The organism is Acinetobacter sp. UBA6720 (assembly GCF_002454215.1).
Classification (GTDB): Bacteria; Pseudomonadota; Gammaproteobacteria; order Pseudomonadales; family Moraxellaceae; genus Acinetobacter.
Map to the genome: position 1 here is coordinate 59661 of NZ_DKIK01000140.1, position 43672 is coordinate 103332.

Sequence of the window (43672 nt, forward strand, 5' to 3'; positions counted from 1 at the left end):
TCGTGCAACTTCACCTGAAGTTGGGGTTTTTAAATCTAATACTTTTGAAACACGTGGGTCAACCTTAGACACATCTAAAGCACCACTGGTCTCTAAAGAAACTTCACAGCCAAGATCTGCAAGACGTTGCATTAAAGGCAAGGCATTGGGCTGTGCAAGGGGTTCACCACCTGTCACGCAGACATAAGGGGTTTTAAAACCAAGCGTGGTTTTAATAATCTGATCTAAAGATTGGCGCTCACCACCTTCAAATGAATAAGTGGTATCACAATAGGTACAACGAAGCGGGCAACCTGTTAAACGAATAAAAACTGTTGGAAGTCCAGAGGTATTGGCTTCGCCTTGCAAAGAATAAAAGATCTCCGTGATACGTAGACCCGCAGAAGGGTCAGAAACAGGGATAGCAGAAGATCGAAGCGTATTCATAGCAAAATTAAACCACAGGTTAGAAAAACAAAAATCTCTACGGCTAGTCTTAACCGTAGAGATGAGGAACTTTAGCTCCGCAACAAGATGAATAAAAGTTTATTCGTCGCGTAATAAATCGTTCAAGCTCGTTTTAGAACGCGTTTGCGCATCTACTTTTTTCACGATGATTGCAGCATATAGACTGTAAGTACCGCATTTAGAAGGTAAGCTACCTGCAACGACAACAGAACCTGCTGGCACACGGCCGTAGTGAATTTCGCCAGTTGCACGGTCATAAATCTTAGTCGATTGACCAATGAATACGCCCATAGAAATCACAGAACCTTCTTCTACAATCACGCCTTCTACAATTTCAGAACGTGCACCGATGAAGCAGTTGTCTTCAATAATTGTTGGGTTCGCTTGAAGTGGCTCAAGAACACCACCAATACCTACACCACCAGATAAGTGAACGTTTTTACCAATTTGAGCACATGAACCAACAGTTGCCCACGTGTCAACCATTGTACCTTCATCTACATAAGCGCCAATGTTCACATAAGAAGGCATTAACACTACGTTTTTCGCTTGGAAAGAACCTTTACGCGCAACTGCTGGCGGAACAACACGAACGCCTGCTGCTTTAAATTGTTCTTCAGTCCAACCTGTAAATTTAGTATCTACTTTGTCGTAGAATTGAAGGTCACATGACTCAATTGGTTTGTTGTCATTTAGTTTGAATGATAAAAGCACGGCTTTTTTCACCCATTGATGAACAACCCACTCGCCATCAATTTTTTCAGCAACACGTAATGTCCCATTATCTAAACCAGCAATGACTTCTTCAACTGCTGCACGTACTTCAGCAGAACAGTCCGCTGCTGTAAAATTCGCACGGTCTTCAAACGCTTGTTCAATAATTGTTGAAAGCTGAGACATGATCTTCCTTCCAGAAAAAAAATTTTCCTGATTTTACACTAAATTGTGCGGAGAATAGATGAAAAAACAGCATAGGATCGGAAATAATAATGAATGATTGGAAATAAGGCACTTAAGCTAGTTGGGTTTGAAAAATTAAGTAAATAAATGTTATTTACAACAACAATAAAGCTTAAAATGTATCAAAAAATAACAAAAACTGAGCAAATCTCGAATAAAAAACAGTCTGGGGCTGTTTTAAGATGGGCTCATCAAAAAATGGTAAATGATGTAAAAAATCTTTATTTTTTAGAGGAGAAAAACATGAAATCATTACGTTTAATTGCAATCGTAACTGCAATGTCAGCGGTTGCAGGTACAGCTTTTGCTGATGATGCTGTCGTAAAAGATGGCTATGCTTTTGACCAAAATAAACTCATTCCTACAGGCGTCCGTGCTGAAGTGGGTACAACAGGCTACGGCGGTGCTTTATTGTGGACAGCAAACCCATACGTGGGTTTAGCTTTAGGTTATAACGGTGGTGATATTTCATGGTCTGATGACGTGGAAGTTAATGATGTGAACTATGATGTCGACATGGATAATAATCTGACTTATCTTAACGCAGAAATTCGTCCATGGGGTACTAGCACGAATAAATGGGCGCAGGCTGCATATATTGCCGCTGGGGTTGGTTATGTTGATCAACAATATGGTCTGCAAGCACGTAATGATGGTGGAACGATTAAAGTGGATGGAAAAGATACAGGCTTAAGCCAATTAAGCTATGATCTTGACTATAGCAATAATATTTCACCATATTTAGGTTTGGGTTATTCGCCAAGAATTAATCAAAACTGGGGGGTGTTTGGTGAAGTTGGTGCTTACTATACAGGTAACCCAACTGTTTCTAACGTAAACTATCATGGTGGTTCTGCAACGGATGCTGCTTTAGTTGAAAAGCATATCAATGAAGTGCGTAATGATGATAAATACGAATGGATGCCAGTTGCAAAATTGGGTGTCAGTTACCACTGGTAATCCAAGACATAAAAAAACGAGCCAAGGCTCGTTTTTTTATGTCTAGTTATTTTGTCTCATTTTAAAAATGATGGGCAAAACGAATACCAAAGGCCCATGCATCATTATCATTGAGTGCTGAAAGCCCTGTTATACTTTCAAATGGATTTGAATCATTGGGCGCTTTTGGGGTATCGAAATGAAAATAATAAAGACCCATTGCAATATTCAATTCAGGTCGCAATTTGTACATGCCGGCAAGCCCAATTCCTTTATAGCCATCACTTGGATTAAGCGTAGATGCAGGGTTATTGGTACCAGAGTCCCACAGTAACTCTAATGCACTGATCCACTTCTCATTCCATAAATGTGCAAGCCCGAGTTTTGTAGACCATTGATCTTCTTTATAGCTAATCAGTTTGATATCTTTCACTTCAGGGTAGAATATTGCAGCATAATCAATGACAGCTTCAAATTTGGGGGGATGAATGACGAATTCTTCCCAATTGACCCATCTCACACTCCCGTACAAAAGATTCTGATAGGGTAGCCCTGTCATAAAATCAAAATTGACTGATTGGGGCGTTTTTATATGTGTTGTATCGGGTGTGCTAACACCAATTTTGATAGACTCGGTTGTGCTGAGTTGATGTTTGATGGGGGAGCGATAAGTCAAAGATGTTCTAAAATGATACTCTGGCATCTGATAACTTATACCTGCTAACCAGCCCAGACCCTCATCTTTTTTAAAATCGGCATCATAACCATCAAACACAGAATATGTTTTGCCTTTCATGTTTAAAGAACCTTCAAGACTTTGATAGCTTAGTCCTCCATAAACATCCCAATTCGGCGTGATTTGATAGCCTAAAAGTGTAGTTAGGTTATGGCTCTTAAAATTTATACTGGCTGCTTCGATTTCATGTTTTTCTCCATAGATGATTGGACGGTAACGATAGTCGATATCTACAGCAAAAGGTTGGTCATAAATGATTGCAAATTTGACTTGAGGGTTGAGTTCTAATTTTAATGCAGCCCCCATCATTACTTGTTTATTACTAAAATTTCCTGTTGAAAAGTCAGTTACACCAAATTGTTGTAATGCCTCACTATGCTGAACTTGGCCAGAAACTTGTGGCTGGATGTAGGCAAGAGAAAACTCAGCATAATTTTTAGGTTCAAAAAAAGGTTGTATGGTTTGACCTGACAGTTCAAAAGCAGCAGCAAAGCATAATTTTGAGGAATATAAACAGAGTAAAGGGAAGCTCAATAGTTTCTTTTTCATTGTTTGAGCTCATTAGTTTTTTTATCAAGCGATTAAATCATATACTATATTTACTTGAAATGTACGCGTTTAGCGGAAAAAAAAGAGGCTCGTTAGCCTCTTTTTGAAAGTATTAATAAATTAGTCTTCTGGATAAGCGACTCTTTTCAGTGCTTTAATATCCGCATCTGGTGAGCAGAGTGAAATAAATTCATAGCCATAACCACGTAGTAAGTGACCTTTACGTACGGCAATCCATGTCGTGTTGAGACCAAAAATATCGGTTGGGATTTGTTTTAAACGATAGTCGCGTTCAACATCATAGGCTACATTATTGACAATACCAACGCCCATGTTGAGTTCGACATAGGTTTTAATGACATCGGCATCTAAAGCAGACATGACGATGTCAACATCTACACCAGCATCTTCAAAAGCTTTGTCAATTTTTGAACGGCCTGTAAAACCACCATGATAAGTAATCAGTGGATATTCCGCCAAGTCTACAATACTAATATTTTGTTTGCTTGCCAGTGGATGGTTTTGTGGGGTAATAATACTGTGCTGCCAATTATAGAATGGTACGCTGGCCAGATTATCTTCTGCGGTGAGTGATTCAGTCGCAATACCAATGTCGGCTTCGCCTTGAAGAAGCATCTCAGTAATTTCTACAGGGCTCGCTTGTTGCAAAATGAGATGAACTTTTGGAAACTCTTTTTTAAATTGATTAACAATAGGCGGCAATACATAACGTGCTTGTGTATGCGTTGTTGCAATTGTTAATGTTCCTTCATCGACACGATTAAAATCATCTGCAAGACGTTTAATATTATCGGCATCGACCAACATACGTTCAACAATACCCAGTAGGGCTTGACCAGGTTCGGTTAAACCGAGTAAGCGTTTTCCTTTACGAATAAACAGTTGAACACCTAATTCATCTTCTAGGTCTTTAATATGCTTACTGACGCCTGACTGAGAGGTGTACAGTGCGGCAGAGGCTTCGGTAAGGTTGAAATTTTGTCTCACCGTTTCCCGAATAATTCTAAGTTGTTGAAAGTTCATATTTTGGATCTCTTTTATCATGAAGCAGGCATTCAACATGCCCCTTCATCTTGGTTTTAAGCCGCAGGTTTTGCAAATAAATGTAAGTTAGAAGGGCTTAACCATACCGTTTGGTTCGGTCTAAATTGGTGTAATCTTGCTTCTTCTGCCGTGAGTGATATTTCAATCAGTTTACCTTGACGATCATGTAATTCAGCAACTACTTTTCCTGCAATCCATAATTCACGAACAAAGGTTGCTTGAATGGAATTGTCTTGAGGCTGCGCATGGATACGTAATTCATCTGGACGGGCAAAGGCGATGACTTCACCAGATGGTGCATTGCGTAAACTGTCTAATTGAATACGGTCTTCACCAATCTGGATTGTACCTGCATTATTTTGTCCTTCGAAACGGTTTGCTTGACCAAGGAAATCGAATACAAACGGCGTTGCAGGCTTTTCATACACTTCACGTGGTGATCCAATTTGTTCGACATTACCTTTGTTCATTACGATGATTTGGTCTGCAACCTCAAGTGCTTCTTCTTGGTCATGGGTGACAAAGATGGAAGTAATATGTAATTCATCATGCAGTGTACGTAGCCAACGACGGAGCTCTTTACGTACTTTGGCATCTAGTGCTCCAAAAGGTTCATCTAGTAATAGTACACGTGGTTCAACGGCCAAAGCACGTGCCAACGCAATACGTTGACGTTGACCGCCTGAGAGTTGCGCAGGGTAGCGATCTGCCAAAAAGCCCAATTGGACTAGATCCAGCAAACGTGTGACACGTTTTTTAATTTCAGCTTCAGAAGGACGTGTTGAACGTGGTCGTACACGAAGGCCAAAAGCAATATTTTCAAACACAGTCATATGGCGGAACAATGCGTAGTGCTGAAATACAAAACCGACTTCACGTTCACGTACGTGGACATTGGTCGCATCTTCACCTTCTAAGATGACTTGACCGCCATCTGCAGACTCAAGCCCCGCAATGATGCGGAGTAGAGTGGTTTTACCACAGCCTGATGGGCCAAGTAACGCAACCAATTGACCATCAGGAAAATCGAGGGAAATGTTATTCAGCGCATGGAATGCACCAAAGTGTTTTTCAATATTTTTAACTTGAATACTCATGAGGTCATTCCTTTAAACGGTTGAATCATTTTGTTTGTTTTGCTTTTCTTGGCGTAGCTCAACCCATGTTTTTAAAACAAGCGTTACAATTGCTAATAGCGCCAACAGTGAAGACACAGCAAAAGCAGCACTGAAAGTATATTCGTTATAGAGAATCTCAACGTGCAATGGCAAAGTGTTGGTTTCACCACGAATGTGTCCAGAAACAACAGATACAGCACCAAACTCACCCATTGCACGGGCGTTACATAGAATGACGCCGTAGATCAGGCCCCATTTGATGTTCGGTAAAGTGACTTTCCAGAATGTTTGCCAGCCTGATGCACCAAGGACAATCGCCGCTTCTTCTTCTTCAGTTCCCTGAGCTTCCATTAGAGGAATCAGCTCACGTGCTACAAAAGGAACAGTAATAAAGATCGTTGCCAATACGATGGCAGGAACAGCATAGAGAATCTTGATGTCATGATCCATGAGCCAACCGCCAAACCAACCTTGTGTACCGAAAATCAACACCAGCATTAAACCTGCGATAACAGGTGACACAGAAAAAGGCATATCAATAATCGTGGTTAGGATTGATTTACCACGGAAGTTGAATTTGGCAACACACCATGCTGCTGCAACACCAAATACCACATTTAGTGGAACTGCTATCACCGCAGTTAATAAAGTGAGTTTGACTGCAGATAATGTATCAGGATGAACCAAGGCTTGGGTATAGACGCCAACTCCTTGTTTAAAGGCTTCAACAAACACCAAAATCAGCGGTAAGATCAAACAGCTCAGAAAGAACAGCAGAGCAATAGTAATCAGGGTGTAGCGAACCCAAGTGGGTTCACGTGTCGCATCACGCGATTGGAGTTTCTCAGCCAGTGCATTACTGTTGATATTCATCGTGCAGTTCTCCCTGTGCGGCGGCTGGCCCATGCCTGTAACAAGTTAATCAGGAATAAAATAGCGAATGACAGCACTAACATGACGACAGCAATCGTGGTTGCACCTGCATAGTCATATTCTTCTAGACGCGAAATAATCATGAGTGGCGCAATTTCAGTTTTGAACGGCTGATTGCCTGCAATAAAGATCACCGAGCCGTATTCACCGACCCCACGTGCAAATGCCAAAGCAAAACCCGTGATAAGTGCTGGAAATAAAATCGGAAAAATGACTTTCGTGACAATTTGCAGACGGTTTGCACCCAATGCCGATGCTGCTTCTTCTAACTCAGTTTCCAAGTCGCTCAGTACAGGTTGGACGGTACGAACTACGAAAGGAATACCAATAAAAATAAGGGCTAGAGTAATCCCAATTGGAGTGTATGCCACTTGAATCCCTAAAGGCTCAAGATACTGACCAATCCAGCCTGTAGGCGCATAAAGAGAAGTCAGTGCAATACCTGCAACCGCAGTGGGTAAAGCAAAAGGCAAATCGACCAAAGCATCGACAATACGTTTGCCCGGGAAGCTATAACGAACCAAGCACCATGCTAGTAATAAACCAAAGACCACATTAATAAACGCAGCAATTAATGCAGCACTAAAACTGAGCTGTAGAGATTTTAAGATGCGTTCTGAGCTTAAAATTTCCCATAAACCATCCCAACCGATGCCTAAGGATTTAATAAAAACGGCAGACAACGGAATCAAAACAATTAATGACAGATATGCTAGGGTAAAGCCTAGAGAAAGACCAAATCCTGGCAGCACTCGGGATCGCTGCGACATGATTACTCCTCAAAGAGAGAAGACTGACTCAAAAGTGGTCAGCCCAAATAAAACTAAATTTCGGCACAAACATTATTTGCAGTGTTTAAATAGCAAATTTAAATAAATAATTGCTTTCATTGCGGAAATCGACATTTTTTAGTACATTTTCTGAAATCAAAAAATCATAAATTTCAGGAAATGGACCAAAACCTGATGCAACATTGATATGCCCAACTTGACCTAAATTTTTAGGTTTAATTTTCCAAGCTTTAGAAAGTTGCATTGCATCTTCAAAACCTAACCAAGGATCATTTTCACTAATGATCATTTGTGTCGGAACTTGAATTTTAAGGTGGTGAAAGTATTGCTGATAGTCATTTTGACTATCACGTGCAAAACCTAAATCCCCAAAGCGTGCAGGATTAGCTGGCGCAACCAAAACAAGATTTTTAACTATCTGATTCAGTTCTGGATGCTGAGCTAATGCTGCAACTGTGGTTAAGCATCCAAAGCTATGCGCCACAATTTGGATGGGTTCTGAAACGGACTGCACTGTTTTGACAAATTGTTCAATCCATTCATGGAGTACAGGTTTATTCCAATCCTGCTGCTGTACACGAGAGCACGACTTGAGCTGACGTTGTAACCATGATTGCCAGTGGTCATGTTCACTCCCACCCACGCCCGGTACAATTACAGTATGAATCATGTCGATGCTCCCTTACAGATGTTTACTTGATTCGTTGCTTATTTTGCAGTATTCGCTTTCACGATTTGGTCGTACACACCACCATTTTCAAAGTGTTGTTTTTGTACTTTGGTCCAACCACCAAATTCTTTATCAATAGTCACCAACTTTAACGGTTTGAATGTGGTTGCATATTTTTTCAAGACGCTTGCATTACGTGGGCGATAGAAGTTTTTTGCTGCAATTTCTTGACCCGCTGGCGAATATAAATAGTTCAAATATGCTTTGGCTAAGTTCAGATTGCCGTCTTTTTCTGCATTCTTTTCAACAATAGCAACAGGTGGTTCAGCCAAGATAGACAGTGATGGAGTCACAATTTCAAACTTACCCGGTTGTTCACGAAGTGCTAAATGCGCTTCGTTTTCCCATGCGAGTAAGACGTCTCCAATGCCACGTTCAGCAAAAGTTGTGGTTGCACCACGTGCACCTGAGTCAAGTACTTTGGTATTTTTATAAATTTTACGCACGAATTCTTGTGCCTTGGCATCATTGCCCGCAGGTTGATGCTTTGCCCAAGCCCAAGCGGCCAAATAGTTCCAACGTGCGCCACCAGAAGTTTTTGGGTTTGGTGTGATAATCGCAACATCAGGTTTAACCAAATCACCCCAGTCCTTAATACCTTTAGGGTTACCCTTACGTACGAGGAATACAATTGTTGATGTATACGGGGTCGAGTTATTTGGAAGCTTCTTTTGCCAGTTGGTTGGTAAGAGTTTTGCTTTTTCAGCAATCACGTCAATGTCCGCTGCAAGTGCAAGTGTTACGACATCTGCACCTAAACCATCAATGACTGAACGTGCTTGTTTACCTGAACCACCGTGGGATTGTTTAAAGTTGATGTCTTGTCCAGTACGCTGCTTCCAATATGCCCCAAACTGTTTATTGACATTTTCATACAACTCACGTGTTGGATCATACGAGACATTTAGAAAATCTTTTGCGACTGCGCCAAAAGATGTAACTGAAACTAGCGTTGCTAGTACCCCGATTTTTAACTTCGATAAGCTCATGTGAGACCTCAAATTTTAAGCGTTTTTAAATATGAGCCAAGAATACTGCGAGTCTTATTGCTAAAAAAATAATAAAAAACGAATTTTATATGAATAAAAAAGAAAAAGAGTTCAGCTTAGAATTCATTAAAATAAAGCAGAAGATTGTTTTAGGGTAGATTGGCATGCATTGCTATAAAAATGCAGAAAAAGTCAAACAAATAGAATTATTAGACCGTGCATTTCATTATGGTGATGGATGTTTTACTACGGCAAGAGTTTGTAATGGTGTGATTGAATTAGAGTCATTGCATATAGCTCGTTTGCATTTGGGCTGTGAGCGTTTGCTGTTGTCAGCAGACTTATCTTATATTCAACAAACCATCGAACTTTTCAAACAAGACCATGTAAATTTAAATGGCACTATGAAAATTGTGGTCAGTCGGGGTGAAGGGCAGCGCGGTTATAGTTTGCCAACACATCCTGCTGACGTTTGGGTCTTTTTCTATCCGCAAGCATTAGAAGCGTTGACGTACAGTGAAATTGATTCAGGAGTGCTGCAACTTGCGATGGGCTTGAATATGCCACAAATGGTGGGTGTGAAAAGCCTCAACCGTTTAGAACAAGTTTTACTTAAACATGAGGCAGAGCAGCAAGGCTGGTTGGAAGCATTAGTGACTGATGTACAGGGTTCTGTTGTTGAAGGTGTGAGCAGTAATTGTTTCATTCTGATAAATGATCGGTGGATTAGTCCTGAACTTCGTTATAATGGCGTGCATGGCGTTATGCGCGCAGAAATATTGGCGCGTATGCAACAGCAAGGTATTGCCTGTGAGCTGAGAATGGTGGATATGGAAGAAATTCCACGCTTTCAAAGTGTATTTTTTTGCAATGCCTTGAGCCCTATGAAAATAGCCAAAAGTTTGAACCATCAGCATTTAGATGTTCAACCATGTATAGATTTGTTTTATCGTCTTCAACTTAATCAGATGCACTAGTATGTCCGCAGCCAAAACCAAATCGAAAAAGAAAATACAACCGCCCAAACGTAAAATCAAAGCTTTGTTATTGATTGCTGTAAGCATCCTTGTGTTAGTGATGGTTGTACTGTGGTCAAGTTTATTTAAGTCCTATCCGATTGAAGGCAAAAAGCAATTACTGGCCATTAATTCTGGCGATACCTATTCTGGTTTTATTGACCGTTTAGCTAAAGAAGACATAGCTAGTTTCCCCATTATTTTAAAGCTCTATCAAAAGATTTTTATTCATGACACGCTGAAAGCGGGCGTTTATGAAGTACATGAAGGTATGAGTATTCGCCAAGTTTTGGATATGATTTCTAATGTCGATAATGCGCAAATGAACCGTATATTGGTAATAGAAGGCACGACTTTTAAACAACTGGTTGAAGCGTTAAAAAAAGATGTTCTCGTCAAAAAAGAAGTGTCTAATTTGCCCATGGATCAGCTTTTAAAAGCTTTAGAGATTCCTTATGACCATGCAGAAGGACTGTTTGCGCCAGATACTTACTTTTTTGCTAAAGGTGAGTCGGACAAAAAAATCTTAACGGATTTATACAAACGCCAAATGAAAGCTTTAGATGAAGCGTGGGCAAACCGTGCGGCAAATTTGCCGTATAAAGACAAATACGAAGCCTTGATCATGGCCTCTATCATTGAAAAAGAAACCAATGTTGATCGTGAACTGGAGCAAGTGTCAGGTGTGTTTGCGCGTCGCCTTCAACTCGGTATGCGTTTGCAAACGGACCCAACCGTGATTTATGGTATGGGGGATAAATATACAGGCAATATTAGCCGCCAAGACTTACGTACGCCAACCGCTTATAATACTTATACCATCAATGGCTTACCGCCAACGCCAATTGCTTTACCAAGTAAGAAAGCCATTGAAGCCACCATGCATCCAGACAACAGCAAAAACATCTACTTTGTTGCAACGGGCAATGGTGGTCACACATTTAGTGAGACTTTGGAGCAGCATAATCAAGCTGTACAAGAATATCTCAGCGTTTTAAAAACCAAGAAGGGTGAATAGATGTTTATTAGTTTTGAGGGCACAGAAGGTGTCGGTAAAACCACACTGATTCGCAAAATTTATGAGCATCTAGAGCAACAAGGCCAACAGGTTGTTTTAACCCGTGAACCAGGCGGTACACCGATGGCTGAGCAAATCCGTGCCTTGTTACTCTCTGTTAATCATGAAGAGTCGATGTCAAATGACACGGAACTATTGTTAATGTATGCAGCACGTGCACAGCATTTACAGCAAGTGATTGTTCCTGCATTGACTGAACAAAAAACAGTACTATGCGACCGCTTTACCGATGCGAGCTTTGCTTACCAATGTGCAGGACGCGGTTTAAGCCAGTCGAAGTTGCAACTCTTGAATGATCACTTTGTGAGTCATATGCCAAATATTACATTTTGGCTCGATGCACCGATTGAAACAGGTATGTCGCGCGCACGTGAACGTGGGGCTTTAGACCGCTTTGAACAAGAAAAAGTTACTTTTTTTGAAAAAGTACGGGCAGGTTATCAGCAGCTCTGGGAGCAGTATCCTGAGCGGGTCAAACGCTTGGATGCGACCCAGTCACCAGAGCAGGTTTTTGCACAAGCGTTGCAATATTTAAACTAAAAACTATCCTGAAATTTCCATTTCGGGATTGTAGTGAAATGAATTTTTCTTTTATAGTCAGTCACAAAGGATTGTAAATAGCAGGGAAAATGAAAAGTAACTTAACCGAAATTGTGGCTTTTTTAGAAAAGGAATTTCCACAAAGTTTAGAAAAATGTTGTATTGAGTCAGTCACTGAGCGTGCTGCAACGGTGCTCTATCAAGTTGATGACCGCGACTTGCGACCAGGCGGTACGGTTTCAGGCCCAACTATGATGACCCTTGCTGACTATGCGCTGTATATTGCTATTTTAGGAGAGATTGGGATAGTCGGTTTAGCTGTGACCACTAATTTGTCGATTAATTTTCTCAGTAAACCTGTTGCGTCAGCAAATATACGTGGTGAGTGTAAACTGATGAAAGTAGGCAAAGCGCTGGTGGTTGGTGATGTGTGGTTATATTCTGTCGGGAAGGATGAGCCGATTGCACATGTGGTGGGCACATATTCTATTCCGCCAAAATCCTAAGATGATAATTTTAAAATAAAAGCCTGATAGTCAGGCTTTTATTAGGGGTTAAATTTAGCTGTTCACTAAAGGTGTTTCAACTTCGAAGTTGGGCGGAGTAAGTACCGTTTTACGCAGTTCATTTGATAGCTCAGGGTAATCTAAAGTGTAGTGTAAACCACGAGATTCTTTGCGTTCCATAGCACAGCGCACAATCATTTCAGAGACTAAAACCAAATTACGTAGCTCAATTAAGTTCTTACTAACTTGATAATCTTGGTAATACTCGGTAATTTCCCGCTTCAACATTTCAATACGGTGGAGTGCGCGTTCAAGACGTTTTGTGGTGCGGACAATGCCGACATAGTTCCACATGGTCTGACGCAGTTCATCCCAGTTTTGCAAAATCACCACATCTTCATCAGGATTTGTCACTTGGGAATCGTCCCAAGCTGGAGCCGTTGGAGATTGGTAATTTGAATTAAAACTTTTCTCAATGTGTTCCGCAGCACTCATACCATACACAAAACATTCTAAGAGTGAGTTGCTCGCCATACGGTTAGCACCATGCAAACCTGTATATGATGTTTCACCAATCGCATATAAACCTTGAATGTCAGTTTGACTATGTTCATTAACCACGACACCGCCGCAGGTATAGTGCGCAGCAGGAACTACAGGAATCATTTCCTTGGTAATGTCGATGCCAAGTTCGAGCAAACGTGCATACAAGGTCGGAAAGTGTTCTTTAATGAAACTTTCGGGTTTATGACTAATGTCGAGCCAGACATGACGAATACCTAAGCGTTTGATTTCATAGTCAATGGCACGTGCCACAATGTCGCGGGGTGCAAGTTCAGCGCGCTCATCAAAGCGCAACATAAAGCGTTCACCATCGGGTAGACGCAGATAAGCACCTTCACCGCGCATCGCTTCAGTAATCAGAAAAGAGCGTGCTTGTGGATGATAGAGGCAGGTTGGGTGGAATTGGTTAAATTCCATATTGGCCACGCGGCAGCCTGCTCGAAAAGCCATGGCAATACCGTCACCCGTTGCAATGTCAGGGTTTGAAGTATACAAGTAAGCTTTCATTGCCCCCCCACAGGCTAAAGCAGTGAAAGGTGCTAAAAATGTATGGACTTTTTCAGTCTTTTCATCCAGTACATAAAGACCGAGAGCACGATTATTCTGTTCTTCTAAGCTTAATTTTTGAGAGGTGATTAAATCAATCGCAATATAATTTTCAAAAATAGTGATGTTGTCTTTTTCAATTGCACGTTCAACTAAGGTTGTTGAAATGGCACGGCCTGTAGCATCGGCAGCATGAATAATACGGCGCTGTGAATGCCCACCCTCACGGGTCAGGTGCAATTGTTCTTGATCATCAAGGGTAAATTGCACGCCATGTTTCAGCAGAAAATCAACAGAAGGTTTACCACCTTCAACTGTTTGTTTAACGGCATCAACCTCACAAAGATGAGCACCAGCAATCATGGTGTCATCAATGTGCTGTTCGATAGAATCCGTTTCGTCTAAAACAGCAGCAACACCACCTTGCGCATAGAAGGTACTTGCATCGGTCAGGTTTGATTTTGCAAGAACAGCAATATTGAAATGTTGAGGCAACGATAAGGCTAAGCTCAGGCCTGCACCGCCACTTCCCACAATAATCACATCAAAATGATGCGTTGTGCTTAAATTAGACATGTCCGTCAGCTAATTTGGAAAAAGTTTGCTAATCACAGCGCTTTTTTCACAAAAAGGCAAGGGCAATATCTATTCAAATTATGGAAAATATAAATAAAGAACTTGTTTTTTAAGCAAAGTTTAAGCATCTGTTTATACAAACATAATAGAACATATTATTACCCAAGATAGACAAACTTTATGCTAAAAACGCTAATACATAAATTGATAACAAACACATAGGTCAATGCTTGATATGAAAAGTCGCGCTATACACACTGGTTTTTTTGCTGTTGCATGCACAATGGCTGCCGTACAAACACAGGCAGCACCTGTTGATTTCTCAAATTTAGTTGAGCAAGTCAGCCCTGCGGTAGTCAGTGTCAATGTTGTAAAGAAAATGACTCAAGAAGAGTTAATGCAACAGCAGATACCTGAAATTTTAAAGCGTTTCTTTGGCAATCAAGTCATTATTCCACAGCAGCAAGCACCGCAAGAAAAAACGGCTTATGGCAGCGCATTTTTTATTAGTAAAGATGGTTACTTGCTGACAAACCACCACGTTGTAGAAGATGCATCGAAAGTCACCATTATGTTTAATGACCGCCGTGAACTGGATGCGACCGTGGTGGGTAGCGATGAACGAACCGATGTGGCCTTACTTAAGGTGAATGGTACGAATTTTCCATCATTGCGTGCTGGTAATGTTGACCAACTGCGTGTAGGCGAACCTGTGCTTGCGATTGGCTCTCCTTTTGGTTTTGATTACTCTGCCTCAGCAGGTATTGTCAGTGCCAAGATGCGTAATATGATGGGGGAAACGTCTGTACCCTTTATTCAAACTGATGTAGCTTTAAACCCTGGGAACTCAGGTGGTCCGTTATTCAACCAGCAAGGTGAAGTGGTTGGTGTTAACTCGCGTATCTTCAGTGGTACGGGTGGGTATATGGGGCTGTCTTTCTCGATCCCAATTGATGTTGCAATGGATATTGCTGACCAACTGAAGAAAACAGGCAAAGTTACGCGTTCTTATTTAGGGTTCAATCTACAAGATTTAGACCGTAATTTGGCAGAGTCTTATAATTTACCAAAACCTGAAGGTTCACTGATTACCAATGTTCAGCCGAATTCACCTGCTCAGAAAGCTGGATTGAAAGCAGGTGATATTATTTTAAAATTCAATGGTACACCGATTTCACGAACATCTGAATTATTGAATTATTTAAACCGTACTATGCCAAATCAAACGGTACAGTTAGAGATTTTACGTGACGATAAAAAGCGCAATATTTCAGCGACACTGACCACTGCACCAGATGATACACCAGCAAAGTCAGATGCAACTGCACAAGCAAAAGGACCTGTTCTAGGTGTGGCGATTCGTAATTTATCGCCAGTTGAATCATCTCAATTAAAGCTAAAAGGTGGTGTTCTCATTCAAGAAGTGAAGCGTGGTGGAGCAGCTGCACAGGCAGGTATGACCGCTGGAGATGTTGTCACTCGTATTAATAACAAGTTGATTACCGATACTAATGATTTTGTTCAGGCTGTATCTGATTTGAAAAAAGGTCAGGTTGCTCGGGTTGGAATCATTCGACAAGGTACACCAGCCATCTTGGGTATGCGTATCCAATAAATAAGTGTAAAAACCACTCCTAAGAGTGGTTTTTTATTTTTTGCAATTTGATGCTGTCTTTGATTGGCGTACACTGCGACATTCTTCGAGGAAATGGGGATTAGATAGAGTTGTTATGAGTAGTATTTTTGATTTAAACCTTCAGGTACAAGCAGAACATATCGACCAGTTGGGCCATGTGAATAATGTGGTTTATATGCATTGGATGCAGGATGTTGCAACAGCACATATTGATGCTTTGGGTTTGGGCTTAAAAGAGTATATTGAATTAAAACATGCCATGGTTGCGGTTGAGCATCATGTGCAGTACCGAAAAGCTGCATTTGAAGCGGATGAAATCATCTTACGGACATGGTTTGACGATATAAACGCTTTATATTCATCACGCCAGTATGTGTTTTATAGACCTAAAGACAATAGTATTTTATTTGTTGCACAAACCAAGTGGGCATGTGTTGAAATTGAAACGGGACGCCCGAAACGAATGTCACCCAGTTTTACCCAAGCTTACCAACCGCTTGCAAAAGATGTGAATGCCCTAGATTTTTCAATGGATTATTCAAAAAGCTCAGTACGAAGCGAAAAACGTAAAAAAGCGTCTGAGTTGTGAGAAGGAAGCGTATTATTATGGATACTTTGAAAAAACCATCTGCTATAATCCTTCGCAATTTCTATTCGGCTTTTGTTATGCATCGAAATTTGTCTGCATAACGCTTCATTTTGTTCAAGGTAGCCCATGGCGCAAGCTAAAAAATCTGTTGATATTAAAAATATCCGTAACTTCTCGATTATTGCGCATATCGACCACGGTAAGTCGACGCTTGCCGATCGTTTTATTCAGACCTGTGGTGGTTTGCAAGATCGTGAAATGCAAGCACAAGTACTAGACTCCATGGAGCTTGAGCGTGAGCGCGGTATTACTATTAAGGCTGCGTCGGTTACTTTGTATTATACCCATCCAAATGGGCAAGAGTATCAATTGAACTTTATTGATACACCGGGGCACGTCGATTTTTCATATGAAGTGTCACGCTCACTAGCTGCCTGTGAAGGTGCATTGTTGGTTGTAGATGCAGCGCAAGGCGTGGAAGCACAGTCGGTTGCGAACTGTTATACCGCTATTGAACAAGGTCTTGAGGTTCTTCCTGTACTCAACAAAATTGATTTGCCACAGGCTGAGCCTGAACGTGTGATTCAAGAAATTGAAGACATTATTGGTATTGAAGCGACGGAAGCGCCAACCTGTTCGGCGAAAACAGGGCTTGGGATTGATAGCGTTTTAGAAACATTAGTCAATGTCATTCCTGCACCAGTAGGTGATCGTGATGCGCCATTACAAGCTTTAATTATCGACTCTTGGTTTGATAACTATTTGGGCGTGGTTTCTTTGGTACGTGTGAAAGAAGGTCGTGTGCGTAAGGGCGACAAGATGTTGATGAAATCAACAGGTCAAACGCACATTATTACTTCTGTGGGTATTTTCAATCCTAAGCATACTGAAACAGACATCCTTGAAGCAGGTGAAGTTGGTTTCGTTATTGCAGGGATTAAAGACATTTTTGGTGCGCCAGTGGGTGATACGATTACCCTTGCAAGCACACCAGAAGTTAAAACTTTGCCAGGCTTTAAAAAAGTAAAGCCACAGGTGTATGCAGGTTTGTTCCCGATTGATTCAAGTGAATTTGAACCATTTCGTGAAGCTTTGCATAAACTCCAGATCAATGATTCTGCATTATTCTTTGAACCTGAAAGCTCAGATGCTTTAGGTTTTGGCTTCCGTTGTGGCTTCTTAGGCATGCTACACATGGAAATCGTACAAGAGCGTTTAGAGCGTGAGTATGATTTAGACCTCATTTCATCTGCACCGACAGTGATTTACGAAGCGGTGATGAAGAATGGTGAAACGATTTATATTGACAGCCCATCAAAAATGCCAGATGGTTCAACAGTCGAAGATCTACGCGAGCCGATTGCCGAGTGCCATATCCTTGTACCGCAAGAGTATTTGGGTAATGTCATGACTTTGTGTGTAGAGCGCCGTGGTGTGCAAAAAGACATGAAATTTATGGCGAACCAAGTTTCGATTACCTTTGAAATTCCAATGGCGGAAGTGGTGATGGACTTCTTTGATAAATTGAAGTCGTGTTCACGTGGTTTTGCATCCTTAGATTATAATTTTGTCCGTTTTGAAAGTTCATCATTGGTCAAAGTTGATGTTCTAATTAACGGTGAAAAAGTTGATGCCTTAGCTATGATTTGTCACCGTCAAGATGCGCGTCACCGTGGTATCGCACTGGTTGAAAAAATGAAAGATTTGATTCCACGTCAAATGTTTGATGTCGCGATTCAAGCTGCAATTGGTGCACAAATTATTGCTCGTTCCACTGTAAAAGCGATGCGTAAAAACGTCTTGGCTAAATGTTATGGTGGCGATGTTTCTCGTAAGAAGAAACTTCTCTCGAAGCAAAAAGAAGGTAAGAAACGTATGAAGCAAGTGGGAAGTGTAGAAATTCCACAAGAAGCGTTCTTGGCTGTGTTGAAAGTAGAAAGATAATAAGGTAGGACGATAAGCCCATGGATTTTGATTTTAATTTAATACTTGTTCCTGTCACGCTCATATTCTTTTTGGTGTGGTTGCTTGATAAGTTTGTATTCAAGCAGCGAGCGACAAAAGGCAAGGGGAATGAAAATTTTGTCATTACTTGGGCTTATGATTTTTGGCCAGTCCTCGCAATCGTTCTATGCTTACGTTCATTCTTTTATGAACCTTTTAACATTCCTTCAGATTCGATGGTGCCGACATTAGAGACAGGTGATTTCATTTTGGTCAACAAATTTGACTATGGTGTGCGCCTTCCAATTGTGAATAAAAAAGTGATTGATGTTGGGGAGCCTGAGCGTGGGGATGTAATTGTATTCCGTTATCCTCCTCAACCAACAATTAGCTATATTAAACGTGTAGTGGGTATTCCAGGGGACCATATTGTTTTTGATCATGGGCAATTAAGTATTAATGGTCAAAAAGTGGCTAAAGTTCCTGTCCAGTTTAGTCGTGAAAAAGATAGTTTGGATACACCAACCTCTATTTATCACAAAGAAACGATTGGCAAGCATACCTTTACCATGCGTGAGTTAGAAGGGGTGAATGTTGCACGACAAGCACCATATATTAACTTTGTAGAAAATGGTAAATACTCTGCTGAAAATGGTTTATATTGGGAAGTGAAAGTAAAAGAAGGTGAGTACTTTGCGATGGGGGATAATCGTGATCAAAGTGCTGACAGCCGCTTTTGGGGGATGGTTCCTGAACAGAACCTGACAGGTCGTGCATTCTACATTTGGATGCATAAGGAACCTGGCTTTAAGCTACCGTCATTTAACCGTAACGGTAGCATTGACTAGTATATCGTTTCGGAAAAATAAAAAATGCGTAAGAATCAACAAGGGGCATCTTATATCGCCATTTTATTTGCAATCATGGGGTTTGCATTTATGGCGAAAGTGGCGATTGCGGTATGGGCTCCATATTTTGATGATCGGATGATCAATAGCCAAATTGAGGAACTATTTCAAAATAGTTCGAAAAATATGCAGCCAGCCGAGTTTGAAAGTAAGCTTTCTCAACGTTTGGAAATGAATAACATTCGAGATGTAAAAATTAAAGAGATTATGCAGGTCACCAATACCGAAGGGTTGCAGGTGAAAAAGGAGTATGAGGTAAGAAAACCCTTCTTGCTGAATATAGATTTGGTATTAAAGTTCGAGAAAAGTTTTGATCAAAGCTCAGTCCAAGCTAAGTGAAGCCCGCTTAGCGAGCCGTATCGGTTATCAGTTTAAACAACCTGAATTACTTCAGCTTGCACTGACCCACCGATCGGTGAGCCACAAATACAACTATGAGCGCCTAGAGTTTCTAGGCGATTCTTTGTTAGGGATGATTATTGCAAATTATCTTTATAAAGCTTATCCAACTGAAAATGAAGGACGCTTAACGCGTATGCGTGCGACTTTGGTACGTCAGGAAGCTTTAGGTAAAATTGCAAATGATTTAAAACTCAGCCAGTCGCTCATTTTAAGCACTGGTGAGTTAAAGTCAGGTGGACATCATCGTGAGTCCATTCTTGCGGATACGGTTGAGTCGATTATTGGTGCAATCTATGTGGATTGCAGTGATTTAACGGTATTAGAGCCGATTGTGCTAAAATGGTATGAGCCGTATTTAGACCATATCGAGCCGACCGATCAACTTAAAGATCCAAAATCACGTTTACAAGAATATCTACAGGCACGAAAAAAAGCTCTCCCAGTTTATGATGTGGTCGATATTCAAGGTGATGCACCGAATCAACATTTCAAAGTGGAATGTAAAGTCGATGGATTGCCTGTTGTAAAAGGTGAAGGTACAAGTCGTCGCTTTGCTGAACAAGCTGCAGCGGCAGATATTTTAAAACTATTGGAGCAGTAATCTGCCATGTCAAATTCTTCCGATCACATTGATGCTGATCACGAGTCGCAAAGCGACAGTAATGATTTAATTAGCCAGTTTTTTAGTGCACAAGGTACCGAAATTCCTTCAGATTTTCGTAGTGGCTTTGTTGCAATTGTTGGTCGTCCAAACGTAGGGAAATCTACGTTGATGAACCATTTGTTGGGTCAGAAATTATCAATTACTTCCCGTAAACCACAAACTACACGTCATAAGATTGTGGGTATTGATTCGCGCTCAAAATCTCAAGCAGTGTTTGTGGATACGCCAGGGATGCATAAGAAAGAAGTTCGCGCCATCAATAAAATGATGAACCGTGCTGCATCTTCTGCATTACGTGATGTTAACTTGGTATTGTTTGTTTTGGATGCAGACAAGTGGACTCAAAACGATGAACTAGTTTTGGAAAAACTTAAAACCGCAGATATGCCTGTCATTTTAGTGATCAATAAAATTGATACACTTGAAAATAAAAATCATGCATTACCTTTGATTCAAGAGCGCGCAAAACTGATGAATTTTGCGGAAATTGTTCCTGTTTCTGCTCTTCGTGGTGCAAACTTAGATCATTTGCGCGATACGATTGAAAAATATTTACCCTTCCAACCACCATTATATTCATTAGATCAATTAACCGATCGTTCTGAGCGTTTCTTAGCATCGGAAATTATCCGTGAAAAGATTATGCGTCAGTTGGGTGAAGAACTACCTTATGATTTAACTGTACAAATTGAGTCATTTAAGACGGAAGAGGCGACAGTGAATGAAAAAACAGGTCGTCCAAAACCAGCATGTACTTATATTGATGCAACGATTTTTGTCGATCGCCCAGGTCAAAAAGCCATTGTGATTGGTGAAAAAGGCAGTAAGCTGAAGAAAATTGGGATGGATGCTCGTGTTGACATGGAAAAAATGTTTGAGCAGAAGATCATGCTGACACTTTGGGTGAAGGTTAAAGGCGGCTGGTCTGATGATGAGCGTGCATTAAAAAGCTTAGGTTATAGTGATATCTAAGTTAAAGTAAAACGAATTTTATAGGAATGGTGTTATGGTCAAAGTGTTTGCGGTAATCGCTTGTATGTTATTTTTGCAAGGGTGTATCCACAAAATCGTCACCGTTCCTGTAAAGATCGCTTATAAAACCACTAAAGGCGTGGTAAAAGGAACCGCAGCAGTGGTTGGAGCTGTTATCCCAGATGGGGATGATGAAGACAGTGAAAAGAAAGATAAAGATAAAAAAGATTAGTTAATTTCTCATGCGCAATGAAGTACTGCATGGTTACTTAATTCACCATAGAAAATACCGTGAACGTAGTCATATTGTGCATTTATTTACCCAAGAGCATGGGCGGGTTGATGGTATTTTAAGACAAACCCCGCCGCCGCAATACCAACCGATCTGTCTGCAGGCTTCGGGTAAATCTGAGCTCAAAAATTTTACAAAACTTGAAATTGTGAATCAGCCAATTTTTTTCTTTGGGGATGCTTTTTTTTCAGGTTTTTATCTCAATGAAATTCTACTCAGACTCTGTCCACTTGAAGTACAAATGGAGCAAAGCTTTGCTCAATATGCACATACGCTAACACAGTTACAGCAATTGACGCAGCAAGCCAATCCCAATCAATTTTTAAAACAAATTCTAAGGCAGTTTGAGCACGAACTGCTGGAAGATTTGGGCTATGCTTTAGATTTTTCGACCGATGCCAATCAACTCGAAATACAAGCCTCGCTTAACTATATTTTTCAGTTGAATGAAGGCTTTATTCCTACTGCGCAAACCTCGCGAGCGACCTTAAATGGACAGCAAATTTTAAGCATGTGCCAATATGAAAAGGGTAGGGATTTTGGTTTGGAACAGTTACAATTACTGACCAAGTTGTATCGACAAATGATTAGCTCGTTGTTAGGCGATCGTCCCTTAAAAAGTCGTCAGTTGTGGATTCAGAACACTCAAACTCAATCGTAATTAGGAAATGAATATGGCTGCATTACTTGGTGTAAATATTGACCACGTGGCAACTTTACGACAAGCGCGTGGAACGTCTTATCCAGATCCAGTCAATGCAGCACTGATCTGTGAGCAAGCAGGGGCGGAAGGGATAACTTTGCATTTACGTGAAGACCGTCGTCATATTCAAGATGACGACGTGCGTCGTATGCGCCCAGCGCTAAAAACACGTATGAATTTGGAACTGGCAGTGACAGATGAAATGATTGCATTTGCCAAAGAAATTAAACCGCATCACGTATGTTTCGTTCCTGAAAAACGCCAAGAAGTCACGACCGAAGGGGGCTTGGATGTGGTGGGCCATTTTGATGATGTTAAAGCGGCAACTCAAGCCTTGTCTGAGATTGGCTGTGATGTGTCCTTGTTTATTGATGCTGACTTTGCACAAATTGATGCAGCGGTTGCTTGTGGTGCGCCAACCATTGAGATTCATACGGGTGCTTATGCTGATGCTGAAACACCTGAAGTTCAGCAACATGAGCTTCAACGTATTGTCAAAGGTGCCGAATATGCAGCATCTAAAGGCTTAGTTGTGAATGCTGGGCATGGACTCAACCTTGAAAACGTGACTCCAATTGCGCAAATTCCACAGATCCACGAATTAAACATCGGACATTCCCTAATTGCGGATGCCATTTTTGTAGGTTTGGAACAAGCGGTGCGTGAAATGAAAGCGGTCATTAAAGCTGCACGTTAATTTTAAAGTTTTAAGATTTAAATATGTCGAATATCAATTATGATGAACTCATGAAGCCCGTCATTGGTTTCTTGGGTTGTGAAACACCAAAAGCTTGGTTGGATGAAGCTATCAATAATCTTGATGTGCTGATGCAAGATCATGCGAATTGTGAAAAAAAAGCAGCAGGCACAGCGATGAACCTGATGTTTCGGTATAGCTTCTTTACCGATTTACAAGTCAAGCTTGCACAATTGGTTCGTGAAGAAATGCTACATTATGAGCAAGTGCTTGAATTTATGAAAAAGCGTGGGCTAGAGTGGAGCAATCTAAGTGCAGGTCGCTATGCGGGTGGTTTACGTAAAGAAGTACGAACTTATGAGCCTGAAGCTTTAATTGATATTTTAATCATTGGTGCTTTTGTCGAGGCGCGTTCGTGTGAACGTTTCTATGCGTTGGCACCTATGGTGGATGAAGAATTAGGCCGTTACTATCGTTATTTATTAAAGTCTGAATCCCGTCATTTTGAAGACTATTTGGCTTTGGCTTTAGAAGTTGCACAAACGGGTAAATTGAAAAACCCGAAAGAGGATATTCAAGCGCGTATTGATCATATTCGTAACGTTGAAAAAGAGCTGATTAGTACCTCTGATGATCTGTTTCGTTTCCATAGTGGTGTACCAGTCAAAGTGGCTTAGTCTTTTACTGGTTTTTGAAGTGTATCTCTCGTTTTACGTCATGCTGAACGATGCAAATAAAAGCCCAATCTAGTGAGATTGGGCTTTTATTTTTTATGAGTTAAGGCTTTTTTTCTCAGCTCGATTGATTAGCCATGTTATGAGTAAACCTGGAACCAGAAAGCCTAAAAGTACTAGAAAACCGTGAACGAGAGAGGCCGCAGGCTCTTGTAGGGTTGCTGCGTGTTTCATTGGCGATAGCCATGGAGAAAGTTGAAAAAAGCTGATAACCAACAAGACAGTTGGCCATAAGATGGAAATATGTTCTCTGCCAAAGTTTCTCCATGCATAAAAAATGAGTGCAATGCTAAACAGACCCTCAAAAATCCATGAACCAGTACCCCATTTTCCCCATAACCCATGTGCTCAGCAGAATATGGATACAGTGCTAAATCCATATTGTGCATAGGCCAATCGGCAAGCCAATGCGAGAAACAAGCGAACCCTGCGATGAGCGCAACACGTTTGTCTTTCCTAAAAAATAAAGCCCAAACGATAGAGAGGATCACAGCCATAACTAGGGAATGATCCCAGTTAATAAACGTTAAATCAAAGAATAAGTAGGGACCTGCTTGCAGATTTGGTGTGACATGATTTAGACCCAACATGATGAGTAAACCATCAATGATATCGAGAAAACCCACACCGAGCATGATGGGAAGGGTTGGAACTTTTGGGAATTTTGATTTAATGGCTAAACCAATGGCTAAATGTCCGACATACATAATGATTCACCTATCTAGATTGGAGTAGGGTTAAGCTGTTTCTTAAAACGGCATTAATAAAAGAATCATCAACTTTTTTATTTTCAATAAAAATTTGAAAGTAAAAACTTCCTAGCGTCATGCTGATGATGTCATGAATATTTTGTTGTTGCTGGTTTTCAGGGAGTAATCTCTGAAAACTTTGGGCAATGAGTTGGTAACGTGCATGCCATAAATCTTGACGCTTACGAATACTGATTTCATCCTTAATGTTTAATGATGCTTGCAAGAATGAGTGACCAAGTGGGGATTGTAAAAACATTGCAAGTTGCTGCAACATGATTTTAAAGGCATCTATTGGTGCTAATTCTTGCGGTATCTCAATGGAATCTTGGATTTTATTTGCAATAGCATCCACAATTAAATCATCAAGGGATGACCATCTTCGGTACAGTGTTGTGCGACTAATCCCTGTCAATTTTGATAGTTGCTGTAGGGAAATATTTGCATAGCCTTGACTGAGCAACAGCTCGAATAAAGCCTCATAAATGACCTGTGAATTTGAACGGTCTTGTTCACTGACTAAGGCCTGTTGGCTTTTATTTCGGTATTTCTTTAAAGGTAAGTCGCTCATGCTTAGCTATCTTAATTTTTATATGTAACATATGTTACATTGTGTTTTGGATTTTAGAAAGCTTGTTTTTTGATCTGTTACAAATGTAGATCAAAATTGGAAAAAATACAGAGATTGCTTTTGCAAGGGGCTGAAAGCAGAGTTGAACTTATAATCAGGCAAGTATGGTGATGCTGATATTTGGGCAAAAAAAAGCCCACGTCATATTGCGTGGGCTTTCTTGAATTTGGCTCTCCAACCTGGGCTCGAACCAGGGACCTGCGGATTAACAGTCCGTCGCTCTACCGACTGAGCTATTGGAGAATCTGCATGCGATTATAAGGACATTTTATAGTGGGTCAAGTCTAAAATGTCATGTTGCTGTCATTTTTGTTTCGGATGCTTCTAATTTGAACAAAAAAAATATTTTCAAAAAAAATCGTAGCGAATTACTTGCAATGTTGAAATGGCATTGATAGTCTGAATTCAACAACAGAGCGTTTAATTAAAACTTAAACAGTGTGGATTTATCACCAACTTGCCAGCACTAAAATGGCTAAACAGGAGAAAGCGAATGAATACGCTGACAATTTCCGATCTTTTCAATCATCTTTCTGATTATCAAAACCAGTATCTTTCGATCATTTCAGACCCTGAACAGTATTATACGGCTGTAGAATCTGCGTATATTGATGTTTGGCCCGTAGGTCGCACCGATTTGTATTTAGGTGACTTACTACAGCTTTGGTTTAGTGAACGCTGGTTAATTAGCAGTTCATGTCAGTTATTGTCTGTGCAGACCGAGCGTAGTGTTAAAAAGTCCTTTCAACGTGAACATGATTTATATCTATACCAACTCTCAGGTAGTGCATTGTCTGGAAGTAATCGTTCTAAAGTGTGGTCTGTCTCTGAAGGGAAAAGTTTAGACGTAAGTTTGGATAGTGCATTTAAGTATTATTGTATTTTTAAAGGTGCACAACGTCCTGAAGCAGAGAGACCATATACGAACAATTCTTTTAAAACAGCGATCTAGCAGACAGGGATTGATTTGATTGAACAAAAAGGCACTGAGTTATCAGTGCCTTTGGTTGTTATGGGCGAATAATCATACAAGTGGCAGTGGCATGTGCATATAGTTTGCCATCTTCATCGACAATTTGACCTTCTGAAATGCCTAGGTTTTTACTGATGTTAATGACGTTGCCAATAGCAAGTAACTCTTTATCTTTTGGAATTGGACGACACATTTTAATATTCAGATCAATTGTGCCATAACCTACGCCAGCTTCAAGCATGCTATGTACAGCACAACCTGTAACTGAGTCGAGCACTGTTGCAGCAAATCCACCATGCACGCCACCTAGTGGATTTAAATGACGATGATCCGCTTTTGCTTTAAAGCTAATTTTCCCTTCTGACACTTCATAAGGCTGCATGGGAATGGTTTCACTAATGCTCGCGGGTGGAATATTTCCAGTACACATAGCTTGTAGAAGTTGTAGTCCAGTCATTTCTTTAGGGTTCATTATAGCTTCCTTTGTATTATTAAGTTCCTTTTTGGGACTTAATAGGAAATTAATCAAAATTTAATCATTAGGTCAATATTAGATTGTGAGCTGATCAGTAAAAACTTATAGAAATCCCTTATATTGAGATTGCTAAGAGAGATGGTTGAGCTTCAGGGGCATTATATTCCTGAATTTGCAGATGATGGTCTATCGAGTTTTATGAATCAGTGAATTAAAGAAGCTAATTGTTTCAAAAATAATGCATAAGTTTTAGGCATCGGAACACTTTTGATTTATATATGGAATAAACAATATTTTGATGCCGATTGACATCGTATTTTAATAATCAAGGAAATAATAATGAATGTATCTTGCTTATGCGGTAAAACCAAATTCCAAGCTGAGCTTAAAAATCATGATGTACATGCTTGTCATTGTTCGATGTGTCGTCAACAGTCGAGTGGTGTACTCATGAGCATTGACGTCGAACCAAGTAGTTTAACATTCCAAGACCAATCATATTTAAAGCTGTTTCAGTCGTCTGAATGGGGAGAGCGTGGTTTTTGTAGCGAATGTGGCACGTCACTTTTTTGGCGTACTCAAGATGGGAGCTATTGTAATATCAATGTATTTGCTATGGACGAGCAGCCGAAAGACTTAAAGCTTAGTACGGAGATTTATATTGATAACAAACCTGACTTTTACCAATTTAAGTATTCTACAGAACAGCTCACGGAAGCAGATGTTATTGCCTTATTTTCCCCAAATGAAAAAGAAAGATAGTTGTCGGTTGTATAGAGCTTGAAATTTACATCAATATTCCTGATAAGTTGAATGAGAAAATCACTATAGATTTAATAAATTATATTAGATATATCTAAAGTAAGCTGTTGAATAAGGATGCTCAAACATGCTGCTTAAAATTTGTGTAGCGATGTTGGCCTTTGCTGCGAATTCTGTACTGTGTCGTTTAGCTTTGGCTGATCAGCAGATTGATCCTATGAGTTTTAGCCTGATTCGGGTGTGTAGTGGTGCCGCAGTATTATGGGTACTTTATAGGTTTTCTACACATAAGGCGAAAATAGAATGGAACATAAAAAACGGATTCTTGCTCGCTTTATACATCGTTGCTTTTTCACTTGCTTATTTGCATATTGATGCAGGTGTGGGAGCGCTGCTCCTCTTTGGTACGGTTCAGCTCAGTATGGTCGCTTATGGATTGTATCATGGTGAAAAGATCAATCTGCGTTGTGGTCTTGGTCTAGCGATTGCACTTTTAGGTATTCTCATTTTGTTGTTGCCTGGGGCTTCAGCACCTCATTTGGGCTATGCCACGATGATGGTACTTTCAGGTATGGGATGGGCGATGTATAGTATTGCAGGTAAAAATATGCATAACCCACTAGCAAGTAGCTTGGCAAATTTTGTACTGGCGATTCCTTTTGTATTGCTGGTTTATTTAGCATTTTTCACGCAAACTTTTATCAAGCCACAAGGTGTAATTTTAGCAGTGCTGTCTGGTGGTCTAGCATCGAGTGGAGCTTATGTGCTGTGGTATGCCATAGTGAAGCAGATTGACCGTGTGACAGCCAGTAGTGTGCAATTGTCTGTGCCGTGTTTAGCGATTCTGGGTGGGGCATTGTTTATAGGTGAAGCACTGAGCTTTAGAATTATCATTTCTGCAGTGATTGTTTTGGTCGGGATTGCTTTGGTGATTTCGGCGTCGTCTCACTGCACCAATTTAAATAAATCGGATTTAATCGGTTCTGAACGTCCATAAGTAAATTTCAATTCATCCATAACTAATTTTGACTTTAGCTTTTGAGATAGAGGCTAGGTTCTATCATTGTCCTTATTTTAATTTTATATCATGTAAAAATGGAATGAACTAAATTGATTTTTAGTAAATAGGCTAGATATATTTTCATTTTGTTCGGTGTCATTAAATAAAACTAAAAATGTTCGGCATGAAACTTGTATATCAAGATACAGTTTCAGTAAAAATGAAATGTTGCTTAATTGTGCTACAAAAATACAAAAGTAAAAGGTATACCGTAGATATAAGTACCTTTCTCTTTAAGTTTAGAGAAACTTCTTGGTTTAATAATGAAAAAATTTTGGGATTTATTTATTCCTTTATTATTAGGGAATGTGACAATTGCGGTCAGTGGCTTGGTCGATACGCTGTATTTATCGCATTTTAGTGCAAAACATGTGGCAGTCTTAGCAATTGCAATATCTTTATATAGTATGGTTTTTATCTTTGGTTTTGGGCTTTTACAAGGCATGATGCAGACTTTAGCCGAAGCAAAGGGGAGTGGCGAGTTACATCAGATAGATTTGATCGTGAAACAAGGGATATGGAGTGTATTGCTTTGGGGCCTGTTTGGTATATGTGTACTCAGTCATGCTGATTCTATTGTCGATTTACTTGGTGCAGATGCAACATTAAAAGACATGATCTTGGTTTGTTTAAAGATCAGCATGTTTATTATACCCGTTCAATTATTACTGCGTGTTTTTTTTATTGTGACACAGACTTGTGGTCAAGCTAAGCTGGTTTTTTATGGCAATATTTTATTTCTAATTGCAAAGTTGATTTTGTCAGGTGTATTTATCTTTGGTATCCCACTTTGGGGCTTAAAAGCATATGGTGTTTATGGTGCATTTATTTCTTCATTTTTAGCATATTGTATTATATTTATAACTTTCTATATTTTTCTTATGGATAAAAGCCATCGGCTTCAATGGAAAGCCCCATTTTTCAACTTTGACATTTTAATAAAAATTTTACGTATAGGGATCCCTGCAAGTATAGTTATTTTCATTGATGTTTTTGCATTTACTTCAATTTCATTGCTTGCTGTTCCATTAGGGGATATTGCATTATCGGCAAACCAAATTGTGATGGTGGCGGGTTATTGGTTGTTTAATGTTATTAATGCGCTGATTGTAACATTTAGCATATTACTGTCGATAAAAATTGGAGAAGGTCACCAAGAACAAGCTTGGCAATTAAGCCAAAAAGCTGTTTATATCGTGTTGACGGTGGCGTCAATTTTGTCTTTCAGCTTGTTTTTATTTCAAAAGCAATTTGTTGTTTTATTTACTTCAGATCAGTCCGTTGCATTTATGGTTTCATCACTGATTGTATTGGTCTGTCTATTTCACATCGCAGATGCAATGCTTGCGATCGCTGTAAATTTACTACGTTGTTGGCAGGTCACTTTGCTTCCAATGTTCATTTATAGTTTTATGTTGCTTGTCGTTGGGCTGGGTGGCGGTTGGTATTTTGCTTTTCACCCGATGAGTTTTTTTGAGATAAATATCCCTTCGATGGGTATCCATTCATTTTGGGTTTTTGCTACCTTTGCTTATGCAAGTTCAGCAATTTTATGTCTGATTTGTTTGTACTATCGCAAATATCTAAACTAAGTAAATTCACTTAAGATTTGTATAAAAAACCCGCGAAGTTCGCGGGTTTCTCTAATCTAACTTTAAAGGGTTAAATTATTTTTCAGCAGCAATTGAAGCAATCGCAGCATCTACGCCTTCGATTGAATCAGCAGCTTTCTTGATACGAGCAAGCGCATCAACAAGCACTTCGTCAGCAGTTGCGTAAGAAATACGCATGAAGCCACCTAAGCCAAATGCATCACCAGGAACTACGGCTACACCAGTTTCTTCCAATAACCACTCAGAGAATTCTGTGCAAGATTTTAAACCTTTCGCACGAATCAATGGACGGATGTTTGCATATGCATAGAATGCACCATCAGCAGGTAAGCAAGAAATACCGTTGATGTCGTTCAAACCGCTAACTACTAAGTCATGACGGCGTTTGAATGCTTCAATCATTGGCTCAAGAACGTCTTGAGGCCCATTCAACGCAGCTTCAGCAGCAACTTGTGAAATTGAAGTTGGGTTTGAAGTTGATTGAGACTGGATTTTTTTCATTGCGCCAATCAGCTTAGCAGGACCTGCTGCATAGCCAATACGCCAGCCAGTCATTGCATACGCTTTAGACACACCGTTTAACACGATTGTACGGTCATAAAGGTCTGGTGCAACTGTTGCGATGTTGTAGAACTCATCATCCCAACGGATTGGTTCGTACATATCGTCAGATGCGATATATACTTCAGGATATTTACGAAGCACGTCAGCCAAAGCTTCTAATTCAGCTTTAGTGTAGATCATGCCTGTTGGGTTTGATGGACTGTTTAAAACCACTAAGCGTGTTTTGTCTGTGATCGCTGCTTCAAGTTGAGCAGGGGTGATCTTGAAACGTTGTTCTTCGCCACATTTCACAATAACAGGAACGCCTTCAGCGATGATTACCATGTCTGGGTAGCTTACCCAAAATGGTGCAGGGATGATCACTTCATCACCTTTGTTTAACAAAGCAAGTGCTAAGTTAAAGAATGACTGCTTGCCACCGCAAGAAACCAAAATCTGGTTTGCTGCATAATCAAGGTTATTGTCGCGCTTGAATTTTGCAATGATTGCTTTTTTAAGGCCTGGCGTACCATCTACAGCGGTATATTTTGTGAAACCGTTGTTAATCGCTGCAATTGCTGCATCTTTGATGTGTTGTGGGGTGTCAAAGTCAGGTTCACCTGCGCCCAAGCCAATAACATTCTTGCCAGCTGCTTTTAATTCAGCAGCTTTGTTGGTCACAGCAAGAGTTGGGGACGGTTTGATGGCATTTACACGATCAGAGAGACGTACGTCCACGGCATATTCCTTCTTATGGGGATTAAAAAATAAAAAGCACACTATCTTAGCTCAAAAAACTCTAGCAAGGCGTTTAAAAACGCAGAATTTTTGAAAAAAACATAATTTTTTTTAAATTTTGGGTTTCGAAATACAAAAATTGACAGAATGTGGAAGTTTCTCGCATCTCAAAGAAAAAAACTTTAAAATAAACCTAATTTGATGAGAGTGATGGTCATGAGTAAGCAACAGCCTACTTCAAAAAAACCTTTGGTGAATCTCCCTTTCCCAATGCCGAACGTAGAAGGCAGTTCTGATGATGTTGCACATAATCAGGTGCGCCCAAAACCTGAGCAATATGCAGATCGAACGTGGATGCCACCTCGTGGTACACGCCGTTCAATGGGTAAACGCTAAGGTTTAAAAAACGTGTAATAAAAAAGCCAATGCTGTAGCGTTGGCTTTTTTTATTCACTTAACGAAATATATCAAATGAAATCATGAGGCTAGTAAGACATAAACGTTAGTGCATTCCAATACGGATCATCGGTACAGAAATCATCATCAGATACTTACTAACCACATATAAACATAGAATTTATTTGTAGCCAATTTTAAATGCAGCCAAGAATTGATTTGGCTGTTTTGCGTCGAATACAATGTGGTCAAGGGCGCTAGTTTGAGGAGCTTTGATGAAGGCATTATTTTTTAGGCTTGGAAATTGCGTATCCTGCATCTTACCTTCTTGAATTAATGCTTGCGCAGCTTGTACATAAATATCAGGACGATAGGCCTTTTGGGCTGTTTCTAGGTACCATTGATCTGTTTGACTAGTGCTGATTTGTCCCCAACGACGCATTTGTGTTAGCCACCATACTGCATCTGAATAATAGGGAATGCCATATTGTCCCTTGAAGAATGTATGAAATGATTTTGCTGGTCGAACATCGCCTTGTTCATACTCAAATACGCCAGTCATACTATTGATAATAATATCTTCATCGACATGTAGATAATTATCTTGTGCAATAATTTTTGCAGCTTCTTTACGGTTTGCACCGTTATTTTCATCTAGCCAATTTGATGCACGTATTAAAGCTTTAACCAGTTTAAGTGTAGTCGTTGGATTTTGTTCAGTAAATTTTTTAGTTAGACCAAAGACTTTGTCTGAACCATTTTCCCAAATGGCATCTGAGGTGATGACAGGTACACCAAAACCTTTTTTTACGGCTTTCTGATTCCACGGCTCACCAACGCTATAGCCTGATGTCACACCTTCAACCATTGTTGATACCATCTCTGGAGGTGGAATAACGGTTAAATCTACATCTGAACCTGTATTTCCTGTGGTGTCATTATGTGCAGAATCATAAGTGCCCGGATGAATTCCGCCAGCAGCTAACCAATAGCGAATCATATAGTTATGTGTCCCCATTGGATAAGTCATGCCTAATTTAAATATTTTCTGCTGTTGCTTATATTCCGCAATCACAGGTTTTAAATTACTCGCACTAATGGGGTGCTTCGGTCGATTATTTTCCATAACTACGGTTTTTTTCATCTCATTCCAAACATTATTTGAAACCGTAATGGCGGCACCATTGTAGGAAAGGGTGAATGGTGTAACGATTGGTGTTTTTTCTGAGGATGTATCTATTATTGATGCTATAGGCATTGCTGCAAGCATATGAGCAGCATCGAGCTCACCACTCTGCACATGTTTGTAAAGTTCAGTCCAACTCGGTTGTGCTTCAAGTTTGACTTCGAGCCCTTCATCTTTAAAAAATCCCTTTTCAACGGCAATTGCAAGGGGAGCCATATCGGTTAATTTTACAAAGCCAATGGTTAATCTGGTTTTTTCAACAGCTAAAGGTTGAGCAGCTGTCTCTTGATCAGGTTCTTTTTGGCACCCCCCCAGTAAAAAACTGAGACCAAGCAAGCAGGGTATAAAAAAAGCCTTGTTTAATAATATCTTTTTCATTCATTTCCCAGATTTTATTGTGATTCGAGCGTCCTCGAATAGCAATATAGATGCCAAATGTAAAACCAAGGATAGAAATTCAAAATCTTATTTTTACTGTAGTAGGCTACTTATAGGTTTACGGTGAATATATGCATTTGATTTGGCGGGTAGGGGCTGTTAGTCGGGGGGAGTATTTCTGGTCTAACTGTATGTATCTCATCGTGTTTTGAGCGTATTTGGTGCAAGTGAAAGAAAACATGCCCATTTTTGTACATTTAGAATTGAATAGAATGGGGGGAGCATCAAGGTGGTGCATGGCAAGGGTATTGGGTCTTAAAGAATATGCGTTAAGTGAGGAGATTAAAATTATTTTTATACATTTTCACGCGAGTGAATCAAAAATGTAGGAGTTTAATTTTAAACTCCTACATAAGGCTTAGGGAATGTATGAGAAACAAAGATTTTTTAAGAGTTGGGTGGATTAAAATTAACGTGCGCGACGTTCATTGTCTGCATAGTATTGATTCTTCTGTTGGTACATCAGCTGATCTGCGCGTTTCAACATATCCTCAATCCGTTCATTCTCTCTGACGGTAGCGGATCCGATAGACAGACTAATCGGTTGGCTAGAATAGAATTGATTATCGACATGAATAAGTTCATGCAAACTATGTAGGCAGTTATGTAGAGCAGCTTCATCAGCACCTGACATTAGAATCACCAATTCATCCCCACCAATACGGGATGCAGAATAAAGCGTGTTTTGTATAAGCTGATTTAAAATACTTCCTACACGACGTAATAAACCATCGCCTACATCATGTCCAAAGTTATCATTCGCTTCTTTTAGACCATTCATATCGAGAAAAATACATGATACAGGTCGGATGGGACTACGTTCTAAACGATTCACTTCTTCAGTGTAGAAAGAGCGATTGTAGAGTTTAGTTAAAACATCATGTCTGCCTAGGTATTCTAAATAGTTCTCCGCCTTTTTGCGTGCAGTTATATCGGTCAAAGCAACTTGTACCATACTCCAGTCATCTCGATAATCTGGGAATACGGTAAATTGCAGTAAAACATGGCGGATACTGCCATCAAGAGCATAATTTACGGCTTCACGCTGATGGTGAATATTGCCATTCCATAATTCAATTAACTGCTCTCTAAAGGTTTGCACCATTTCTTTAGCAAAAATTTTATGGGTATTTTTCAGTAAAGTATTCTTATCCGCAGCACCAAACAAATCTAAGGTTGCTTGATTGACATCAATAATAATAATGTCTTGAATACACTGCATAATAAAATCATGATGCACATCTAAAAAGGTTTTAAAGTCATCTATACCTAAATGACGGACTTGGTCTAACCGAGCTTTGATACGGCTAAAATCTTCAACCCAGAGTGAGGTTGGTGAGAAATGAAAACGTGATTCGGCTAACTGTCGGTTTTTTTCTTCTAATCGACAGGCTGTTTTATATGAGGTGATGTCTTCTGTGGTGATGAGTAAACGAGATAGATCATGTTCATAGCCTGGTATAACAGTACCACGTAACTGAATATCTAATCGGGTACCTTTAATTGTGTAATTCACTGTTGTGCTGATGAATTCATTATGACCATTCCATAGACTCGATAGCTCTTGAATATGCGTTTTGGCCATGTCTTGTTTGAAAATAAGATCTAGATTCTGTTGCAGATGCTCCAGATTATCTGCTTCAAATAGTTCCAGTGTTTTGGGATTTACTTTTAAAATTTTAATTTTACGTGCACAAAGGAAAACACGAGCTTCGTCCTCTTGTAAAAACTCTTGTAGATTCTCAACACCTTGCTGTCGCCAGATTTCAAATTGCTGCTTTACTTCACTAAAATCTTCTAACCACATTGCTATTGGGGACAAATCGAAAACTGAAGAATCCAGAATCTCCATTTTTTTGCTCTTAATTATTTTTAAGTGAGCGTAGTATAGAGTCTATTTTTTCTTTTTGAAATCGTGAGGTAAATAAAAGATTTATAATTCATTTTGTGATTTAGTTGGCATTAAATTTGCTAGATTGAATTCTTGTTGAGCTATGATAGCTCCAATCAAGTCTCCAATCTGCAATAGATATATTCTTGTATTTAGCGTGTCGTTTTACGTGCACGGTGTTCAGGTTTAGGCGGTGATATTTCTCGAGTACCTTGCCATACTTCGATAAAGTCTTGCTCATTAATATTATAAAGTTCAAGCAACGCTAAAATGACACCGCCAAAGAGCATGGAACCTTCTGCATTTGATTCAAAGTCAAATATTTTGCCAGACAGAACATGCAAAATATCTTCAATTTCAAAAGCACGATCACGTCCATTACTGTCCGTTGGATACATCCGAGTATTTAGAATAATTTTGGCTAAGCTTTTTTCATTATCAGTTAGAGCCAGATGCTGAACCAGCATGTCGTCATTTTGGGTACTGAAAATCACAGCATCGTTAAAAATGGTATGCAGAAACTTTTTGTTTAGACGAGGCAGTGTTCTTTCTACAAATGGGCGAAATGATGCAGGAAAGATAACGTTATGCGAAATGCCTTTAAACATGGGGGCAATTTCTTCGACTTTATAACCTGCAATACCACAGCCGATAGAGGTGAGAAAATAAGTCATTTTCGGATGATTTTTGGTATAGATTTTAAAATCATCAATATAGTGTTGAATTTGTGAGAGCGGCATTTGTTGTAAGTGTTCGTTCATGGTAGGAATGGCATAACTTTGCCCCGACCAACCACGTCCAACACCTTTCATCGCCCCAAAATGTTCGAGTGCGGTACGTGCAGCACCATCTGCATGTTGGCCTGCCATGTTACTACCAAAAACAAATACAGTCTGTTCATCTAAGTTTTTGACGATGCTTTCGTCATGATATTGGTAAGTCATAGGCTCTGATTTTTCGCTCTTCTTCACTTCATGTTGCCCTTGAAACTGAGGAGGGTCAAGTGAAAAATCTTTGTAATATTTTCAGTAAATTACATTAAAAATTTAAAAGCAAGATTTGCTCGGGATTGAATCTGTTAAAATAGTTGGTTGAAGAAGCAAATCTTGGGATATGTCTGTGAGTGAGAAACAACCTTTTGATTTAGTCACCAATTACCAACCCGCAGGTGATCAGCCGCAAGCTATTGAAAAGCTTGTTGCTGGAATAGAAAAGGGCTATCACGACCAGTTATTACTTGGAGTTACGGGTTCAGGTAAAACCTATACCATGGCCAACGTGATTGCGCGGACGCAACGTCCGACTATTGTTATGGCACATAATAAAACCTTAGCTGCACAGCTTTATGGTGAGTTCAAATCTTTCTTTCCGAACAATGCTGTCGAATATTTTGTTAGTTATTATGATTATTACCAACCTGAAGCCTATGTGCCATCTTCAGATACATTTATTGAAAAAGATTCAGCGATCAATGACCACATTGACCAAATGCGTTTATCTGCAACACGGTCGCTCTTAGAACGTCGCGACGCAATTATTGTTGCTTCAGTTTCTGCTATTTATGGTTTGGGTGACCCCAATGCCTATATGAGCATGTTGCTACATATTGTGCAGGGAGACCGTATTGCACGTGATGATATCATCCGTCGTTTGGTGGAAATGCAATATAGTCGCAATGAACTTGAGTTTTTACGTGGTACTTATCGTATCCGCGGTGAAATTATTGATATTTTCCCAGCGGAATCAGATCAACATGCAATTCGGATTGAGTTGTTTGATGATGAAGTGGATTCGATTCGCTGGTTTGACCCGCTGACAGGCAAACTGGTACGTAAAGTTCCGCGTGTAACTATTTATCCAAAAAGCCACTATGTAACACCGAAAGATAATTTAGAACGCGCCATCGGCACGATTCGTGAAGAATTAAAAGAGCGTTTAGGTTTCTTTCGTGCCCATGACAAATTGCTTGAAGCACAGCGAATTGAGCAACGCACCCGCTATGACTTGGAAATGATGCAGCAGTTGGGCTATACCAACGGTATTGAAAACTATTCACGGCATTTGTCAGGACGGCCTGCGGGTGAAGCACCACCAACTTTGTTCGATTATGTCCCTGATGACGCCTTACTGATTATTGATGAGTCGCATGTGACTGTACCGCAAATTGGCGCGATGTATAAAGGTGACCGTTCGCGTAAAGAAAACTTGGTGAATTATGGTTTCCGTCTTCCTAGTGCTTTAGATAACCGCCCAATGCAGTTTGAAGAGTGGGAACGGATTACCCCAGCAACGATTTATGTCAGTGCAACACCAGCCAAATACGAGCTTGAAAAAGCCGAACAGGTGGCTGAACAGGTGGTTCGTCCTACAGGTCTGATTGACCCCGAAATTGAAGTGCGTCCAGTACTGACTCAAGTGGATGATGTGTTGTCTGAGATCAATATCCGTAAAGATCTCGATGAGCGTGTGTTAGTGACGACTTTAACCAAACGTATGGCAGAGGATCTAAGCTCGTATTTGAAAGAATATGGAGTGAAGGTGGCTTATCTACACTCAGATATTGACACTGTTGAGCGAGTGAAAATCATTCATGACTTACGTTCAGGTGTCTACGATGTGCTTGTCGGGATTAACTTACTACGTGAAGGCTTGGACATGCCAGAAGTCTCTTTGGTCGCTATCTTGGATGCTGATAAAGAAGGCTTTTTACGTTCTGAACGGTCTTTGATTCAAACCATTGGTCGGGCAGCCCGTAATGTAAAAGGTAAGGCTATTTTATATGCAGACCGTATCACCGACTCTATGCAAAAAGCCATTGATGAAACGGAACGTCGTCGTCAAAAACAAATGGCGTTTAATCAACTGCATGGCATTATTCCACGTAGTACCATTCGACAAAATAAAAAGGATATTGATACAGGTGAAGTACTGACGGATGAGCAAGTTGAGAGCAATATTGCCGATCAACATCAGACACTCAGTGCAGACGAACAGCATTTATTGTCTGATCCAAAACTTCTTGCGAAACACTTAAGCAAGTTGGAAAAAGAAATGCTCAAAGCCTCTAAAGAGTTACAGTTTGAGCAAGCTGCGCGACTACGCGATGAAATTTTGCGTTTAAAATCGCAGCTTTTGGCTTAGTCTATATTTACATAACGCTACAGTAATTTGGGCAGAAAGCATTATTTTTTAAAGAGATGTTTATTTTTAGATCATAAATTCTGAAATATTAAAGGTACAGTTTATGTCTGCAAATCTTCCCAAGGCGGGTTTTACCCTTGCCAAAATTGCTGTAGGTGGTGCTGTTCTGGTGGGCTTAGGTATGGCAACCATGGCTTATGCTCAAAGTAAGCCTTTAGCTGTGGTGGATAAGATCGAATTGGATCGTTATTTGGGGGTATGGTATGAAATAGCGCGTAAGCCTATGTACTTCCAAAATAAATGCGGAACTAATGTCTCAGCGATTTATACACTCAATGAAAATGGCAATGTCAGTGTCGATAACCGCTGTTATGCTCAAGATGGCAAGCTGATGCAGTCGATAGGTGAGGCATTTGTACAAAACCCACCTTTTAACAGTAAGTTGAAAGTGAGTTTTTTACCTGAGGCTGTGCGGTGGTTGCCTGTGGCGCGTGGGGATTATTGGATTTTAAAAATTGATGATGACTATCAAACAGTGCTTGTAGGTGAGCCACGCCGCAAATATATGTGGGTGCTTTCTCGTACACCGCAAGCAGATCCTAAAGTTATTAATGAATACTTGGAATATGCTAAGTCGGTAGGCTACGACTTAAATGATTTAATCCATACCAAACAGTTGCCAAAGTAAAATTGATAGTATTGTCTAAGCCATGCGGAAGCATGGCTTTTTTATTTCTAGGCATTATTTTAAGCCTATTAAAACTTGAATAATAAAGCTTTATTTGGATGAAAGCTTTATAATTGGTCGAATTTAAAGTTGCCCACAATGTATATGGAGTGAAGGATGTATAAAGGTGTTGCATTATCAGTTTTAGCATCCGTTACTTTTGGGGTGTTATATTTTTATACCTTTTTTCTAAAACCTTTAGATAGTGAGCAAACCTTTGCTTGGCGTATGTTTGCCACACTTCCTTTTTTAACGGCATTTATGTGGTGGAGTGGTGATTTAAAACTGATCATCGAGTTATTTAAGCGTATTTTTAAACAACCATGGATGATTGCATGGTTATTATTCAGTTCGTTTTTATGTACAACCCAACTATGGCTGTTTTTATGGGGGCCGATGAATGGTCGTGGCTTACAAGTGTCCCTCGGCTATTTTTTACTGCCTTTGGTCATGGTATTGGTTGGTTGCATCCTTTACAAGGAAAAGCTATCCCGCTGGCAAATGGTTGCAGTCGCTTTTGCTGTGCTTGGGGTTGGACATGAAATTTGGCGTATTGGCAGTATGGCATGGGAAACAGTCTATGTTGCTGTGGCTTATCCTTTGTATTTCTTCTTGCGCCGTGTCTGTAAAACAGATCATTTGGGGGGCTTCTGGTGGGATCTGTGTTTAATTCTCCCTGTCGCATTTTATTTAGGATTTGTACATAGTGATAGTTTAATGTTGATGCAGCAGTTTCCGCATCTTATTCTTGCTGTCATTGGTTTAGGTTTTCTAAGTGCGATGGGCTTGGGAAGTTATATTTTAGCAAGTCGTTATTTACCTTTTGTGATTTTTGGTTTGCTGAGTTATTTAGAACCAGTGCTGTTAGCTGGTGCATCCATTACGATGGGTGAGCGTGTTGAGGCGGGTGAGTGGTTCACCTATATTCCTATCTGGTTTGCTGTTTTGTTGCTGATTATTGAAGGCACTCTGCATTTATATAAACAACAGCAAAATAAAAAACAACTCGAGCGAAATATTGAGCATTTTGAAAAACAGCAGCATCCAGACTGATCTGATCATGTTTGATGTTGCTATTGTGCTGGAATTTGGACGATGACCAAGTCTCTTATTTGTCTATTGCTCTTTAAGAATAGTTGACTGTTTGATAAAACATCATTTGTGTAACTGTTTATTTTTTATTTAAAAAAATTAGTTTTAGATTTTTCTACTGAAAAATCATTGGACTAAATTCAATCATTTCTGAAATTAATAATGAATATACGATAAAAAACATCATGCATTTACAGCTTTCGATTCAAACTTGGCACTAAATCCTTTACAATTGTTGGGTTTTGAAATTTATGCTTAGATTAAATTAATTAGAGGACGTATCTGTGAGCAAAGAGACTATCATCGCCCTACACGCAGAACACCAAGGTCGCTGGAAAAACCGTGAAGAAATCGCAGAACAAATGATCGCTTTGATCGGTCAGCTTTACCGTGAAAAAAATATTGTAGTTTCAGTGTTTGGACGTTCTTTAGTTAACCGTTCAGTAATTCAAATTTTAAAAGCACACCGTTTCACACGTATGATGGACGTTGAGCTTTCAGTTGTGCATACATTCCCAATTCTTGAAGCGCTCGCTAAAATTGAAAATATTGGTACTGCTGAAATTGATCTAGGCAAATTAGCTGTTGCTTTCAAAGAGCAAGGTGGCGATGTTGATGCATTTGTTGCAGCAGCAGTTAAGTCTGTAGAAGGTCGCCCAACTTCTGTAGAAGGCCGTGACGTTGTACTTTACGGTTTTGGTCGTATTGGTCGTATTCTTGCGCGTTTAATGATTGGTCAGTCTGGCCTTGGACGTGGCTTAAACTTAAAAGCGATTGTGGTTCGTAAGTCTTCTGATGGTGATTTAGAAAAACGTGCGTCTTTATTACGCCGTGACTCAATCCATGGTCCTTTCTCTGGTACGATTTCTGTTGATGAAGAAAACGAAGCAATTATTGCAAATGGTCAATTCATCAAAGTGATTTATGCCTCTAACCCATCTGAAGTTGACTACACTGATTATGGCATCAGCAATGCGCTTGTGATTGACAACACGGGTAAATGGCGTGATGCAGAAGGTCTTGCTCAACACCTTAAATGTCCTGGTGCTGCACGTGTAATTCTAACTGCACCTGGTAAAGGTGACATGAAGAACGTGGTATTTGGTGTGAACCAAGCAGACATTCTTGATGAAGACAAAATCATCTCAGCTGCAAGTTGTACTACAAACGCGATTACACCAACACTTAAAGTACTACATGACAAATACACAGTGTTGAATGGTCACGTTGAAACAGTTCACTCATTCACAAATGACCAGAACTTAATTGACAACTACCATAAAGCAGACCGCCGTGGTCGTGCTGCAACATTGAACATGGTAATTACTGAAACTGGTGCGGCTAAAGCGGTTGCTAAAGCACTTCCAGCACTGCAAGGTAAACTGACAGGTAACTCTGTACGTGTTCCAACACCAAACGTTTCACTTGCGATTCTAAATTTAACTTTAGACAAAGAAGTTGATCGTGATGAAGTGAACGAATACATTCGTAAAATCTCAATCAGCTCAAGCCTTCAAGGTCAGATCGGTTATACCAACTCGACTGAAGTTGTATCATCTGACTTTATCGGTTCGCGTACTGCTGGTGTATTTGATGCGCAAGCAACCATTACTTCGGGCAACCGTTTAACTGCGTATGTTTGGTACGATAACGAAGTAGGTTATAGCTGCCAAGTATTACGTATTGCAGAGCAAATGGGTGGCGTAAGCTATCCTAAAATTCCTACTGAAACAAATGCATAATTTGTAGTAGTGATCAAAAAGAGCCTCATATGAGGCTCTTTTTTTTACTTGCTGATTTATAAAGTTTGTACATATATGTCAGGATTGGCATAAGTATTGAATTTCATGGTAAGAGTTGCCAATGCTTAATTCTGACTTATTTACTTAGAATAATTGGAACGTTTTTATCGAAATAGACATTTATATATTTATCGAGTCAGGTTGGGATGACCTGTAAACAGACTGGGCTGACAAAAGGATTAGACTTGTCAGATGAAGAATCAAAATAAAAAAAGGAATTTGACTTTGCAAGTGAAACACCTGCTCAGTGGATTGGTATTTATTGTGTTAGCAACCATGTGTGGTGTATTCATCGCTATTTGGATGTTTAAACACTTTAATATCTATATTCCCTTAGAAAATCAAAAAGTCAGTATTGATCTACAAGAGCCTTTACAAGCTGAGGTCAAAATTCATGACGCTTTAGATGTGGATGTGACAGGGCGTGTGAATGCTGAAATTCCGATCCGAGAAAACCTGAATATTCCACTGACCCAAACTCTGACACCACGTGTGTATTTTGATAATCAAGTCCCGATCAAAACCAGCATTCCAGTGCGTGAAATCTTGAAAATTAATCAGAGTATGCCTGTGGATACCAAGGTGCAGGTAAAAGTCATGGGACGAGATGTAACTTTGCCTTTAAAAGGCAATATTCCTATTCAGCTGGATGTTCCAATTCATATTGATGTGCCACTGGAACAGCAAGTACACCTCAAATTTGATGCACCTGTAAAAACTGTACTGAAAGAAAATCTACATATTCCAGTAAATACAGTGGTTAAGACCAATATTCCAATACAAGGGCATTTAAACGTTCCTATTAAAACGGCATTGAAAGCTTCGGTGGATGTGCAAAATACATTGCCAATTGAAATTAAGCAGGGGGAGTTGAAGATTCCACTCAACAGTTTGCAATTACTGCGTGAAAAACCTCTATCTCAAGAACACGTGAAGCCATAGGAGGGAGTATGTGGATATTTCAGTCTGCGAAGCGGCTTGTCTTGAGTTTTATGTGCGTTGTCATTTTGGTGGGTGCGCTGTTTTGGTTGTACCTGAATATTCAAGCCAGTATGCAAGTGTCTGCAAATGAAGCACAAATTCAACTGTCAGACTCTTTACCGACAAAAATACAAGTCGGTAATTATTTAGAAACTCAATCTGTTGGAACTTTAGATACGCAACTGAAAATTGATCAAAAAATTAATTTGCCTTTACATGGAAAATATTTGGCAAATTTGGAGTTCGAAGTAGAAGTACCTGTTTCTGTATCGGTTGATTATCAAACCGAGGTGCTTATTGATCAAAACATGCCGTTGGAGACCAATACGGATTTAATTTATCAGAATAAACTGTTGCCTAAGTTTCCACTCACTTTGGATATTCCGATTAAACTAGCTGTGCCATTTCATTTAAAGCAAGACTATCAGATTCCGATCAAAATTATGTTTAATGGCTTGGTTTATTTTGAGTTCAATGAGCAAGTACGACTGCATGTGTTGCATCAGTTTGCGCCACAGCTTAATTTGAATGACCCAATGACTATGCGAAAAATAGCAAGCTTCAATGCCACCATGTATAACACGGAGCGGAGTACGACAGCGAACTTGGAGATGAATATGACACTACCTGTGAAGAATATTCATCCATAAAGAAAACACCACCAATCATTGGCGGTGTTTTCATGTGAAAATCAAAAGGGTGGCTTAAAGTGCAGCTTTGATCGCATCTTGAATGTTCGTAGTTTTACGTCCAATCAATTGTTCTAGGTCTTGACTGTCACTATACATTGCACCTTGTATAGTTTGAATGTCTGCATCAACGATGACCTCAACTAAGCCAGCAGGTAAGC

44 protein-coding genes, 1 tRNA gene and 1 pseudogene are annotated in these 43672 nt (G+C 39.9%); 27 read left to right on the forward strand and 19 right to left on the reverse strand.

Annotated elements, in window-relative coordinates; genetic code table 11:
- On the reverse strand, positions 1-426 hold a 426-nt coding region (locus B4F08_RS12070), incomplete at its 3' end, for a radical SAM protein (RefSeq protein ID WP_291374479.1).
- A 99-nt stretch (positions 427-525) separates the two neighbouring features.
- Positions 526-1347 (reverse strand): 2,3,4,5-tetrahydropyridine-2,6-dicarboxylate N-succinyltransferase, encoded by an 822-nt coding sequence (gene dapD / locus B4F08_RS12075; protein WP_110974588.1) that lies wholly within the window; start codon positions 1345-1347, stop codon positions 526-528.
- A gap of 303 nt (positions 1348-1650) precedes the next feature.
- Here dapD and carO point away from each other — a divergent pair, with 303 nt between their 5' ends.
- The gene (gene carO / locus B4F08_RS12080; protein ID WP_291374480.1) at positions 1651-2367 is read left to right on the forward strand and encodes an ornithine uptake porin CarO; all 717 of its coding nucleotides are present in this window, start codon (positions 1651-1653) and stop codon (positions 2365-2367) included.
- A 61-nt stretch (positions 2368-2428) separates the two neighbouring features.
- Here the strand turns inward: carO and B4F08_RS12085 are convergent, their stop codons facing one another.
- The 7 genes from B4F08_RS12085 to B4F08_RS12115 all read right to left on the reverse strand — a co-directional run bounded on the left by B4F08_RS12085 (position 2429) and on the right by B4F08_RS12115 (position 9257).
- On the reverse strand, positions 2429-3631 hold the full coding sequence (locus B4F08_RS12085) for an outer membrane protein transport protein (RefSeq protein ID WP_291374481.1): 1203 nt from the start codon (positions 3629-3631) through the stop codon (positions 2429-2431).
- 120 nt (positions 3632-3751) lie between these two features.
- Positions 3752-4675, reverse strand: coding sequence for a CysB family HTH-type transcriptional regulator (locus B4F08_RS12090; protein ID WP_086210834.1), 924 nt, complete (start codon positions 4673-4675; stop codon positions 3752-3754).
- A gap of 56 nt (positions 4676-4731) precedes the next feature.
- Positions 4732-5793: a sulfate/molybdate ABC transporter ATP-binding protein gene (locus B4F08_RS12095; RefSeq protein WP_110975708.1), complete on the reverse strand. Its 1062-nt coding sequence runs from the start codon at positions 5791-5793 to the stop codon at positions 4732-4734.
- Between the two features lie 12 nt (positions 5794-5805).
- Positions 5806-6687, reverse strand: a complete 882-nt coding sequence (cysW, locus tag B4F08_RS12100) for a sulfate ABC transporter permease subunit CysW (RefSeq protein ID WP_086210836.1) — start codon at positions 6685-6687, stop codon at positions 5806-5808.
- Positions 6684-7517, reverse strand: a complete 834-nt coding sequence (gene cysT, locus B4F08_RS12105) for a sulfate ABC transporter permease subunit CysT (RefSeq protein ID WP_110975707.1) — start codon at positions 7515-7517, stop codon at positions 6684-6686. The genes cysW and cysT overlap by 4 nt, the downstream gene beginning before the upstream one ends.
- Positions 7518-7602: 85 nt before the next feature.
- Entirely contained in the window at positions 7603-8208 is a 606-nt protein-coding gene (locus B4F08_RS12110; protein WP_291374482.1) for an RBBP9/YdeN family alpha/beta hydrolase, read from the reverse strand.
- A gap of 38 nt (positions 8209-8246) precedes the next feature.
- Positions 8247-9257: a sulfate ABC transporter substrate-binding protein gene (locus tag B4F08_RS12115; protein ID WP_086210839.1), complete on the reverse strand. Its 1011-nt coding sequence runs from the start codon at positions 9255-9257 to the stop codon at positions 8247-8249.
- A gap of 164 nt (positions 9258-9421) precedes the next feature.
- Here B4F08_RS12115 and pabC point away from each other — a divergent pair, with 164 nt between their 5' ends.
- From pabC to B4F08_RS12135, 4 genes are all read left to right on the forward strand, one after another.
- Positions 9422-10234 carry an aminodeoxychorismate lyase gene (gene pabC / locus B4F08_RS12120; protein WP_291374483.1) on the forward strand — a complete coding sequence of 271 codons (813 nt, stop codon included), beginning with the start codon at positions 9422-9424 and terminating at the stop codon, positions 10232-10234.
- A gap of 1 nt (position 10235) precedes the next feature.
- Positions 10236-11291 (forward strand): endolytic transglycosylase MltG, encoded by a 1056-nt coding sequence (gene mltG / locus B4F08_RS12125; protein ID WP_291374484.1) that lies wholly within the window; start codon positions 10236-10238, stop codon positions 11289-11291.
- Positions 11292-11891, forward strand: coding sequence for a dTMP kinase (gene tmk / locus B4F08_RS12130; RefSeq protein ID WP_086210842.1), 600 nt, complete (start codon positions 11292-11294; stop codon positions 11889-11891).
- 89 nt (positions 11892-11980) lie between these two features.
- Positions 11981-12397 (forward strand): PaaI family thioesterase, encoded by a 417-nt coding sequence (locus B4F08_RS12135; RefSeq protein WP_086210843.1) that lies wholly within the window; start codon positions 11981-11983, stop codon positions 12395-12397.
- Positions 12398-12451: 54 nt separating this feature from the next.
- Here B4F08_RS12135 and nadB read toward each other — a convergent pair whose 3' ends face one another.
- Complete coding sequence (gene nadB, locus B4F08_RS12140; RefSeq protein WP_291374485.1) at positions 12452-14083, reverse strand: L-aspartate oxidase; 1632 nt, start codon at positions 14081-14083, stop codon at positions 12452-12454.
- A 235-nt stretch (positions 14084-14318) separates the two neighbouring features.
- Between nadB and B4F08_RS12145 the strand changes: the two genes are divergently transcribed.
- From B4F08_RS12145 to B4F08_RS12195, 11 genes are all read left to right on the forward strand, one after another.
- Entirely contained in the window at positions 14319-15698 is a 1380-nt protein-coding gene (locus B4F08_RS12145; protein ID WP_291374486.1) for a trypsin-like peptidase domain-containing protein, read from the forward strand.
- 115 nt (positions 15699-15813) lie between these two features.
- Entirely contained in the window at positions 15814-16308 is a 495-nt protein-coding gene (locus B4F08_RS12150) for an acyl-CoA thioesterase (RefSeq protein WP_110975702.1), read from the forward strand.
- Positions 16309-16434: 126 nt separating this feature from the next.
- A complete protein-coding gene (lepA, locus tag B4F08_RS12155) occupies positions 16435-18252 on the forward strand; it encodes a translation elongation factor 4 (RefSeq protein ID WP_086210846.1) in 1818 nt (605 codons plus the stop codon).
- A 20-nt stretch (positions 18253-18272) separates the two neighbouring features.
- Positions 18273-19100, forward strand: coding sequence for a signal peptidase I (gene lepB, locus B4F08_RS12160; protein ID WP_086210847.1), 828 nt, complete (start codon positions 18273-18275; stop codon positions 19098-19100).
- A 24-nt stretch (positions 19101-19124) separates the two neighbouring features.
- Entirely contained in the window at positions 19125-19499 is a 375-nt protein-coding gene (locus B4F08_RS12165; RefSeq protein WP_291374487.1) for a DUF4845 domain-containing protein, read from the forward strand.
- The gene (rnc, locus tag B4F08_RS12170; RefSeq protein WP_086210849.1) at positions 19471-20163 is read left to right on the forward strand and encodes a ribonuclease III; all 693 of its coding nucleotides are present in this window, start codon (positions 19471-19473) and stop codon (positions 20161-20163) included. Before B4F08_RS12165 ends, rnc begins: the two co-directional genes overlap by 29 nt.
- Positions 20164-20169: 6 nt before the next feature.
- Positions 20170-21198, forward strand: coding sequence for a GTPase Era (gene era, locus B4F08_RS12175; RefSeq protein ID WP_086210850.1), 1029 nt, complete (start codon positions 20170-20172; stop codon positions 21196-21198).
- A 34-nt stretch (positions 21199-21232) separates the two neighbouring features.
- Positions 21233-21430 carry an NF038104 family lipoprotein gene (locus tag B4F08_RS12180; protein ID WP_110975701.1) on the forward strand — a complete coding sequence of 66 codons (198 nt, stop codon included), beginning with the start codon at positions 21233-21235 and terminating at the stop codon, positions 21428-21430.
- 10 nt (positions 21431-21440) lie between these two features.
- On the forward strand, positions 21441-22151 hold the full coding sequence (gene recO / locus B4F08_RS12185) for a DNA repair protein RecO (RefSeq protein ID WP_291374488.1): 711 nt from the start codon (positions 21441-21443) through the stop codon (positions 22149-22151).
- 13 nt (positions 22152-22164) lie between these two features.
- The gene (gene pdxJ, locus B4F08_RS12190; RefSeq protein WP_086210853.1) at positions 22165-22890 is read left to right on the forward strand and encodes a pyridoxine 5'-phosphate synthase; all 726 of its coding nucleotides are present in this window, start codon (positions 22165-22167) and stop codon (positions 22888-22890) included.
- A 23-nt stretch (positions 22891-22913) separates the two neighbouring features.
- Positions 22914-23567 carry a tRNA-(ms[2]io[6]A)-hydroxylase gene (locus B4F08_RS12195; RefSeq protein ID WP_086210854.1) on the forward strand — a complete coding sequence of 218 codons (654 nt, stop codon included), beginning with the start codon at positions 22914-22916 and terminating at the stop codon, positions 23565-23567.
- A 227-nt stretch (positions 23568-23794) separates the two neighbouring features.
- On the opposite strand, the gene B4F08_RS12200 is transcribed toward B4F08_RS12195, so the two are convergent.
- The 3 genes from B4F08_RS12200 to B4F08_RS12210 form a co-directional block, all read right to left on the reverse strand.
- Positions 23795-24331, reverse strand: a complete 537-nt coding sequence (locus tag B4F08_RS12200) for a hypothetical protein (RefSeq protein WP_291374489.1) — start codon at positions 24329-24331, stop codon at positions 23795-23797.
- A gap of 10 nt (positions 24332-24341) precedes the next feature.
- Positions 24342-24944, reverse strand: coding sequence for a TetR/AcrR family transcriptional regulator (locus tag B4F08_RS12205; RefSeq protein ID WP_291374490.1), 603 nt, complete (start codon positions 24942-24944; stop codon positions 24342-24344).
- A 227-nt stretch (positions 24945-25171) separates the two neighbouring features.
- A tRNA-Asn gene (locus tag B4F08_RS12210) sits at positions 25172-25247 on the reverse strand.
- A 250-nt stretch (positions 25248-25497) separates the two neighbouring features.
- On the opposite strand from B4F08_RS12210, the gene B4F08_RS12215 reads away from it, so the two are divergent.
- Positions 25498-25956 (forward strand): hypothetical protein, encoded by a 459-nt coding sequence (locus B4F08_RS12215; RefSeq protein WP_291374491.1) that lies wholly within the window; start codon positions 25498-25500, stop codon positions 25954-25956.
- Between the two features lie 58 nt (positions 25957-26014).
- Here the strand turns inward: B4F08_RS12215 and B4F08_RS12220 are convergent, their stop codons facing one another.
- Entirely contained in the window at positions 26015-26452 is a 438-nt protein-coding gene (locus B4F08_RS12220) for a PaaI family thioesterase (protein WP_162900268.1), read from the reverse strand.
- A 339-nt stretch (positions 26453-26791) separates the two neighbouring features.
- Between B4F08_RS12220 and B4F08_RS12225 the strand changes: the two genes are divergently transcribed.
- The 3 genes from B4F08_RS12225 (at position 26792) to B4F08_RS12235 (ending at position 29866) form a co-directional block, all read left to right on the forward strand.
- Complete coding sequence (locus tag B4F08_RS12225; RefSeq protein WP_086210859.1) at positions 26792-27214, forward strand: GFA family protein; 423 nt, start codon at positions 26792-26794, stop codon at positions 27212-27214.
- A 127-nt stretch (positions 27215-27341) separates the two neighbouring features.
- Entirely contained in the window at positions 27342-28211 is an 870-nt protein-coding gene (locus B4F08_RS12230; RefSeq protein WP_291374492.1) for a DMT family transporter, read from the forward strand.
- A 326-nt stretch (positions 28212-28537) separates the two neighbouring features.
- Positions 28538-29866, forward strand: coding sequence for an MATE family efflux transporter (locus B4F08_RS12235; RefSeq protein ID WP_291374493.1), 1329 nt, complete (start codon positions 28538-28540; stop codon positions 29864-29866).
- Positions 29867-29941: 75 nt separating this feature from the next.
- Here B4F08_RS12235 and B4F08_RS12240 read toward each other — a convergent pair whose 3' ends face one another.
- Positions 29942-31168, reverse strand: coding sequence for a pyridoxal phosphate-dependent aminotransferase (locus B4F08_RS12240; protein WP_005399684.1), 1227 nt, complete (start codon positions 31166-31168; stop codon positions 29942-29944).
- A 216-nt stretch (positions 31169-31384) separates the two neighbouring features.
- Here B4F08_RS12240 and B4F08_RS12245 point away from each other — a divergent pair, with 216 nt between their 5' ends.
- Positions 31385-31564, forward strand: coding sequence for a hypothetical protein (locus B4F08_RS12245; protein ID WP_062032428.1), 180 nt, complete (start codon positions 31385-31387; stop codon positions 31562-31564).
- A 181-nt stretch (positions 31565-31745) separates the two neighbouring features.
- On the opposite strand, the gene B4F08_RS12250 is transcribed toward B4F08_RS12245, so the two are convergent.
- The 3 genes from B4F08_RS12250 to B4F08_RS12260 all read right to left on the reverse strand — a co-directional run bounded on the left by B4F08_RS12250 (position 31746) and on the right by B4F08_RS12260 (position 36023).
- Positions 31746-33128 (reverse strand): CmpA/NrtA family ABC transporter substrate-binding protein, encoded by a 1383-nt coding sequence (locus B4F08_RS12250; RefSeq protein WP_291374494.1) that lies wholly within the window; start codon positions 33126-33128, stop codon positions 31746-31748.
- Positions 33129-33597: 469 nt separating this feature from the next.
- The gene (locus B4F08_RS12255; protein ID WP_291374495.1) at positions 33598-35040 is read right to left on the reverse strand and encodes a sensor domain-containing diguanylate cyclase; all 1443 of its coding nucleotides are present in this window, start codon (positions 35038-35040) and stop codon (positions 33598-33600) included.
- A gap of 191 nt (positions 35041-35231) precedes the next feature.
- The gene (locus tag B4F08_RS12260) at positions 35232-36023 is read right to left on the reverse strand and encodes an A1S_2505 family phage non-structural protein (protein WP_110975889.1); all 792 of its coding nucleotides are present in this window, start codon (positions 36021-36023) and stop codon (positions 35232-35234) included.
- 175 nt (positions 36024-36198) lie between these two features.
- Here B4F08_RS12260 and uvrB point away from each other — a divergent pair, with 175 nt between their 5' ends.
- The 6 genes from uvrB to B4F08_RS12290 all read left to right on the forward strand — a co-directional run bounded on the left by uvrB (position 36199) and on the right by B4F08_RS12290 (position 43472).
- Positions 36199-38220: an excinuclease ABC subunit UvrB gene (uvrB, locus tag B4F08_RS12265; RefSeq protein WP_119063693.1), complete on the forward strand. Its 2022-nt coding sequence runs from the start codon at positions 36199-36201 to the stop codon at positions 38218-38220.
- A gap of 103 nt (positions 38221-38323) precedes the next feature.
- Positions 38324-38908 (forward strand): lipocalin family protein, encoded by a 585-nt coding sequence (locus B4F08_RS12270; protein ID WP_086210865.1) that lies wholly within the window; start codon positions 38324-38326, stop codon positions 38906-38908.
- A 156-nt stretch (positions 38909-39064) separates the two neighbouring features.
- Positions 39065-40000 (forward strand): EamA family transporter RarD, encoded by a 936-nt coding sequence (rarD, locus tag B4F08_RS12275; RefSeq protein ID WP_291374496.1) that lies wholly within the window; start codon positions 39065-39067, stop codon positions 39998-40000.
- Between the two features lie 323 nt (positions 40001-40323).
- On the forward strand, positions 40324-41781 hold the full coding sequence (locus B4F08_RS12280) for a glyceraldehyde-3-phosphate dehydrogenase (protein ID WP_086210867.1): 1458 nt from the start codon (positions 40324-40326) through the stop codon (positions 41779-41781).
- 252 nt (positions 41782-42033) lie between these two features.
- Positions 42034-42783, forward strand: coding sequence for an MFS transporter (locus tag B4F08_RS12285; protein WP_414632476.1), 750 nt, complete (start codon positions 42034-42036; stop codon positions 42781-42783).
- Between the two features lie 8 nt (positions 42784-42791).
- The gene (locus B4F08_RS12290) at positions 42792-43472 is read left to right on the forward strand and encodes a hypothetical protein (RefSeq protein ID WP_291374497.1); all 681 of its coding nucleotides are present in this window, start codon (positions 42792-42794) and stop codon (positions 43470-43472) included.
- Positions 43473-43526: 54 nt separating this feature from the next.
- On the opposite strand, the pseudogene B4F08_RS12295 reads toward B4F08_RS12290, so the two are convergent.
- Positions 43527-43672 (reverse strand): annotated as a pseudogene (locus B4F08_RS12295) (KR domain-containing protein); the annotation flags it as partial.

Excerpts from the sequence above, each read along its gene's own strand:
- dapD (WP_110974588.1), bottom strand. The coding sequence starts at position 1,347 with ATGTCTCAGCTTTCAACAATTATTGAACAAGCGTTTGAAGACCGTGCG.
- carO (WP_291374480.1), top strand. The coding sequence starts at position 1,651 with ATGAAATCATTACGTTTAATTGCAATCGTAACTGCAATGTCAGCGGTT.
- B4F08_RS12085 (WP_291374481.1), bottom strand. The coding sequence starts at position 3,631 with ATGAAAAAGAAACTATTGAGCTTCCCTTTACTCTGTTTATATTCCTCA.
- B4F08_RS12090 (WP_086210834.1), bottom strand. The coding sequence starts at position 4,675 with ATGAACTTTCAACAACTTAGAATTATTCGGGAAACGGTGAGACAAAAT.
- B4F08_RS12095 (WP_110975708.1), bottom strand. The coding sequence starts at position 5,793 with ATGAGTATTCAAGTTAAAAATATTGAAAAACACTTTGGTGCATTCCAT.
- cysW (WP_086210836.1), bottom strand. The coding sequence starts at position 6,687 with ATGAATATCAACAGTAATGCACTGGCTGAGAAACTCCAATCGCGTGAT.
- cysT (WP_110975707.1), bottom strand. The coding sequence starts at position 7,517 with ATGTCGCAGCGATCCCGAGTGCTGCCAGGATTTGGTCTTTCTCTAGGC.
- B4F08_RS12110 (WP_291374482.1), bottom strand. The coding sequence starts at position 8,208 with ATGATTCATACTGTAATTGTACCGGGCGTGGGTGGGAGTGAACATGAC.
- B4F08_RS12115 (WP_086210839.1), bottom strand. The coding sequence starts at position 9,257 with ATGAGCTTATCGAAGTTAAAAATCGGGGTACTAGCAACGCTAGTTTCA.
- pabC (WP_291374483.1), top strand. The coding sequence starts at position 9,422 with ATGCATTGCTATAAAAATGCAGAAAAAGTCAAACAAATAGAATTATTA.
- mltG (WP_291374484.1), top strand. The coding sequence starts at position 10,236 with ATGTCCGCAGCCAAAACCAAATCGAAAAAGAAAATACAACCGCCCAAA.
- tmk (WP_086210842.1), top strand. The coding sequence starts at position 11,292 with ATGTTTATTAGTTTTGAGGGCACAGAAGGTGTCGGTAAAACCACACTG.
- B4F08_RS12135 (WP_086210843.1), top strand. The coding sequence starts at position 11,981 with ATGAAAAGTAACTTAACCGAAATTGTGGCTTTTTTAGAAAAGGAATTT.
- nadB (WP_291374485.1), bottom strand. The coding sequence starts at position 14,083 with ATGTCTAATTTAAGCACAACGCATCATTTTGATGTGATTATTGTGGGA.
- B4F08_RS12145 (WP_291374486.1), top strand. The coding sequence starts at position 14,319 with ATGAAAAGTCGCGCTATACACACTGGTTTTTTTGCTGTTGCATGCACA.
- B4F08_RS12150 (WP_110975702.1), top strand. The coding sequence starts at position 15,814 with ATGAGTAGTATTTTTGATTTAAACCTTCAGGTACAAGCAGAACATATC.
- lepA (WP_086210846.1), top strand. The coding sequence starts at position 16,435 with ATGGCGCAAGCTAAAAAATCTGTTGATATTAAAAATATCCGTAACTTC.
- lepB (WP_086210847.1), top strand. The coding sequence starts at position 18,273 with ATGGATTTTGATTTTAATTTAATACTTGTTCCTGTCACGCTCATATTC.
- B4F08_RS12165 (WP_291374487.1), top strand. The coding sequence starts at position 19,125 with ATGCGTAAGAATCAACAAGGGGCATCTTATATCGCCATTTTATTTGCA.
- era (WP_086210850.1), top strand. The coding sequence starts at position 20,170 with ATGTCAAATTCTTCCGATCACATTGATGCTGATCACGAGTCGCAAAGC.
- B4F08_RS12180 (WP_110975701.1), top strand. The coding sequence starts at position 21,233 with ATGGTCAAAGTGTTTGCGGTAATCGCTTGTATGTTATTTTTGCAAGGG.
- recO (WP_291374488.1), top strand. The coding sequence starts at position 21,441 with ATGCGCAATGAAGTACTGCATGGTTACTTAATTCACCATAGAAAATAC.
- pdxJ (WP_086210853.1), top strand. The coding sequence starts at position 22,165 with ATGGCTGCATTACTTGGTGTAAATATTGACCACGTGGCAACTTTACGA.
- B4F08_RS12195 (WP_086210854.1), top strand. The coding sequence starts at position 22,914 with ATGTCGAATATCAATTATGATGAACTCATGAAGCCCGTCATTGGTTTC.
- B4F08_RS12200 (WP_291374489.1), bottom strand. The coding sequence starts at position 24,331 with ATGTATGTCGGACATTTAGCCATTGGTTTAGCCATTAAATCAAAATTC.
- B4F08_RS12205 (WP_291374490.1), bottom strand. The coding sequence starts at position 24,944 with ATGAGCGACTTACCTTTAAAGAAATACCGAAATAAAAGCCAACAGGCC.
- B4F08_RS12215 (WP_291374491.1), top strand. The coding sequence starts at position 25,498 with ATGAATACGCTGACAATTTCCGATCTTTTCAATCATCTTTCTGATTAT.
- B4F08_RS12225 (WP_086210859.1), top strand. The coding sequence starts at position 26,792 with ATGAATGTATCTTGCTTATGCGGTAAAACCAAATTCCAAGCTGAGCTT.
- B4F08_RS12230 (WP_291374492.1), top strand. The coding sequence starts at position 27,342 with ATGCTGCTTAAAATTTGTGTAGCGATGTTGGCCTTTGCTGCGAATTCT.
- B4F08_RS12235 (WP_291374493.1), top strand. The coding sequence starts at position 28,538 with ATGAAAAAATTTTGGGATTTATTTATTCCTTTATTATTAGGGAATGTG.
- B4F08_RS12245 (WP_062032428.1), top strand. The coding sequence starts at position 31,385 with ATGAGTAAGCAACAGCCTACTTCAAAAAAACCTTTGGTGAATCTCCCT.
- B4F08_RS12250 (WP_291374494.1), bottom strand. The coding sequence starts at position 33,128 with ATGAAAAAGATATTATTAAACAAGGCTTTTTTTATACCCTGCTTGCTT.
- B4F08_RS12255 (WP_291374495.1), bottom strand. The coding sequence starts at position 35,040 with ATGGAGATTCTGGATTCTTCAGTTTTCGATTTGTCCCCAATAGCAATG.
- B4F08_RS12260 (WP_110975889.1), bottom strand. The coding sequence starts at position 36,023 with ATGACTTACCAATATCATGACGAAAGCATCGTCAAAAACTTAGATGAA.
- B4F08_RS12270 (WP_086210865.1), top strand. The coding sequence starts at position 38,324 with ATGTCTGCAAATCTTCCCAAGGCGGGTTTTACCCTTGCCAAAATTGCT.
- rarD (WP_291374496.1), top strand. The coding sequence starts at position 39,065 with ATGTATAAAGGTGTTGCATTATCAGTTTTAGCATCCGTTACTTTTGGG.
- B4F08_RS12285 (WP_414632476.1), top strand. The coding sequence starts at position 42,034 with ATGAAGAATCAAAATAAAAAAAGGAATTTGACTTTGCAAGTGAAACAC.
- B4F08_RS12290 (WP_291374497.1), top strand. The coding sequence starts at position 42,792 with ATGTGGATATTTCAGTCTGCGAAGCGGCTTGTCTTGAGTTTTATGTGC.